This is a genomic window from Pseudomonas sp. MF6776 (assembly GCF_016613125.1).
Taxonomy (GTDB): Bacteria; Pseudomonadota; Gammaproteobacteria; order Pseudomonadales; family Pseudomonadaceae; genus Aquipseudomonas; species Aquipseudomonas iridis.
In genome coordinates this window covers 1-56,463 of the sequence record NZ_JAENSQ010000020.1, presented here as the reverse complement: position 1 = coordinate 56,463, position 56,463 = coordinate 1, and the positions used below count along the sequence as shown (strand labels likewise).

Annotated in this window: 54 protein-coding genes (1 of these 54 only partly in view); 23 read left to right on the top strand and 31 right to left on the bottom strand. The window is 59.0% G+C overall.

The window, feature by feature from the left end; genetic code table 11:
- Positions 1-484, bottom strand: the 5' portion of a protein-coding gene (locus tag JJD74_RS21060; protein WP_150593151.1) for a LysR family transcriptional regulator. Its footprint begins 473 nt before the window's first position; only the first 484 of its 957 coding nucleotides appear in the window; its start codon is at positions 482-484; its stop codon lies off the left edge, out of view.
- A gap of 109 nt (positions 485-593) precedes the next feature.
- Between JJD74_RS21060 and JJD74_RS21055 the strand changes: the two genes are divergently transcribed.
- The gene (locus JJD74_RS21055) at positions 594-1,343 is read left to right on the top strand and encodes a sulfite exporter TauE/SafE family protein (RefSeq protein WP_181818510.1); all 750 of its coding nucleotides are present in this window, start codon (positions 594-596) and stop codon (positions 1,341-1,343) included.
- Here JJD74_RS21055 and JJD74_RS21050 read toward each other — a convergent pair.
- Positions 1,333-2,187, bottom strand: coding sequence for a LysR substrate-binding domain-containing protein (locus tag JJD74_RS21050; RefSeq protein ID WP_174823975.1), 855 nt, complete (start codon positions 2,185-2,187; stop codon positions 1,333-1,335). The two genes, JJD74_RS21055 and JJD74_RS21050, sit on opposite strands and share 11 nt — an antisense overlap.
- Before the next feature lie 97 nt (positions 2,188-2,284).
- Between JJD74_RS21050 and JJD74_RS21045 the strand changes: the two genes are divergently transcribed.
- Positions 2,285-2,506 carry a DUF1127 domain-containing protein gene (locus JJD74_RS21045; protein WP_047302364.1) on the top strand — a complete coding sequence of 74 codons (222 nt, stop codon included), beginning with the start codon at positions 2,285-2,287 and terminating at the stop codon, positions 2,504-2,506.
- A gap of 64 nt (positions 2,507-2,570) precedes the next feature.
- The gene (locus JJD74_RS21040; protein ID WP_200616723.1) at positions 2,571-3,797 is read left to right on the top strand and encodes a winged helix-turn-helix domain-containing protein; all 1,227 of its coding nucleotides are present in this window, start codon (positions 2,571-2,573) and stop codon (positions 3,795-3,797) included.
- Positions 3,798-3,928: 131 nt separating this feature from the next.
- Here the strand turns inward: JJD74_RS21040 and JJD74_RS21035 are convergent, their stop codons facing one another.
- Complete coding sequence (locus JJD74_RS21035; protein WP_007964815.1) at positions 3,929-5,275, bottom strand: class II 3-deoxy-7-phosphoheptulonate synthase; 1,347 nt, start codon at positions 5,273-5,275, stop codon at positions 3,929-3,931.
- Positions 5,276-5,425: 150 nt separating this feature from the next.
- On the opposite strand from JJD74_RS21035, the gene JJD74_RS21030 reads away from it, so the two are divergent.
- Positions 5,426-6,181: a spermidine synthase gene (locus tag JJD74_RS21030; protein ID WP_042560263.1), complete on the top strand. Its 756-nt coding sequence runs from the start codon at positions 5,426-5,428 to the stop codon at positions 6,179-6,181.
- 114 nt (positions 6,182-6,295) lie between these two features.
- Here the strand turns inward: JJD74_RS21030 and JJD74_RS21025 are convergent, their stop codons facing one another.
- Positions 6,296-7,087, bottom strand: a complete 792-nt coding sequence (locus JJD74_RS21025; protein ID WP_042560262.1) for a crotonase/enoyl-CoA hydratase family protein — start codon at positions 7,085-7,087, stop codon at positions 6,296-6,298.
- 422 nt (positions 7,088-7,509) lie between these two features.
- Between JJD74_RS21025 and JJD74_RS21020 the strand changes: the two genes are divergently transcribed.
- A complete protein-coding gene (locus tag JJD74_RS21020; RefSeq protein ID WP_042560261.1) occupies positions 7,510-9,183 on the top strand; it encodes a DEAD/DEAH box helicase in 1,674 nt (557 codons plus the stop codon).
- A gap of 153 nt (positions 9,184-9,336) precedes the next feature.
- On the opposite strand, the gene JJD74_RS21015 is transcribed toward JJD74_RS21020, so the two are convergent.
- A complete protein-coding gene (locus JJD74_RS21015) occupies positions 9,337-10,104 on the bottom strand; it encodes a DODA-type extradiol aromatic ring-opening family dioxygenase (protein WP_200616722.1) in 768 nt (255 codons plus the stop codon).
- Positions 10,105-10,205: 101 nt separating this feature from the next.
- Here JJD74_RS21015 and JJD74_RS21010 point away from each other — a divergent pair, with 101 nt between their 5' ends.
- A complete protein-coding gene (locus JJD74_RS21010) occupies positions 10,206-10,862 on the top strand; it encodes a thiopurine S-methyltransferase (RefSeq protein WP_200616721.1) in 657 nt (218 codons plus the stop codon).
- Positions 10,863-11,059: 197 nt separating this feature from the next.
- On the opposite strand, the gene htpX is transcribed toward JJD74_RS21010, so the two are convergent.
- Together htpX and JJD74_RS21000 are read right to left on the bottom strand one after the other, a co-directional pair.
- A complete protein-coding gene (gene htpX / locus JJD74_RS21005) occupies positions 11,060-11,947 on the bottom strand; it encodes a protease HtpX (protein ID WP_042560258.1) in 888 nt (295 codons plus the stop codon).
- A gap of 304 nt (positions 11,948-12,251) precedes the next feature.
- The gene (locus tag JJD74_RS21000; RefSeq protein WP_042560257.1) at positions 12,252-13,463 is read right to left on the bottom strand and encodes a pyridoxal phosphate-dependent aminotransferase; all 1,212 of its coding nucleotides are present in this window, start codon (positions 13,461-13,463) and stop codon (positions 12,252-12,254) included.
- 225 nt (positions 13,464-13,688) lie between these two features.
- On the opposite strand from JJD74_RS21000, the gene msrB reads away from it, so the two are divergent.
- The 3 genes from msrB to JJD74_RS20985 all read left to right on the top strand — a co-directional run bounded on the left by msrB (position 13,689) and on the right by JJD74_RS20985 (position 15,240).
- Entirely contained in the window at positions 13,689-14,084 is a 396-nt protein-coding gene (gene msrB / locus JJD74_RS20995; RefSeq protein WP_042560256.1) for a peptide-methionine (R)-S-oxide reductase MsrB, read from the top strand.
- Between the two features lie 212 nt (positions 14,085-14,296).
- Positions 14,297-14,782 carry a glutathione peroxidase gene (locus JJD74_RS20990; protein WP_200616720.1) on the top strand — a complete coding sequence of 162 codons (486 nt, stop codon included), beginning with the start codon at positions 14,297-14,299 and terminating at the stop codon, positions 14,780-14,782.
- Entirely contained in the window at positions 14,779-15,240 is a 462-nt protein-coding gene (locus tag JJD74_RS20985) for a MarR family winged helix-turn-helix transcriptional regulator (RefSeq protein WP_200616719.1), read from the top strand. The genes JJD74_RS20990 and JJD74_RS20985 overlap by 4 nt, the downstream gene beginning before the upstream one ends.
- Here the strand turns inward: JJD74_RS20985 and JJD74_RS20980 are convergent.
- A complete protein-coding gene (locus JJD74_RS20980; protein WP_047302348.1) occupies positions 15,224-17,545 on the bottom strand; it encodes a hybrid sensor histidine kinase/response regulator in 2,322 nt (773 codons plus the stop codon). The genes JJD74_RS20985 and JJD74_RS20980 overlap by 17 nt on opposite strands.
- A 165-nt stretch (positions 17,546-17,710) precedes the next feature.
- On the opposite strand from JJD74_RS20980, the gene JJD74_RS20975 reads away from it, so the two are divergent.
- Positions 17,711-18,601, top strand: a complete 891-nt coding sequence (locus tag JJD74_RS20975) for an ATP-binding protein (RefSeq protein ID WP_047302346.1) — start codon at positions 17,711-17,713, stop codon at positions 18,599-18,601.
- Positions 18,598-19,080 (top strand): GAF domain-containing protein, encoded by a 483-nt coding sequence (locus JJD74_RS20970; RefSeq protein ID WP_200616718.1) that lies wholly within the window; start codon positions 18,598-18,600, stop codon positions 19,078-19,080. The genes JJD74_RS20975 and JJD74_RS20970 overlap by 4 nt, the downstream gene beginning before the upstream one ends.
- Here the strand turns inward: JJD74_RS20970 and JJD74_RS20965 are convergent, their stop codons facing one another.
- The 8 genes from JJD74_RS20965 to JJD74_RS20930 all read right to left on the bottom strand — a co-directional run bounded on the left by JJD74_RS20965 (position 19,081) and on the right by JJD74_RS20930 (position 30,468).
- The gene (locus tag JJD74_RS20965) at positions 19,081-22,026 is read right to left on the bottom strand and encodes an HD domain-containing phosphohydrolase (RefSeq protein WP_200616717.1); all 2,946 of its coding nucleotides are present in this window, start codon (positions 22,024-22,026) and stop codon (positions 19,081-19,083) included.
- Between the two features lie 48 nt (positions 22,027-22,074).
- Complete coding sequence (locus tag JJD74_RS20960; RefSeq protein WP_200616716.1) at positions 22,075-25,719, bottom strand: transporter substrate-binding domain-containing protein; 3,645 nt, start codon at positions 25,717-25,719, stop codon at positions 22,075-22,077.
- Positions 25,720-25,727: 8 nt separating this feature from the next.
- On the bottom strand, positions 25,728-26,354 hold the full coding sequence (locus JJD74_RS20955; protein ID WP_047302336.1) for a response regulator transcription factor: 627 nt from the start codon (positions 26,352-26,354) through the stop codon (positions 25,728-25,730).
- Positions 26,355-26,743: 389 nt separating this feature from the next.
- Positions 26,744-28,072 (bottom strand): deoxyguanosinetriphosphate triphosphohydrolase, encoded by a 1,329-nt coding sequence (locus JJD74_RS20950; protein WP_042560247.1) that lies wholly within the window; start codon positions 28,070-28,072, stop codon positions 26,744-26,746.
- A gap of 70 nt (positions 28,073-28,142) precedes the next feature.
- Positions 28,143-29,306: an EAL domain-containing protein gene (locus JJD74_RS20945; RefSeq protein WP_042560246.1), complete on the bottom strand. Its 1,164-nt coding sequence runs from the start codon at positions 29,304-29,306 to the stop codon at positions 28,143-28,145.
- A gap of 123 nt (positions 29,307-29,429) precedes the next feature.
- The gene (locus tag JJD74_RS20940; RefSeq protein ID WP_042560245.1) at positions 29,430-29,768 is read right to left on the bottom strand and encodes a hypothetical protein; all 339 of its coding nucleotides are present in this window, start codon (positions 29,766-29,768) and stop codon (positions 29,430-29,432) included.
- Positions 29,765-30,151 carry a phage holin family protein gene (locus tag JJD74_RS20935; protein WP_042560244.1) on the bottom strand — a complete coding sequence of 129 codons (387 nt, stop codon included), beginning with the start codon at positions 30,149-30,151 and terminating at the stop codon, positions 29,765-29,767. The genes JJD74_RS20940 and JJD74_RS20935 overlap by 4 nt, the downstream gene beginning before the upstream one ends.
- A gap of 2 nt (positions 30,152-30,153) precedes the next feature.
- A complete protein-coding gene (locus tag JJD74_RS20930; RefSeq protein ID WP_200616715.1) occupies positions 30,154-30,468 on the bottom strand; it encodes a DUF883 family protein in 315 nt (104 codons plus the stop codon).
- A gap of 307 nt (positions 30,469-30,775) precedes the next feature.
- On the opposite strand from JJD74_RS20930, the gene JJD74_RS20925 reads away from it, so the two are divergent.
- The gene (locus JJD74_RS20925; RefSeq protein ID WP_047302331.1) at positions 30,776-31,984 is read left to right on the top strand and encodes an ammonium transporter; all 1,209 of its coding nucleotides are present in this window, start codon (positions 30,776-30,778) and stop codon (positions 31,982-31,984) included.
- Here the strand turns inward: JJD74_RS20925 and JJD74_RS20920 are convergent.
- The gene (locus JJD74_RS20920) at positions 31,981-33,693 is read right to left on the bottom strand and encodes a cation:proton antiporter (RefSeq protein WP_200616714.1); all 1,713 of its coding nucleotides are present in this window, start codon (positions 33,691-33,693) and stop codon (positions 31,981-31,983) included. The genes JJD74_RS20925 and JJD74_RS20920 overlap by 4 nt on opposite strands.
- Positions 33,694-33,900: 207 nt before the next feature.
- Here JJD74_RS20920 and JJD74_RS20915 point away from each other — a divergent pair, with 207 nt between their 5' ends.
- From JJD74_RS20915 to JJD74_RS20905, 3 genes are all read left to right on the top strand, one after another.
- On the top strand, positions 33,901-34,137 hold the full coding sequence (locus JJD74_RS20915; RefSeq protein ID WP_042560240.1) for a glutaredoxin family protein: 237 nt from the start codon (positions 33,901-33,903) through the stop codon (positions 34,135-34,137).
- Between the two features lie 111 nt (positions 34,138-34,248).
- Positions 34,249-34,566, top strand: coding sequence for a transcriptional regulator (locus JJD74_RS20910; RefSeq protein ID WP_042560239.1), 318 nt, complete (start codon positions 34,249-34,251; stop codon positions 34,564-34,566).
- 71 nt (positions 34,567-34,637) lie between these two features.
- Positions 34,638-35,528: a pseudouridine synthase gene (locus JJD74_RS20905; RefSeq protein ID WP_200616713.1), complete on the top strand. Its 891-nt coding sequence runs from the start codon at positions 34,638-34,640 to the stop codon at positions 35,526-35,528.
- An 80-nt stretch (positions 35,529-35,608) separates the two neighbouring features.
- On the opposite strand, the gene JJD74_RS20900 is transcribed toward JJD74_RS20905, so the two are convergent.
- Both JJD74_RS20900 and mobA read right to left on the bottom strand, forming a co-directional pair.
- Positions 35,609-35,830 carry a YgdI/YgdR family lipoprotein gene (locus tag JJD74_RS20900; protein ID WP_016770600.1) on the bottom strand — a complete coding sequence of 74 codons (222 nt, stop codon included), beginning with the start codon at positions 35,828-35,830 and terminating at the stop codon, positions 35,609-35,611.
- 78 nt (positions 35,831-35,908) lie between these two features.
- Positions 35,909-36,511: a molybdenum cofactor guanylyltransferase MobA gene (mobA, locus tag JJD74_RS20895; RefSeq protein WP_115147538.1), complete on the bottom strand. Its 603-nt coding sequence runs from the start codon at positions 36,509-36,511 to the stop codon at positions 35,909-35,911.
- 81 nt (positions 36,512-36,592) lie between these two features.
- Here mobA and moaB point away from each other — a divergent pair, with 81 nt between their 5' ends.
- Positions 36,593-37,132, top strand: a complete 540-nt coding sequence (gene moaB, locus JJD74_RS20890; protein WP_042560237.1) for a molybdenum cofactor biosynthesis protein B — start codon at positions 36,593-36,595, stop codon at positions 37,130-37,132.
- Positions 37,116-38,342 (top strand): molybdopterin molybdotransferase MoeA, encoded by a 1,227-nt coding sequence (locus tag JJD74_RS20885; protein ID WP_200616712.1) that lies wholly within the window; start codon positions 37,116-37,118, stop codon positions 38,340-38,342. The genes moaB and JJD74_RS20885 overlap by 17 nt, the downstream gene beginning before the upstream one ends.
- Before the next feature lie 61 nt (positions 38,343-38,403).
- Here the strand turns inward: JJD74_RS20885 and JJD74_RS20880 are convergent, their stop codons facing one another.
- Entirely contained in the window at positions 38,404-38,703 is a 300-nt protein-coding gene (locus tag JJD74_RS20880) for a hypothetical protein (RefSeq protein WP_200616711.1), read from the bottom strand.
- A gap of 311 nt (positions 38,704-39,014) precedes the next feature.
- Between JJD74_RS20880 and yegS the strand changes: the two genes are divergently transcribed.
- Complete coding sequence (gene yegS / locus JJD74_RS20875; RefSeq protein WP_042560234.1) at positions 39,015-39,932, top strand: lipid kinase YegS; 918 nt, start codon at positions 39,015-39,017, stop codon at positions 39,930-39,932.
- Here the strand turns inward: yegS and JJD74_RS20870 are convergent.
- The 3 genes from JJD74_RS20870 to JJD74_RS20860 all read right to left on the bottom strand — a co-directional run bounded on the left by JJD74_RS20870 (position 39,916) and on the right by JJD74_RS20860 (position 42,419).
- A complete protein-coding gene (locus tag JJD74_RS20870) occupies positions 39,916-40,572 on the bottom strand; it encodes a response regulator (RefSeq protein ID WP_042560233.1) in 657 nt (218 codons plus the stop codon). The genes yegS and JJD74_RS20870 overlap by 17 nt on opposite strands.
- On the bottom strand, positions 40,569-41,462 hold the full coding sequence (locus JJD74_RS20865) for a sensor histidine kinase (protein WP_042560232.1): 894 nt from the start codon (positions 41,460-41,462) through the stop codon (positions 40,569-40,571). Before JJD74_RS20865 ends, JJD74_RS20870 begins: the two co-directional genes overlap by 4 nt.
- 486 nt (positions 41,463-41,948) lie before the next feature.
- Entirely contained in the window at positions 41,949-42,419 is a 471-nt protein-coding gene (locus JJD74_RS20860; RefSeq protein ID WP_042560230.1) for a hypothetical protein, read from the bottom strand.
- A gap of 453 nt (positions 42,420-42,872) precedes the next feature.
- On the opposite strand from JJD74_RS20860, the gene JJD74_RS20855 reads away from it, so the two are divergent.
- A complete protein-coding gene (locus JJD74_RS20855; protein WP_042560229.1) occupies positions 42,873-43,808 on the top strand; it encodes a chemotaxis protein CheV in 936 nt (311 codons plus the stop codon).
- A gap of 174 nt (positions 43,809-43,982) precedes the next feature.
- Positions 43,983-44,789, top strand: a complete 807-nt coding sequence (locus tag JJD74_RS20850) for an MOSC domain-containing protein (RefSeq protein WP_200616710.1) — start codon at positions 43,983-43,985, stop codon at positions 44,787-44,789.
- A gap of 72 nt (positions 44,790-44,861) precedes the next feature.
- Here the strand turns inward: JJD74_RS20850 and ppnP are convergent, their stop codons facing one another.
- The 8 genes from ppnP to JJD74_RS20810 form a co-directional block, all read right to left on the bottom strand.
- Positions 44,862-45,146, bottom strand: a complete 285-nt coding sequence (gene ppnP, locus JJD74_RS20845) for a pyrimidine/purine nucleoside phosphorylase (protein ID WP_003183665.1) — start codon at positions 45,144-45,146, stop codon at positions 44,862-44,864.
- A 103-nt stretch (positions 45,147-45,249) separates the two neighbouring features.
- Entirely contained in the window at positions 45,250-45,792 is a 543-nt protein-coding gene (locus tag JJD74_RS20840) for an exonuclease domain-containing protein (protein ID WP_042560227.1), read from the bottom strand.
- Positions 45,793-45,862: 70 nt separating this feature from the next.
- Positions 45,863-47,824 (bottom strand): acetyl/propionyl/methylcrotonyl-CoA carboxylase subunit alpha, encoded by a 1,962-nt coding sequence (locus JJD74_RS20835; protein ID WP_200616709.1) that lies wholly within the window; start codon positions 47,822-47,824, stop codon positions 45,863-45,865.
- A 109-nt stretch (positions 47,825-47,933) separates the two neighbouring features.
- Positions 47,934-48,731, bottom strand: coding sequence for an enoyl-CoA hydratase/isomerase family protein (locus JJD74_RS20830; protein WP_200616708.1), 798 nt, complete (start codon positions 48,729-48,731; stop codon positions 47,934-47,936).
- Positions 48,728-49,885, bottom strand: coding sequence for a citronellyl-CoA dehydrogenase (gene atuD, locus JJD74_RS20825; protein WP_200616707.1), 1,158 nt, complete (start codon positions 49,883-49,885; stop codon positions 48,728-48,730). Before atuD ends, JJD74_RS20830 begins: the two co-directional genes overlap by 4 nt.
- Before the next feature lie 30 nt (positions 49,886-49,915).
- The gene (atuC, locus tag JJD74_RS20820; protein ID WP_200616706.1) at positions 49,916-51,532 is read right to left on the bottom strand and encodes a geranyl-CoA carboxylase subunit beta; all 1,617 of its coding nucleotides are present in this window, start codon (positions 51,530-51,532) and stop codon (positions 49,916-49,918) included.
- A gap of 3 nt (positions 51,533-51,535) precedes the next feature.
- A complete protein-coding gene (locus tag JJD74_RS20815; protein WP_115147543.1) occupies positions 51,536-52,405 on the bottom strand; it encodes an SDR family oxidoreductase in 870 nt (289 codons plus the stop codon).
- 12 nt (positions 52,406-52,417) lie between these two features.
- Complete coding sequence (locus JJD74_RS20810; protein WP_200616705.1) at positions 52,418-54,208, bottom strand: acyclic terpene utilization AtuA family protein; 1,791 nt, start codon at positions 54,206-54,208, stop codon at positions 52,418-52,420.
- Between the two features lie 184 nt (positions 54,209-54,392).
- On the opposite strand from JJD74_RS20810, the gene JJD74_RS20805 reads away from it, so the two are divergent.
- From JJD74_RS20805 to JJD74_RS20795, 3 genes are all read left to right on the top strand, one after another.
- The gene (locus JJD74_RS20805; RefSeq protein WP_115147544.1) at positions 54,393-55,016 is read left to right on the top strand and encodes a TetR/AcrR family transcriptional regulator; all 624 of its coding nucleotides are present in this window, start codon (positions 54,393-54,395) and stop codon (positions 55,014-55,016) included.
- Between the two features lie 92 nt (positions 55,017-55,108).
- Entirely contained in the window at positions 55,109-55,906 is a 798-nt protein-coding gene (locus JJD74_RS20800) for a substrate-binding periplasmic protein (protein ID WP_200616704.1), read from the top strand.
- A gap of 155 nt (positions 55,907-56,061) precedes the next feature.
- The gene (locus JJD74_RS20795; protein ID WP_200616703.1) at positions 56,062-56,355 is read left to right on the top strand and encodes a hypothetical protein; all 294 of its coding nucleotides are present in this window, start codon (positions 56,062-56,064) and stop codon (positions 56,353-56,355) included.
- The last annotated feature ends 108 nt before the right edge of the window (positions 56,356-56,463 follow it).

The following is a 56,463-nucleotide window of genomic DNA, read 5'->3' as shown; positions in this document are numbered from 1 at the left end:
TGGCAACCAGTCGGGTGTCGGCCAGTTGCCCGGCGCGCAACACCAGATCGACCTTGCCCAGATTCGAGCCGTGCATGTCGACGAAACTGTCGATCAGGTGCAACTGCACATCCAGGCCCGGATACAGCACCAGAAAATCGGCAATCACTGGCGCCAGATGCCGACGTCCGAAGGCTGCTGGTGCATCGATGCGGATCAAACCTTCCGGTGCGCTGCTCAAGGAAACGGCTTCGGCGCGGGCCAATTGCAGTTCGGCGACGATCCGCCGCGCCCGTTCGGCAAAGGCCAGACCTGCTGGCGTGGCGCGTACAGCATGGGTGCTGCGAATGAACAACTGGCTGCCCACCGCGCTTTCCAGACTGTCGATGCGTCGCGCGACAGCCGAAGGTGTCAGTGGATGGCGACGAGAAGCTGCAGAGAAACTGCCGCTTTCCAGCACGTCGAGAAACAGCCCGAGTTGATCGGTCAATTGATTGGGATTCATGTTGTTTAACGCTTGTGCGAATTCGGCATAGCCATTGTGCGTTGCTGTGCGTTTCCCCGCCAGCCGTGACTGCGTAGGATGAGTCGCCTGACGTAAGAGGAATTCAGCTGTGATGGAGTTTTTGTTGTTCCTGCTATTCGGCGCCGCGCTTGGCACATTGGGCGGCATCTTCGGCATCGGGGGTGGCTTGATCGCGATCCCGCTGCTCGGCGTGTGGTTCGGGCTCGATCAACAGATCGCCCAAGGCACGGCGCTGGTAATGGTGGTGCCGAACGTGATGTTGGCGCTGTGGCGCTATCACCAGCGCAATCGCATCGAACTGCGCCACGCGTTGCCGCTGGCGGTGATGGGGTTTTGCTTTGCGTGGATCGGTTCGATTTTGGCCGTGGGCATTGACGCGCAGACCATGCGCATCGGCTTTGTCGCGTTTCTCGTGGTGCTTTCGGTTTACAACCTGCTGAAAATGTTCGGCAAGCGCCCGGCGCCGACGGCCGAGATGCGTTATTCCTGGCCATGGCTGGGCGTGCTCGGCGCAGCGTCGGGGACCATGGGCGGGTTGTTCGGTGTCGGTGGGGCGGTGGTCGCGACGCCGGTGCTGACCAGCCTGTTTGGCACCACGCAAGTGGTCGCTCAAGGCTTGTCGCTGGCGCTGGCATTGCCGAGCACCGGTGTCACCCTGGTGACGTACGCGGTACACCACGAAGTCGACTGGATGATCGGTTTGCCGCTGGCCATTGGCGGTCTGGCCAGCATCAGTTGGGGGGTGAAAGTCGCCCACGCCATGCCGGAAAAACTTCTGCGTGGGCTGTTCTGCGGTTTCCTGGTGCTGTGCGCGGTGATGCTCGCCTTTAAAGTTTGAAGCCTTCGACGATGTGTTCGGCCAGGCATTCGGTGATCGGCGATGGATTGTTCAGATTGCGGATCAGCATGATGCTGGCCTCGGGCAGCAGCGGCAGATCTTCATCGGCACCGAGAATGCGCATGTCCGGGGTGATCAGGCTTTCCAGTTGCGCGGTGATCGCCAGACCCGCGCTCACCACGGCCATCAGCGCCGAGAGGCTGGTGCTGTTGTAGGCGATGCGGTAATCGCGGCCCATCGCGTCCAGCGCATTGCACGCCCACAAGCGGCAGAAACAATCACTGTTGAACATCGCCAGCGGCAACGGCGTCTGCTCGTGGGCGCTGAAGTTTTGTGCCTCGGCCCAGACGAAACGCTCCTTGCGCAGCAGTTGGCCAATCTCGTTACCCGGTTCGCGGGTGACGATCGACAAGTCAAGGTCGGTACGCTGCAACAACTGTTTGGTCGATTCGCAATGCACTTCGATCTGGATCAACGGATAGAACTGCGCAAACCGCGACAGAATCCCCGGCAGAAAACGCATCACGTAATCGTCCGGCGTGCCGATCCGCACCGTGCCGACCATGTGTGGCTCGCGCAGGGTATTGAACACTTCACTGTGCAGTTTGAGGATGCGCCTTGCGTAGCCGAGCAACACCTGGCCCTCGGCAGTCAGGCGCACCTGCCGCCCGTCACGCTCGAACAACTGGCGCTGCAACACGTCTTCTTCCAGACGCTTCATCTGCATGCTCACCGCTGATTGCGTGCGGTTGACCATTTCGCCGGCGCGGGTAAAACCGCCCTGATCGGCTATCGCGACAAAGGTGCGCAGGACATCGGTATCGATACTGGGGTAGGCCGACAATTGATGAATCTCCGTGATGCATACCATCAGAAACATTCGTTGGATTGATCTTAGCGCTGGCGCGAGACTTGAGCCATCCACAACGGAGAGCGAAACGATGAAAGGTCAAAGAGAGTATTTAGACGAAGAAAAATTTTCCGGCCATGGCCACATGGTTTCTGACTTGCTGCACAAGTTCAGCCGCTGGTACGAACTTCACCGTGAGCGTGAGTTGCTCGCCAGCCTGAGCGACGAAGCGTTGAAAGACATCGGGGTCAGTCGTGCCGACGTCGAGCACGAATCAGTGCGGCCGTTCTGGGATGATCCGATGCATAAATGATGAGGCCATCGCTACACAAAACCTTCTGGACTGAGGTAGGTTGCGAGCAGACAAGGAGATGCTCATGCCCGCGACACTGTCCTTTTCCCTCAAACAGGCTCGACGTCTGGCGCTGGCTGCCCAAGGGTTCAACGGGCGCCAGCCGCCGACCGTCAAGGCGCCCCACATCAACCGGCTGATCGAACGGCTGGGCCTGCTGCAAATCGACTCCGTCAACGCTGTAGTGCGCTCGCACTATCTGCCGCTGTTTTCCCGTCTTGGTTCCTATTCTTCCGATCTGCTCGACCAGGCTGCCTGGAGTTCGGGGCGACGTCGTTCGCTGTTTGAGTATTGGGGGCATGAGGCGTCGTTGTTGCCGATGTCGATGTATCCATTGCTGGGTTGGCGCATGCAGCGGGCCAAGCGTGGCGAAGATATCTATCAACAGTTGGCGAAGTTCGGTCGTGAGCAGCAGGAAACGGTACGTCGAGTGCTGGCTTTGGTCGAAGAGCGGGGCGCACTCGGTGCTGGCAGTGTGTCGACTCGTCAGGACAAAGCCGGACCGTGGTGGGACTGGAGTGCGGAAAAGCATGCGCTGGAATGGTTGTTTGCCGCCGGGGAAGTGACCGTCGCCGGGCGGCGTGGCTTCGAGCGTTTGTATGATTTACCGGAGCGGGTAATTCCCGCGGAGATCCTGCAACAACCATTGCCTGATGAAGCGCAGGCGCAGCGTGGATTGTTGTTGCACGCGGCCGAAGCGCTGGGCGTGGCCACCGAAAAAGACCTGCGTGATTACTTTCGCTTGAACCCCGCTGATGCACGTCCGCGACTGTCCGAGCTTGTCGAGGCGGGGCAATTGCAGATGTGCGAAGTCGCCGGTTGGCGGCAAATCGCGTATTGCCTGCCGGAGCCGAAAGTCCCGCGCAAGGTCGCAGCCAGTGCACTGCTGTCGCCCTTCGATTCGTTGATCTGGGAGCGTAGCCGCACTGAGCGTCTGTTCGATTTCCGCTATCGTCTGGAAATTTACACACCGCAGGACAAGCGCGTGTACGGCTATTACGTGTTGCCGTTTTTGCACAACGAGCGGATTGCCGCGCGGGTGGATTTACGTGCCGAGCGAGCATCGGGACGACTGGCGGTGCATGCGGTACACGAGGAGGAGCTGGGGCTGGATGAAGAGGGGATGTTGGCGCTGGCGGTGAATTTGCGGCGAATGGCGGATTGGTTGGGACTGGCGCAGGTGCAGCTTAATTGTCAGCGCGAGAGTGCGGGGCGGTTGCGGGTGGCGTTGGCGCAGATTGATGCTGTTTGAGCTGACGCTATCGCTGGCAAGCCAGCTCCCACAGTGACCGAGTCGTACTCCAATTTTGTATACGACACAGATCCCTGTGGGAGCGGGCTTGCCCGCGATGAGGCCAGTTCAAACGATACAAATCTCGGATCTCAGCGCCGAACCTGCTTCAGGGTTTCAGCAATCAAAAACGCCAACTCCAGCGACTGATCAGCATTCATCCGCGGGTCACAGTGCGTGTGATAGCGATCCGACAAGCCATCTTCAGTGATCGGTCGTGCGCCACCAATGCACTCGGTGACATTCTGCCCGGTCATTTCGATGTGAATACCGCCGGCGTAAGTGCCTTCCGCTTCGTGCACCTGGAAGAACTGCTTAACCTCGCCAAGGATCTGCGCAAAATCGCGAGTCTTGTAGCCACTGCTGGCCTTGATGGTGTTGCCGTGCATCGGATCGGAGCTCCACAGCACCTGCTTGCCTTCACGCTGCACCGCGCGGATCAGCGCCGGCAGGTGATCGCCGACCTTGTTCGCACCCATCCGCGCGATCAGGTTCAGGCGCCCGGGATCGTTGTCCGGGTTGAGCACGTCGATCAGGCGGATCAGGTCGTCGGGGTTCATGCTCGGGCCGACTTTGACCCCGATCGGGTTGTTCACCCCGCGCAGGAATTCGACGTGCGCGCCGTCGAGCTGACGGGTGCGGTCGCCGATCCACAACATGTGTGCGGAGCAATCGTAGTAATCGTTGGTCAGGCTGTCGCGGCGCACGAACGCTTCTTCGTAGTTCAGCAGCAGCGCTTCGTGAGCGGTGAAGAAACTGGTTTCACGCAGTTGTGGCGAGCTGTCCATGCCGCAGGCGCGCATGAATGCGAGAGTTTCATCGATGCGATCGGCGAGGTGGCTGTACTTCTCGGCCAGCGCGGAGTTGGCGATGAAATCGAGGTTCCACTTGTGTACCTGGTGCAGATCGGCAAAGCCGCCCTGGGCGAAGGCGCGCAGCAGGTTCAAAGTCGCAGTGGACTGGTGATACGACTGCAGCAGGCGTTCCGGGTCCGGCACGCGGCTCTTTTCGTCGAAGCCGATGCCGTTGACGATGTCGCCACGGTAGGCGGGCAGGGTCACGCCATCGATGGTTTCGTCGTTCGCCGAGCGCGGTTTGGCGAACTGGCCGGCCATGCGCCCGACCTTGACCACCGGGCAACCGGCCGCGAAGGTCATGACGATCGCCATTTGCAGCAACACTTTAAAGGTGTCGCGAATCTTTGCCGCGGAGAATTCGGCAAAGCTTTCGGCGCAATCGCCGCCCTGCAACAGGAACGCGCGGCCTTGAGTCACTTCGGCAAATTGACGACGCAGTTCCCGCGCCTCGCCGGCAAACACCAGTGGCGGATAACTGGCCAGGGTTTGCTCGACCTGGCGCAGGTGCGCGGCGTCCGGGTATTGGGGTTGTTGCTGGATCGGCAGGGCGCGCCAGCTATCAGGGCTCCACGGTTGGCTCATCACGGTCTCTATGGTTCTACGCACGGAAGGCCATGTTAGCAGCAATTAGTGCGTGACCTGTTCCCGCCCCTTCGTCGACAATCGCCGCTTTGCCACGGCACAACTGCGGTGCCATCGCGTCACCGCGCCCGGTGACCATCAGGAGACAAGATGACTGAGGAGCGCGTCGAGCATCTGCTCGCCGAAGTACAGGATGAGTTCGGCGTGATTCGCGTGCTGGAAGTGGCCGATTACCGCTTTCTCGAATTCGGCGATGCCATCGAGCAGAGCTGCGTGTTCACTGCCGATCCGAGCTGGCTGGAATATGACTACACCCGGGCGATGCTGATTGGCGCGTTGTGCCACGAGCACCCGGAGAGTGCGCTGTTCCTCGGGCTCGGCGCGGGTACGCTGACGCAGGCGTGCCTCAAGTTTCTGCCGCTGGAAGATGTCGAGGCAATCGAGCTGCGCCCGGACGTCCCGCGTCTGGCCATTGAATACCTTGGCCTGGATGACGATCCACGCTTGTACATCCGCGTCGGCGATGCCCTTGATTTGCTGCCGACTGCCGAGCCTGCGGACCTGATCTTCGTCGACCTCTATACCGACGTCGGCCCCGGTGTCGGGCATCTGGCCTGGAGTTTCCTCGGTGACTGTCAGAAACGCCTGAATCCGGGCGGCTGGCTGGTGATCAACCAGTGGGCCACCGATGATGGCAAACCCTTGGGCGCGGCCCTGTTGCGCGGGCTTTATCACCGGCATTACTGGGAGCTGCCGGTGAAGGAGGGCAATGTGATTCTGCTGGTGCCGGCGGATCTGGATCAGACGTTGGATATGGAAGCGGTCGCCGCCCGGGCAGAGGCATTGGCGCCGAGGTTGGGTTACTCGTTGCAGTCGCTGATCAAGGCGATTCGCCCGGCGACATAAATGGCGAATTGAGCCTCTGTAGGAGCTGCCGAAGGCTGCGATCTTTTGGCTTTGATTTTTCAAGATCAAAAGATCGCAGCCTGCGGCAGCTCCTACAAGGGTTTGTGCAACGGATCAGATCCCTTTGAAGATTCCGGGTCGGCGCTCAACCAGCGACCGCACCCCCTCCTTGGCATCTTCACTGGCCAGCAACTTCTTCACCAGCGGCGGCAAGCCCTGTGCCGCCGCTGTCTCGCCCTCATACCGCGCCTGTCGCGCCGACAGCAACGTCGCCTGCACCCCCAACGGCGCCTGTCGCGCAATTCGCTCAGCCAGTTCAATCGCGCGGGGCAGCAGATCCTCGCTGGCCATCACTTCCTGAACCAATCCCAGGCGCAACGCATCGTGCGCATCGAACTCGTCCCCGGTCAGCAACCAGCGCATCGCGTTGCCCCAGCCGGCCACCTGATGAAAACGTAAAGTCGCGCCACCAAAGGGAAAAATCCCACGCTGTACTTCCATTTGTGCGAAGCGGGTATTGCTCGCGCAGAGGTTGATGTCGGCGGCCAGCATCAATTCGATGCCGATGGTCAGGCAGTAACCCTGTGCCGCGACAATCACCGGTTTGCTGACCCTCGGCCCGACGAAAACACCCCACGGATCGCAACCGCCGGTCGGAACCTGCCAGCCTTGGGCGAGTGCGGAGCTTGCATTCACCAGATCCAGACCGGCGGTAAAATGCTCGCCATGGCCGAACACCACCGCCACCCGCGCCTCGCTGTCAGCCTCGAATTCGCCATAAGCCAGGCTCAGCTCATTCAGCAGGTCGAGGTCGAAGGCATTGCGCTTGGCCGCTCGATCCAGGCCGATCATATGCAGGTGACCACGGCGCTCCCGGCTGACGCGACCAGGACAGGACTGATTCATGGGAATTTCCTCGAGCGGGGAGGGAGGGGGCCGCGACCACATGCCGCACATCGGTGAAGCGTTTAAGCAGTATCTTCAGCAGGGCCGGGCCCTTGGAAAATAGACCTTCGCACGATTATCCGCAAAACCCCGTTACACAACGGTGACGGACGGATTCAGGCGATAAAAAAAGCTCCCTTTTTCGGTAATTTCCGGTATAGTGCGCGCCGGCCTTTAGCCAGGCCGCGTCAAGGTAGCGCAATTCCCCGAAGTCAGCTTCGGCTGCATGTCCGCACTGCGGGCTCTTCCTGGACGTTTCTTTTTTTCTTTCATTCGTTTTCGCAAATCCCCGCCGACAAAGCTGCCAGGGCGACTCTTGAGTCTTACACGGCATGCGCAGCTTTGGAGCATGGGTCTTTGCGGATGCACTTAGAGGCAGACCCATGACCCAGGAAACCGGCGGATTCGCCGCTTTTAATCTTAATCCGAACATTCTTGCAGCCGTCATCGCGACTGGCTACGAAGAGCCTTCGGCTATTCAGCAGCAATCGATCCCGATCATCATGGCCGGCCAGGACATGATCGGTCAGGCGCAAACCGGTACGGGTAAAACCGCCGCGTTCGCTCTGCCAATTCTTCATTGCATCGATCCTGCCAAGCGCGAACCGCAAGCCCTGATCCTGGCGCCAACCCGTGAGTTGGCGCTGCAAGTTGCAACCGCTTTCGAAACCTACGCCAAGCAAATGCCGGGCGTTACCGTTGTGGCCGTTTACGGCGGCGCGCCTATGGGCCCACAACTGAAAGCAATCCGTAATGGCGCACAGATCGTTGTCGCCACTCCGGGCCGTCTGTGCGACCACCTGCGTCGTGACGAAAAAGTGCTGTCCACCGTGAACCACCTGGTTCTCGACGAAGCAGACGAAATGCTCAAACTGGGTTTCATGGACGACCTCGAAGTCATCTTCAAGGCTCTGCCAGCTACCCGTCAGACCGTTTTGTTCTCGGCGACCCTGCCGCAGTCGATCCGCGCCATTGCCGAACGCCATCTGCGCGATCCGCAACACGTGAAGATCCAGACCAAGACCCAGACTGTTACCGCGATCGAACAGGCTCACCTGTTGGTTCACGCTGACCAGAAGACTTCGGCCGTTCTCAGCTTGCTGGAAGTGGAAGATTTCGACGCTCTGATCATGTTCGTACGCACCAAGCAAGCGACCCTTGATCTGGCCAGCGCCCTCGACGCAAAAGGCTACAAAGCCGCTGCGCTGAACGGTGACATCGCCCAGAACCAGCGTGAGCGCGTAATTGATTCGCTCAAGGATGGCCGTCTGGACATCGTTGTAGCGACCGACGTTGCTGCTCGTGGTCTCGACGTTCCACGTATCACTCACGTGTTCAACGTTGACATGCCGTACGACCCAGAGTCCTACGTGCACCGTATCGGCCGTACTGGCCGTGCCGGTCGCGAAGGTCGTGCACTGCTGCTGGTGACTCCACGTGAGCGCCGCATGCTGCAAGTGATCGAGCGTGTAACCGGTCAGAAAGTTGCCGAGGTTCGCCTGCCGGACGCTCAGGCAGTTCTCGATGCGCGCATCAAGAAACTGACCAACAGCCTGGCGCCGCTGGTTGCCGATGCTGAATCGACTCACGGTGAGCTGCTGGATCGTCTGACTGCAGACATCGGTTGCACGCCGCGTGCTCTGGCTGCTGCTCTGCTGCGCAAGGCCACCAATGGTCAGGCGCTGACGCTGGCTGCGATCGAGAAGGAACGTCCACTGGTGCCTAACAACGCACCGCGTGGCGACCGTCCTGAGCGTACCGGTGACCGTCCGGACCGTGGTGATCGCGAGCGTCGCGCGCCAATTCCTTTGGGCGAAGGCCGTGCTCGTTGCCGTACCGCGCTGGGTGCGCGTGACGGTATCGCCGCTAAAAACCTGCTGGGCGCCATCCTCAACGAAGGTGGTCTGGCCCGTGAAGCGATCGGTCGCATCCAGGTGCGTGACAGCTTCAGCCTCGTTGAGCTGCCGGAAGATGGTCTGGACAAACTCCTGACCAAGCTGAAGGACACTCGCGTTGCCGGTAAGCAGCTGAAACTGCGTCGCTATCGCGAAGATTGATCCGCCCCTGGGCTGATTGATCGAACGTAAAAAATCCCCGACTGGTTCGGGGATTTTTTTTGTCTGCTTTTCAAGGGCAAAGATCAAAGATCAATAGATCGCAGGCTTCGGCAGCTCCTGCAGTGGGGTAGTGCGATCTTTTGATCTGGCTGTTTAACCGAAACGATAAATATCCATGCCCAATGCGCCCATGGTGAATCCCTTGTGCGCCACGCTGAACGCTCCCCCGGCACCCCGCGCAAAATACAGCGGCAATAAGTGCTCATCACTCGGATGGCTGCGCAGCGCGTTCGGAGCCTGCTGGCGGTAGTCATGCAGCGCTGCCTCATCACCGGCCGCCAGTTTGTCGATCACCCAGTCACGGAAGTCCTGGGCCCACGGCTCAACGCTTTCCGGGCCGGCATGCCAGTCCAGTTCGCGCAGGTTGTGGGTGATGCTGCCTGAGCCGATCAGCAGAATCCCTTGCTCGCGCAAACCCGCCAATGCTCGGCCGACGCGGGTTTGCAGCGCCGGACCGTCGCGGCTCGGTAGCGACACCTGCACCACTGGAATATCCGCCTGCGGGTACATCAGCGACAGCGGCACCCACACACCGTGGTCGAACGGTCGTTGCGGATCGAGGCGCGTCGGCAGGTCGCTGGCGGTCAGCCGATCGGCGACTTCAGCGGCCAGTTGCGGATCGCCCGGCGCCGGGTACTGCACTTCAAACAGCGCGCGGGGGAAGCCGCCGAAGTCGTGCCAGGTTTCCGGCGTTGGATGGCTGCTGACCAGTAGCTCGTGGCTCTCCCAGTGTGCGGAGACAATCACGATGGCTTTTGGCCTGGGCAGTTCGGCGGCCAATCGTGTCAGCGCCGGGCCGCTGGCGCCGGGCTCCAGGGCAAGCATGGGAGAACCATGGGAAATAAACAGGCTGGGAAACATGATGGGTTCCTGAGCGTTAAGATGGCCCATCTTCAGTCAGATCATTAATCTAAATCTAATATAAGTTTTAACGCTTTTTGATCGAATTTTTGGGGGGATATATGCAGCATGAGTTCTGGCACAAGAAGTGGGCGTCGAACCAGATCGGCTTTCATCTGCCGCAGGTGAACCCGCATTTACAACGACACTGGCCGGATCTGAACATTCCCGCATCGGCGCGGGTGCTGGTTCCGCTGTGCGGGAAAAGTCTGGATTTGCGGTGGCTGGCCGGGCGTGGTCATCAGGTGCTCGGGGTTGAGCTGTCTTCGACGGCTGTTGAAGACTTTTTCACTGAGCATCAACTACAGCCACAGATTAGCGAGAACGGTGCGTTCAAGGTCTATCGCGCTGACGGCATCGAGCTGTGGTGCGGCGATTTCTTTGCCCTGACGGCAGACGATGTGGCGGATTGCACGGCGCTGTACGACCGTGCAGCCTTGATTGCCTTGCCACCGCCGATGCGCGAGCGCTATGCGGCGCAGCTCCAGCAGATTCTGCCGCAAGGCTTGAAAGGGCTGCTGATCACCCTCGATTACGATCAGGCGCAGATTCCCGGACCACCGTTTGCGGTGGGGGATGATGAGGTGCAGCGGTTACTGGGTACTGGCTGGCAGGTACAGGCGCTGCAAGTGCAGGATGTATTGCAGGAAAGCGGGAAGTTCTTGCAGGCGGGGGTGACGGCGCTGGAGGAGCGGGTTTATCGGGTTTCGCCTCGTTAGTTTGTGTTGGCTGTTCCGGCCTCATCGCTGGCAAGCCAGCCCCACAGTGAATTGCGGTGTATCGAAGATTGGGAACACCACGGAACCCTGTGGGGGCTGGCTTGCCAGCGATGAGGCCTGCATGAACAGCCAAGTACATGGCCCCCACAAAAAAGGCCCGCATCTCTGCGGGCCTTTTTGTTTTTACCCTGGTTGAATCAACCGAGACGACGCAGGGCGTCGATACGATCTTCCAATGGCGGGTGGCTCATGAACATGCGGGCGAACCCTTGTTTGATGCCACCGTTGATGCCAAAGGCATTCAGGGTGTCGGGCATGTGCACCGGCAGGCCCTGTTCGGCGCGCAGACGTTGCAGCGCGCCGATCATTGCGCTGGTGCCGGCCAGTCGTGCACCGGCTTCGTCGGCACGGAATTCGCGTTTGCGCGAGAACCACATGACGATCGAGCTGGCGAGAATGCCCAGGACCAGTTCGGCGAAGATGGTCGCCACGTAGTAAGCAATACCCTGACCTTCTTCGTTCTTGAAGATCACCTTGTCGACGAAGTTGCCGATGATTCGCGCGAAGAACATCACGAAGGTGTTCACAACGCCCTGGATCAATGCGAGCGTAACCATGTCACCGTTGGCGACGTGGCCGATTTCGTGGGCCAGCACGGCTTTCACTTCATCGGGCGAGAACCGCTCGAGCAGGCCCTGGCTGACCGCGACCAGTGCGTCGTTCTTGTTCCAGCCAGTGGCGAACGCGTTCGCTTCGTAGGCCGGAAAAATACCGACTTCGGGCATCTTGATCCCGGCTTCGCGGGACAGTTGCTCGACCGTTTGCAGCAGCCATTGCTCATGCCGGGTACGTGGCTGGCTGATGATCTGGGTGCCGGTGCTCATTTTCGCCATCCACTTGGAGATGAACAGCGAGAACAGTGAGCCGGCGAAACCAAAGACCGCACAGAAAACCAGCAGCTGACTGAGGTCGAGATCAACCCCGTTGGCCGCCATGAACCCGTTGAAGCCGAAAAGGCTCAGGGTGATGCTGGCTATCAGCACGACCGCCAGGTTAGTGGCCAAAAACAGCAGGATGCGCATCATGGTTGTAGAAATCTCCTCAAGCTAAAGATGTAGCGTACTGCGGGGTATATAAGGTGCTGCACCGGGCTATTCAACTGGGTGACTATTTCAAACTGTGTCCTACAGCTGATTCTTCGTCACATAACCCCATTTCCCACAGCAGACACCGACACGGATGACGAACACTCGCGACCCGTCGCCATTGCGTCAGACGCACGTGATCGGCATGAATCGCAAGTGTAGAAGGCGAGCGGAAGCAGGGATTGCAGAAGTGTTGCTGAATCAGACAGTGCGCAACGTTCGGTCGTTGCGCACTGCTGGCCAGTTACTGGCGGTAAGACTTGAGGAAGTTGCCGATGCGGCCGATGGCCATTTCCAGTTCATCGACCCGGGGCAGGGTGACGACGCGGAAGTGATCCGGCCATGGCCAGTTGAACGCCGTGCCTTGCACCACCAGCAGCTTCTCGGAAAGCAGCAGGTCGAGGACGAATTTTTCGTCATTGTGGATCGGGCAGACTTTCGGGTCGATCCGCGGGAACGCGTACAGCGCGCCCATCGGCTTGACGCAGCTCACGCCCGGAATGTCGTTGAGCAACTCCCAGGTGCGGTTGCGCTGTTCCAGCAGACGACCCTGCGGCAGCACCAGATCGTTGATGCTCTGATAGCCACCCAACGCCGTCTGGATCGCATGCTGGCTCGGCACGTTGGCACACAGACGCATGTTGGCCAGCATGTCGATGCCTTCGATGTAGCTCTGGGCATTGTGTTTCGGCCCGGAAATAGCGATCCAGCCAGAACGGAAACCGGCCACGCGGTAGGATTTCGACAGACCGTTGAAGGTCAGGCACAGCAGGTCCGGGGCCAGCGATGCGGTGCAGATGTGCACGGCGTCGTCGTACAGGATCTTGTCGTAGATCTCGTCGGAGAACACCACCAGATTGTGCTGGCGAGCCAGCTCCAGCATGCCCAGCAACACTTCTTTCGAATACACCGCGCCGGTCGGGTTGTTCGGGTTGATGATCACCATCGCCTTGGTGTTCGGCGTGATCTTGGCCTTGATGTCGGCCAGGTCAGGGAACCAGTCGGCACCTTCGTCGCACAGGTAATGCACGGCGTTACCGCCGGCCAGGCTGACGGCGGCGGTCCACAGCGGGTAATCCGGCGCCGGTACCAGCACTTCGTCACCGTTGTTGAGCAGCGCCTGCAGCGACATCACGATCAGCTCGGAGACGCCGTTGCCCAGGTAGATGTCTTCGATACCGACACCTTCGACCTGCTTCTGCTGGTAGTACTGCATCACGGCCTTGCGCGCGCTGAACAGGCCTTTGGAGTCACTGTAGCCTTGCGCGGTCGGCAGGTTGCGGATCACATCCTGAAGGATTTCGTCCGGCGCTTCGAAACCAAATGGCGCCGGGTTGCCGATGTTCAGCTTGAGGATGCGCTGGCCTTCCTCTTCCAGACGTTTGGCGTGCTTGAGCACCGGGCCGCGAATGTCGTAGCAGACGTTGGCGAGCTTGTTCGATTTGCTGAACTGCATGGCGATGTGATCCCGAAAATGAACGATCCAGGCGGCGGATGGACAACCGTACTGGGATTCCTGCGTTTACACACAGACGGACGTCTTGAGCGCGTGGCTCCAAGAATCCGTTTGAATGCGCCCGGTCTGGCTGCCAGACTGGCGCATAACGAGGCGCAATCATACGTGCCGCCCGATCCGTGGAAAAGGTACAGATCGGGCTTTTTCAGCCGCTGAGGTGTGATGATGGAAAAGTTGGAAAAAACCCTGGAAGAATGGCAAGCCATGCTCGACCCCGAGCAATACAACGTGTGCCGCCTCAGTGCGACCGAGCGACCGTTCTCCGGCAAATACAACGCCACCAAAACCGACGGTGTTTATCACTGTGTCTGCTGCAACGAGCCGCTGTTCGATTCCCAGACAAAATTCGATTCGGGCTGCGGCTGGCCGAGCTTCTATGCGCCGATCGGCGAAAGCGCCATGACCGAGATTCGCGATATCAGCCACGGCATGATTCGCACCGAAGTGAAATGCGCCCGCTGTGATGCGCACCTTGGACACGTTTTCCCGGATGGCCCGCCACCGACCGGTCTGCGTTATTGCATCAACTCGGTGTGCCTGGATCTGGTGCCTCGCGAATAAGTTGCACAGTCGAGCGGTTTGATTGACGTTTCTGTAGGAGCTGCCGAAGGCTGCGATCTTTTGATCTTGTCTGTAAAAACAAAATCAAAAGATCGTCCGAACGCGGCCCGAGCCTTCGGCAGCTCCTACACGGGGGTAATCCTATTAATTAAATTGCACACAATTTAATTGCTCGCTATGTTTGCCCTTCGACTATCTGCGGAGACTTTTTCATGCGCGACAACCTGCTGAATATCCCGTGCACCACCATCAAAGGTGAGCAGAAAACCCTGGCCGATTACGCCGGCAAAGCCGTGCTGGTCGTCAACACTGCCAGCAAGTGCGGTTTCACTCCGCAATACAAAGGCCTCGAGGAGCTGTGGCAGACCTACAAGGATCAAGGTCTGGTGGTGTTGGGCTTTCCGTGCAATCAGTTCGGCAAGCAAGAGCCGGGCAATGAGGGCGCGATCAGCGAGTTCTGCGAACTGAATTTCGGTGTCAGTTTCCCCCTGTTCAAAAAGATCGATGTCAACGGCTCCGACGCCCACCCGCTGTTTGTGCAATTGAAGAAACGTGCCCCGGGCGTACTCGGGTCCCAAGGCATCAAGTGGAACTTCACCAAGTTTCTGATCGGCAAGGATGGCCAGTTGGTCAAGCGTTTCGCCCCGGCGACCAAGCCGCAGGATCTGAGCCGCGAGATCGAAGCCTTGCTCAAATGAACAGCCAGTCCGTTGATTCGCTGAAGCTCGACAGTCAGTTGTGCTTCAAGTTGTATGCCGCATCTCGGGCGGTAATTCGTGGTTACAAGCCGATGCTCGATCAGCTCGGCCTCACGTATCCGCAATACCTGGCGATGCTGGTGTTGTGGGAATGGCAGCAATCCGCGCCGGAGCAGCCGACGGTCAAGGCCTTGGGTGAGCGTCTGGCGCTGGATTCCGGCACGCTGACGCCTCTGCTCAAGCGTCTGGAGCAGTTACAACTCGTGCAGCGCCAGCGCTCGGCACGCGATGAGCGGGAAGTGCATCTTAGCCTGACGCCGCAAGGACAAGCGCTGCGTGATCAGGTCGGGCCGCTCAAGGCCCGATTGCTCTGCGACAGCGGGGTGGACCTGGACCGGCTCAACGAACTGCGTAACGGTCTTGATCAACTGCTCGTGCAGATCAAGGCGCTGTCCTAGTCGGGATCCACTGATCCAGCAGCGCCGCCAATTCTTCACGACGAAACGGTTTGGCCAGATAGTCGCTCATGCCGGCAGCCCGGCAGCGCTCGCGTTCCTCGGACATGGCGTTGGCGGTCAGCGCAACGATCGGCAGGTTTGGCCAGCGTCCGCTCTGGCGAATCTGGCGGCTGGCTTCGTAGCCGTCCATCACCGGCATGTTGCAGTCCATCAACACCAGGTCGAACTCGTGGTACTCCAATTGATCCAGTGCTTCGGCGCCATGTGCGGCGACGATCACATCGCAGCCGAGTTTGCCGAGCATGCCTTTGGCCACCAGCTGATTGACCGGGTTGTCCTCGACAAGCAACACGTTCGCGCGTTTGACCAGTGTCGACGGTTCGAGCTGCGCGGCGTTGAGGGTAGCGACTTCAGGTTGCAGGGTGCGCCGCAGGTTCTGGTAGAGCGCATTTCGCGCCAGAGGCCGCGCTTGTTGTTGCAACGGGGCGAGGGCCGCCGCCTCTTCACTGGGCAGGAAACTGCCGTAGGCGGTCACCAGCAGGATTGGCGCGACCAGTGTCGGCCGCAGCCCGAACAGGCACTCCGGGCAATCGGTGATCACCACATCGGGCGTAACACCCAGCAGCGAGTCGTCGATGGTGCGTTGTTCGTAGGCCAATCCCCACACCGGCAACAGACTTTTCAGCAACTCCGCCAGACCGCTGCTGGCAGCGGTGATGGCGAGAATTTTGCCGTGCAGGGGCGGCTGGGCCAGCGCTCGGGTATGGCAGGGCAAAGGCAACTCAGCGCAAAACTGGCTGCCGAAGCCAATCTCTGAGCTGATGGTCAAGCGTCCCTGCATCGCTTCGCAGAGGTTGTGAGTGAGCGCCAGTCCCAGCCCGGTGCCGCCGTATTGGCGGGTGATACCGGCGCCTGCCTGGGTGAACGGCTGGAAGATTCGCAGCTGGGCTTCCTGCGCGATGCCGATGCCGGTGTCGCAAACTTCTATTCGCACACCCTCCTTGTAAGCCGACAAACGCACATCCACCCGACCGAAGCGGGTGAATTTCAGCGCGTTGGACAGCAGATTGCTGACGATCTGCCGAACCCTTGTCGGATCGCCCAATACCAGCGCCGGAAAATGCGGATCAATCAGGCACGTCAGCTCGACGCTCGGCGCCGCGTTTTGCGACAGCAGGTTGGCGGTGTCCTCGATCAGTGAGCCGAGATCGAACGGAATGTGTTCAAGTTCGAGTTGCCCGGCATCGAACTTCGACAAATCGAGAATATCGTTGAGCAATTCCACCAGCACCTTGCCGGAGTCGTGGGCGATCGACAGCTGTTGTTGCTGTTCGGCATTCAGCGGTCCGTCGAGCGATAGGGCGATCATCCCCAGCAGGCCATTGAGCGGCGTGCGGATCTCATGGCTCATGTTGGCGAGGAACGCGGAGCGGGCTTCGGCCATTTCCAGTGCGGTGCTGCGGGCGACTTCGAGTTCTTCGTTGGACTGACTGAGCCGGGCGTTGATCGTCTTGAGCTCGACGGTGCGCGCCGAGACTATGTTTTCCAGTTGGCCGAGATAATCGGTCAGACGGTTTTCGGCATTGCGTCGCTGCTGGATTTCGGTGGCAATGTTTTCGAATTGCTGATTGGCGACTTTGACCAGCACGCCGATTTCATCGTTGGCGTGCCCGGTCGGGCATTCCAGTGTAGTGGGCTCGACACTGCGCGGATCACGCCCGCTGAGCTCACGGATCACCCGCACCAGTGGTTTGGTCAGCATCACGTAGAACAGCGCCAGGAGGATGCCGGTCAGGAGCAGGCTGCGGGCGAAGCCGTTGAGCAGAGTGACTTCGGCGCGGCGCAGAAAGCGGCTTCCGAATGCATAAGTGTCGACCTCAAGTTTCAGGGTGCCCAGCGATTCGTTGGGCAGATGATCCAGATACAGGCGATCTTCGAACCGGCGCTTGGCGCCGAACAGATAGTCACTGATGACCCGATAGCCGCTTTGCAGCTCCGGGCGTTTGACGCTGGCGAGCACCGTATTGTTGTTGTCGGTCAGTTGCGCAGAAATGATTGCCGGTGAGCGCAAAAGCCCCAACGTGAGTTCCTGGGCCAGTTCGGCATCGATGTTGTAGGCGATGCGTGATGCCGGGTTGTGGCTGATTTCCAGCAAAGACAGGATTTCACGGTTGATAGAGGCGTCTTCGCTGGCATAATCGATACCGATTTGCAGCAGGCTGAGCAGCGTGCCCAGAATGAACCCGACCAGCACGGTAAGCCTGGCTTGCTTGTACGACAGCCGGTGGGTGAATTTGATATCCATGGGGTGTTGAACCACTTTCGTTTCCCTTCGCTGCTCAAGCATAGTCGATCATGCATCGATACCGAGGATCCCGAATCGCCTTGTAACAAGGCACGGAGCGGGAATTTCATCTGCGTGTCGTCGCTGGATCGCCATCATCACTGTGAACGTGCCCGAGGAAAAGACGTGGATTCCCGATTAAATGCTTTTCTTGAACGCGCCGAGTCGGTTTTGGCGCGGATCGAACCCTTGTTGCCGGCAACGCGCCCGACAATTGACTGGGGCACTTGCCTGGCGGCGCGCTGGCAGCGTGACGGACGCAGCGGGTACCTGCTGCCGCTGGAAGTCAGCCTAGACATGCGCCTGTCCGATCTGATCGGCGTCGACCGTCAACTGGAACAGCTGGGGCGCAACACCCGGCAGTTTCTCGATGGCATGCCGGCCAACCATGCCTTGCTCTGGGGGTCGCGTGGCACCGGCAAATCCTCCCTGGTGCGCGCATTGCTCGCGGAACACGCCGAGGCGGGCCTGCGCCTGATCGAGATCGAACGTGACCATCTGGCCGACTTGCCACGGGTGGTCGAGCAGATCGGCAAACTGCCACAACGTTTTGTGCTGTTCTGTGATGACCTCTCGTTCGAATCCGGCGAAGGCGATTACCGCGTCCTCAAAAGCGTGCTCGACGGTTCGTTGGAGCAGGCACCGGACAACGTCTTGCTTTACGCCACGTCCAACCGTCGCCACCTGGTGCCGGAGAAGGAAAGTGACAACGAAAACTGGAAACGCGTCGACGGCGAACTGCACCCCAGCGAAGCGGTGGAGGACAAGATCGCGCTGTCGGACCGGTTTGGTCTGTGGCTGTCGTTTTACCCGTTTACGCAAGAACACTTCCTGAACGTCGTCGAGCACTGGATCGGCCAGTTGGCCGCCAAGGCGGGCCTGAACTGGCAACGCGACGAGGAACTGGAGATTCTCGCCGTGCGTTGGGCCACCGGCCGCGGCAATCGCAACGGACGTTGCGCGTACCAATTCGCCCGATACTGGGTGGGACTGAAATTGTTGGAGCACAAGGCATGATTGATTTGCAACAGAGCGGCCAGGGCCTCGAAGGCTATGGCATGTTGGCCGCACAACTGGAATCACTGCTGGCGGACGAACGCGACTTTATCGCCAACGCCGCGCAGTTTTCGGCGTTCCTGTTCGACCAGCTCGATGATTTGAACTGGGCCGGCTTTTACCTTAATCGCAACGAAGAGCTGGTGCTGGGGCCGTTCCAGGGGCAGATCGCTTGCGTGCGCATTCCGTTTGGTCGCGGTGTGTGCGGCGCTGCTGCGGCCACTCTGCAGACGCAGCGCGTTGAAGACGTTCATGCGTTTCCCGGTCATATCGCCTGCGACAGTGCGTCGGAGAGTGAACTGGTGGTGCCTTTGGTCAAGGACGGTCGCCTGATCGGTGTGCTCGATCTCGACAGCCCAAAGCTCGCCCGTTTTGGTGTGCACGATCAGGCCGGCATCGAGCAACTGGCGGCGATTTTCCTGCGCCTGACCGACTGCTGATCACGTGACAAGGCCAGCCTTGCGCAACAGGCTGGCCGGGTCCACGGCATCAATCTGCTGCGGGTCGAGAAAACGCACGGCGTACTGCATGTAGACGCCTTCGTTGATGAACAAGCCAAACAGCTGCGCATCGATGTGTGCCTCGCGGCTCATGGTCGCCATGATTCCCAGGGCTTCGCTTAACGACTTGGCTTTCTTGTACGGGCGATCGGCTGCGGTCAGCGCCTCGAAAATATCGGCAATTGCCATCATCCGCGCCGGCAGGCTCATTTCTTCGCGCCTCAGGCGTTTCGGGTAACCGCTGCCGTCCATTTTCTCGTGATGACCGCCGGCGATTTCGGCAATGCTGTCCAGGTGGCTGGGGAAGGGCAGGTGGCTGAGCATCATGATCGTCTGCACCATGTGGTGGTTGATGATGTAGCGCTCTTCGCGGGTCAGCGTGCCACGCGTGATGCTCAGGTTGTACAGCTCGCCACGATTGAATTTGTAGCGCGGTACGTCCAGCTTGAAGCCCCACGGATTGTCTTCGGGAATCAGCTCGTTTTCGTTGCGTTCAAGCAAATGCGCGGGTTTGTCCGCCAGCAGTTTTTCGCTGACCGGTAACGTCGGCGCAGGCGTGCGTGCCTGACGCTTGTTCTCTTCCCATGAAACGCCCAGACGGTCATCCAGTGTGCGCATCCAGGTGATTCGGGAAAGCTTGTCGAGGCGTTGCAGATTGGCCTCTGCCATCGCCTCACTGCCCAGATTGCAGCGAGCGATAAAGGCGAAGTCTTCGTCCAGTGCCCGCAGGTTCGTATCGCGCAGATCAGCCAGTGAGGGTTCATCACCACCCAGGGCCAGCGCCTGCCAGTAACTGATCCAGGCATCACGCTTGAGCACTTCGAAGCGGGTGCGAATCTCGTGGATCCGGTCATTGATGGTTTCCAGTTTGGTGGCCTTGTCGACCACGTACTCCGGCGTCGTGACCTTGCCGCAATCGTGCAACCACGCGGCAATGTGCAGGGCTTCCCATTCATCCTCGGTGGGCTGATAGGCACTGAAGGCGGGGGCTTTACTCGCCGCTGCGGCCTGGGCGAGCATCAGGGTCAGCTCTGGTACCCGCTGACAATGCCCACCGGTATAGGGACTCTTGGCGTCGATGGCGCCGGCGAGCAGTTGAATGAACGCATCAAGCAATTGCTTCTGTCTGTCTTGCAGGCGCTGACTTTCGATACTCACTGCAGCGGCGCCGGACACCGCTTGCAAGAAGGCGATGCGGTCGGGCCGCAGTTTTTCCATGTCGGCCGGCGTGCCGCTGTCGTTGACCAGCAGGATCAGCAAGCCAATGGTTTCGTTGTGGCGGTTGTGCAGGCGGATGCCGATCAGATGAACGCGGGGTGAGGCCATTGCCAGCAGGATTCGCTGCAGGTCACCCGCCTGATCGACACCGAGATTGCTCACCACATTGTTGGCGCTGACCAATTGTTGGAACCACGCCGGGCCGCTGCTTGTTTGCAGGTCGTGGCCGTGAATATCGAACGTCTCCAACAACTGCGGTGCGCCATCGATGATCAATCCGTATGGCTCCATGCGACTGCTGTCGTTATCACGCAAATAGATCAGCCCGGCCTGAGCCTGGGCGATTTGTACCGTTTCAAACAGCACCCGTTGCAGCAGCGGGGCAAAGCGCGTTTCGGCGCCCAGGGTATCGGTGATGCGGAAGAAGCTCGCCAGGGTGTCTTTCATTCGTGCCATCGACACGCTCAGTTGGTCGACTTCCAGCACCGGTGAGCGTCGGGTCAGGGGGAAATTGAAATCAAAACTGCGGATCGCATCGGCTTCCTTGACCAGCGCATGCAGCGGTTTGACCAGAATCCTCGAGACCAGCCAACCCAGTGGCAGGCACATCAGCAGCGTAGCCAGGGTGATCAACGCGCCTTGCCAGCGCATGCGATAGGCATCGACCAGCAGTTCGTCTTCCGGCACCAGCAGGGCCAGTTGCAAACCTTGCGGCCCACCTTCCTGAATGCTGCTGCGGGCGACAATCCATTGCCGGCCATCGGCTTCAAGGCGATTGGCGGTGGGGGCATCGGACAACAGCGCGTGCAGGCTCGGGCTCAGGTCGGCGGCTTTTACCAGGTGCGCGGTACTGTCATCGACGATCAGACGGCTGCTGTCGGGGTAGGCCACGGCGTTGCCTTGCGCATCGAACAAGGCTATTTCGGTGGACGGCGTCACCACATGTTTGCTGAGGGTGGCAGACAGCGCGGCCAGCGTCATGTCGGCGCCGATTACCGCGTGTTCACCACTGCGTCGAGCCAGCGTGGTGCCGACATTGCGGGTGGAAAAAAATACGTAGGGTTCGGTGGTGATCTGTTCGGTTTGCTGGCGGGCATTGGCGAACCACGCTCGGCTGCGCGGGTCGTAGGAGTCTTCGGGATTGTCCTTGCGGCTGAGCTGAGTCAGTGTTTGATCAAAGAACAGCGATTGCGAGTGCGATGCGCCCTGCAAGTCATGCTCAATACTCCACACCTGGTACGCCGCGGCGTCTGGGGCGTTGAACAGCGATTTCAGGGCCGCAGTGCGTAGCGGACGGACCATGAAAAAATCGCCATTGGCGTAACCCAGATAGAGCGAAGCCAGACTCGGGTTGTCCGTGAGTGACTGGCTGAACGGCTTGAGCAGCGGCAAGCGTTGTTCAAGGTTCAACGCCTGAGTGGCAGGGTAGTCCCCCAGCAGGCTCAGCAGGTGCCGGATCGGCTGATAGGTGGCGGATATGTCCAGGCGCACGTCCTGTTCGATCCGGTTGAACAGCTTCTCGCTGCTCGACAGAATGATGTGCGTGGTCTGGCGATAATTGAACAACCCCAGTACCACGCCGGTGAGCAGCAGGAGAAACGTGAACATGACGCTGATGTGCACGTGCAGCGGGAACCGGCGTTGTTCCGGGCGCAGTGGGCTGGGCATTTCCGGTTCTCCATGACGTTTAACTCACTGCTCAGCGCCTAAGCATAGTTAAGGCAAGCTCATTGCGCCTTGATCGAACAAAACCAGTTGTTGCTGCAGGGCCTGCTCCAGTTCGAGGATTGCCCGGTTGCTCGCCTCGCAACGACGTTCAATCTCCTCTCTTGCCAATGCCTGCGCGCAGGCGTGTTCGAGGGCATCGCAGCATTCGATCACACGTGATGCCTGGGCAATGCGCGCGGCGCCTTTGATTTTGTGGGCAACCACCGCCAGTGCGTCCCGATCATGTTCCAGCGCCAGCTTGAGTAACTCCTGACGATCGAGGCGGCTGCTCTTGAGCAGTTCCACCAGCAGACGCCGAGCCTGCGCGGGGCTGCCGCCGGTCAACATGTTCAGGCTTTGCAAACTGAATGCCGGTGTCGGTGATAACGGGGTGATGCCGTCGACCCACTGCCCGAGCAGACTCAGGCTCAAGGGTTTGAACAGGCAGTCATCCATGCCGGCCTGTTTGCAGCGTTGTACTTCCTCGGGTTGCGCGTTGGCGGTGAAGCCCAGCACCGTGCAGGGTGGGCAGCGATTCTGGTGCTCGTGCTGGCGAATGGCGCGGGTCATCTCATAGCCGTTCATCAAGGGCATGTTGCAGTCGACGATCACCAGGTCGAAGCCGCCATCCTTCCACAGCTCCAGACCGCTGCGGCCATTCTCGGCGACGCTGAAGTGATGACCGAGAAACTCCAGCTGCTGACACATCAACAAGCGATTCGCCGGGTGGTCGTCCACCACCAGTACGCGCAAGGGGGTCTGTGAGATCTTGATTGAGGGTTCGGCCCTGGCGGTGCTCACCTGGGCCGGAAAAGTTTCCAGTGGCAGGGAAACGCAAACCTGTGTACCGATGCCGGGCTGGCTGCTCAGTTGCAACTGGCCGCCCATCATTTCGCAGAGGTTGCGGCTGATGACCAGCCCCAGACCTGCGCCGCTGCGGGCTAGTTGATGGCTGTTCTCCGCCTGGGCAAAGGGTTCGAACAATCGCTGCTGATCCTCCGCACTGATACCGACGCCGCTGTCCTGTACCGTCAGTTGCATCAACGCAGGGGCAGGCGCGTCCGTGCTCATGAGGTCCAGGGTAATCCTGATGTGTCCATGCTCGGTGAACTTGATGGCATTGCTGACCAGATTCGACAGCACCTGTTTGAAGCGCAGGGGGTCCAGATGCACATCGACTGCCAGATCCGGCGGGTTGAAGATCACTTGCAGGGCGAGGTTCTTTTGCCGGGCCAGGCCGTCGAAAATTCTTGCGACAGACGTCACCGTATCGACCAGATTGACCCGTTCCGGGCACAGGCTCAGACGCCCGGATTCAATCCGGGCGATGTCGAGAATGTCGCCGATCAGCCCCAGCAGATCCTTGGCCGAATGGTAGGCGGTGTCTATCGAGGCGCGATCCGGATGCTGCTGGTCCATGCGCCTGAGGGTCAGTTCGAGCATGCCGATCACGGCATTCATTGGCGTACGGATCTCATGGCTCATGGTGGCGAGGAATGTACTTTTGGCGCGGTTGGCCTCATCCGCCTGCTCTTTGGCTGCTCGCAGGTCTTCGAACAGCTGACGGCGTTCGCTGATGTCGATCCAGCCGCCAATGATGCCTTTCACGTCACCACTGGAATCGCGATAGGGAATGATCCAGTGATAGATGGTCAGACGTCGGCCGCCGATGTGCAGCGGCCGGTCGAGCAACAGCGGAATGCCTTCAGCGACGACTCGCTGGTAATCGGCGTGGAAGGCTTGAGCCTCGAAAGCGTTGCTCACGGTACCCTGCATGACGCTTTTGCCAATGACATCCTCGCGCTTGGCATTGAACGTTTCGAGGTAACTGTCATTGCAGCTTTGCAGCAACCCCTGGCGATCGCGAACGTAGATAGGGTGCGGTGTACCGTTGACCAGTGAGCGCATGAATTCGAACTGGTCGCTCAGGGCTCGCTCCGCCGCCTGGCGTTGTTTGATCTGGTGGCGCATGTAGGCGTTCCACGCCAGCAACAGCAGCAGGAGCAGGCAGGCGCCGATGACTACTTGATAGAACAGGCGCTGGTAGTTGCGCCAGATATTTTGCGAAGCCGTGGAGTAACCACGCCAGCGGCCATTGATCACGCCCAGCTCTTCGGGGGAAATACTCAGTAATGCTTTGTTGATGATCGAGTTCAGTTCCGGGTTGTCACGCGCGGTTACCAGCGAAAACGCAGCCTGCCCGGTGCCGATGGTGGTGGTGATTTGCAACGCTCGTTCGAAGATTTGCGAGGAGATGAAATAGTTGGCGATCACCAGTGAATTGACTGCGCCGTCGACGTGACCTTCAGCCAGCATGGACACCGCGCTGAAGGTATCTGCCGTCTCAACCAGTTGGATGCGGGGATACTCGCTTCGCAAGTACTCGACCATCGGATTGCCTTTGGCGATCGCCAGTTGCTTGCCTTTGAGCTGGCCCAGATTGGTGGGACTGTCGGCGCTCTTGCGCGTCAGCAGGACATAAGAGTTTTCCAGATAGGGTCGACTGAAGTTCAGGGTTTTTTCCCGCTCGGCAGTCGGAAGGAGGGCGGCGATAAGGTCGGCCTGATGGCTGTCTATCTGCTGGATCATCTCCGCGTCGTTACGACTGCGCCGGATCTCGAAACGCAGGCCGGTGCGCAGGCGGATCAGTTCGAGAAGGTCGGCGCTGATCCCGCGAAAATTGCCGTCGCCGTCGAAGAAGGTCAGCGGTGCGTATGCCTCATTCACGACCACACTGACGACAGGATGCCGGTTGCGCCATGCTTCTTCGCGCTGGGTCAGTTGCAGCTTCTTGTCGGTGAGCAGCAGATCGCTGCCGGCGCTCCAGCGTTTGGCGATGTTTTCACGCTCGCTGCGCGGCACCGCTTTGAGTACGGTGTCGATAACGCCCAACAACTGCGGATTGTCGCGGCGTACGGCGAAACTGAAACCGTGGGCTTCCTGCTTGCCGAAATTGGCCATGCGCACGTTGTTGAGGTAGCCCTTGTTGATCATGTAGTGCGTAGAAATGGTGTCGCCGAGAAATACATCGGCCTGATCGAACGCGACTGCGTTGATCGCATTCTGGTAGGAGGGGTAGCAGGTAATCAGTGCTTTGGGGTACAGCGCCTTGACCTCATGCAGCGGCAGATAGTGATAAACCATGCTCAGGCGCAATCCTGCCAGACCTTCGGTCAATGTCCGGCTTTCGTCCTCGCGGGTCACGAGCACCGGCTGATCATTGGCGTAGGGTTCGGACAGCGCAAGGTTGGCGTTGCCGGCTTCATAGCCGTTGGCCGTACCGAGCAGGTCGATTTGACCATCGACCAGCGCGCGAATCGCGGCCTCCCGGGAGGGAAAACGTTTGATCCGGATCGACATCCCGGTAGCCTCGCCGATAATCCCGGCATAGTCGGCGGTCAGACCTTCGTAGTCCTGGCCACTGACGGTCATGTCAAAAGGCGGATAGTCCGGTGCGGAAGTGCCCAATAGCAGCTCGCGGCGGGTTTGCAGCCACTGTCGTTGAGACTGTTCAAACGCGACCGGCATCGACTCGTTTGCCGACCGGCTGAGCAAGGTGTAGTCAGGTGAGCCGCCCTGCATGGCGAACACGTTGGCGCTCAGGAAAAACCCTGCACTCAACGCAATTAGATAGTCCTTTAAACGGCTGGGCATGCGGGGTCTCACACGAGTGCGTTGCGTTTGGCCATCTCGATAAGTTCTACAAGGGATTTGGCTTTGAGTTTTTGCATCAAACGTTTTTTGTAAGTGCTGACGGTTTTGTTACTGAGAAACATCCCCTTGGCTATTTCCTTGTTGGTGCGACCTTGGGCAAACAATTGCAGGACCATCAATTCGCGATCATTGACGGACTTGAAGAGTTCCAGTTCCGTATAACGAACATCGTCACTGCGAACCGGATTCAACGCCTGACTGGGGAAATAGTTGTAGCCGGAGAGTACGGCTTTTATCGCGCTGACCAGTTCGCTCAAATCCTCCTGTTTGCATACATAACCGGAGGCGCCCGATTGCATGCAGCGAACACCGAACAAGGTCGGACACTGGGCGGTCAGCACCAGGGTTTTCAAAGGTGAACTCATGGCGTTGAACCGGGCCAGCACCTCCAGTCCGTCGAGTTTTGGAATACTGATGTCGAGAATGATCAGATCAGGCATGCACTCGCGCACCATCTGCATGGCATCAACCCCGTTATCGGTCTCACCGACGACCTTATAACCTTCATGTTCCAGCAGCATGCGTACGGCGAGACGAATGACCGGGTGATCGTCGACAATAAAAACGGAGTTCATAATCAAATCCCATACAAGCACGAATAAAGCGCGCACCTTAGCTCAGATGAATGAGCGCTCGCATGAGCTGACATGGCTCCAGTCGTGTTATCGGATAATTCCTACATTTAACAAGGAAAAAGACTACAGCTGAACTAGGTCGAGCGTAAGTAAGTGCAGGAATTGTATTGGCTTATAGTTCGCCTTTTTCTTTTTGCAAATGCTGGTTGTAATTGGCTTTTTCAATAGTGTTTAAGTTTGGTGGGATCTGGCGAGTTGGCGGGTTGTCTTTAGCGGTTACATTGCGTCATAAATCGACAAGAGTTTGCCGTTGTTAATGGCATCGTGCAGATAGGTGAGCCCCTTGCATTCAGCTGGCCGGGGTTTGCGGCCAGCTGAACGAGGCGAAGTCAGTGACTGGAGCGACCGGTCATTTCCAGCGCCATGTCGCTGGCGTAGCCGTCGGTCATGCCGGCGATGAAATCGATCATGCGCAAAAATGACGTGTGCAGCGAACCTTGCGGGTCAGGCGCGTTGTTGCCCAGCAGATCGAGGATGCGCCGGCTCTTGAACGACGGGGTGCGTCCATTGTGTTGTTCCAGTGCGGCGCCGCAAAACGAATTGAGCAGGATCTCCAGCGTCGTGTAGGCGCCAATTTCGTGCAGGGTCTTGCGTTTGTCCTGGAAGATCTTCTTACGGGCAATGTCCTTGGCGTTCAATACACAGCGCTTGGCCGGGCCATGCATGTGCTCGACCAGATCGCCGTGCAGCGTGCCGGCCAGCAACGCGTCCTGTTGCTCGACAAAGGCTCGCGCCGCTGCATTGGTCAGATGTTCGATGGCCTTGCCGCGCAGGATCGCGAGTTTGCGCCGCCGCGAATCCTGCGGGCCAAGCTGGCGGTAGGTTTCCGGCAGGTCATCGCCCACGAGTCCGAGCAGCAGCGATTCGACTTCGGCGTACTCCAGCAACTCCATCTCAAGGCCGTCTTCGAGATCGATCAGCGCATAGCAGATGTCATCGGCGGCTTCCATCAGGTACACCAACGGATGACGCGCCCAGCGCTGATCTTCGAGTTGTGGCAGGCCAAGCTTGTGAGCAATCTGCTCCAGCAGCGGCAGTTCGCTCTGATAGCAGCCGAACTTGTGTTTCTTGTAGCCGAGGGAGTCCGCGTGACGGGCCGTCCACGGGTATTTCAGATAAGTGCCGAGGGTGGCATAAGTCAGGCGCGTACCGCCGTCGAACTGATGGTACTCAAGCTGAGTGAGCACGCGGAAACCCTGGGCATTGCCTTCGAAATTGAGGAAGTCACCGCGCTCGGCTTCGCTCATGCCATCCAGCCAGCCGCGCCCGGCCGCCTGCTGAAACCAATGGCGAATCGCGTCTTCACCGGAATGGCCGAATGGCGGGTTGCCGATGTCATGAGCGAGGCAGGCCGATTGCACGACCATGCCCAGGTCACTCGGATCGCACCATTGCGGCAGCGCACTGCGCAGTGTTTCGCCGACGCGCATACCCAGCGAGCGGCCCACACAACTCACTTCCAGCGAATGGGTCAGGCGGGTGTGAATGTGATCGTTGCTGGTGACCGGATGCACCTGGGTTTTACGACCCAGGCGGCGGAAGGCGCCTGAAAAAATGATGCGGTCATGATCTTTGTGAAAAGGGCTGCGGCCAAGTTCCTGCGGGCTGTGCAGCGGCTTTCCTAGACGTTCGCGGTTGAGCAGGGTTTGCCAATCCAAGGCTGATTCTCTCCGTCTGATGGATGAATTGTCCTAGCTTCCCGGTTCAGGTCTGCGCCTGCAAGTGGAACTACAGTCCCGCCGCATCAATGTCGATCAACAGCAACCGCTCACCGTTGTCGAAAAATTGCCCGGCCGTCAGGCAATACTGGTTGCTGGTGGCATCACGGTAGGTGTTGGACAGGGTCAGGCGCCGCTCCTCCCAGCCCTCGGCGAGCAAATGGTAGAAGTACGGACGCCAAGACCAGTTGTGCCCCAGATAGCGGTCATCGGATACCCAGCCGTCGTGGCGCCATTCCAGATTGGGGGTCAGTTGCGTGCCATGGCGATCGCATTGGTAAAACCGCAGCAGCCATGGGAAAGCGTCCAGTTGCGGTAATGCGCTGAGTGGCGCACGAGCGTGTGCCCAGTTCTGCAGGATCGCCATCAATTCACTGAGTTGATGGCGCATCTGCATCAATCTTCCTCGCTCGGTGAGCTTCTGCTGAACGTAGCGCTGGCGCAGTTCGGCAAAACGTTGCACAAACGCGTCGGTGGCAAAGAACGCCTCTTGCGCCCGCGCGAACAGAAAACCCTGCACATAACGCGATCCGCATTCCAGGGCAAAATTCAGTTGTGCTTCGGTCTCGACGCCCTCGGCGATGATCCAGCACCCCGTCTTCTCGGCCATCTGCGCCAGGGCCTTGACCACGTCGCTGCTTGGCCCGCCCCTAGCTGCGGCCTGAAACAGGCGCATGTCGAGTTTGAGAATGTCCGGTTGCAGGGCCAGCACCCGATCAAGCTGCGAGTGACCGGCGCCAAAATCGTCGATAGCGATTCGCGCCCCCGCCTTGCGATAGCGGCCAACGACTTCGGCCAGACGTTGGCTGTTACCGCCAAGTTCGGTGATCTCGAAGACGATGCGTTGCGGATCGACATTGTGTCGCGCCATTTGTTTGAGGCTGGGCAGCGCCTGGTCAGGGCGCAGACGGCTGATCCAGTGGGGCGACATATTCAGGCTGAGAAACCAGTCTGCCGGGGCTTCGTGCAGACGGCTCAAGGCGTTGTCGCGGATCTGTCGGTCGAGGCGGCGCAGGGCAATGGCCGGCGTACGCGGATCGGCGAACAACGGCCCGACCGATGTCAGTTGTCCATCAGCCTGGCGCAGACGGCCAAGTGCTTCGACGCCTGCAATACGTCCTGTGGCGGTATCGATGAAGGGTTGAAAGCAGGCGAGCGGTTGCCCGTCGATCACGAGGCCTCCTTAGTCGTTGTTGTTCTGAGTGAACCCGCCGACCGGGTAGGCACGCGGGATTGAACCTCCAGGTAAAGAGGTCAATCCCGCCGACATTGCAAGAATGTAGCCAGATACGTCAGTTCAGCGCTTGCCAGGACTCTGCATGACCAGTCTGATCAGTGGCCCAAGGCTGGTTCCCAGGCGAATCAGTCGAGTCAGGCCACCGACACCGCCGCTTTTCGCGCCTTTGCCGGTGATAAACCCCAACAGCGTGACCGCGGCAACACCCCACAACGGCGCGTGTTTGATCCCGAATCCGCCTTGCAGGTTTTGCGACATGCCACGCATGCGCTGCAGAGGTTGCAGCACTTGCCCGGCTTCGTGGCGGATTTCCTGCCGATGCATTTCCATGCGCAGGCGAATCAGTGCCTTGCGCATTTCCCGACGTGAGCTGTTGTGTGGAAGTTCAGGCAGGCTCATGGCAGCAGGCGCTCCCGGTCGTTGGCCAGCTCTTCGAGCGTGCCATGGAAGGGTGAGGATTCATCGAACACCGCAGCCTTGAGGCGCAATCCGCAGAACGCAGCTGCAAGGGTATAGAACACGCACAGGCCGATGATCGCAGGCAAGCGGTAGGTGTCCCAGAATACGATCAACACCAGCGTCGACAAGCCGACAAGCAACAGCAGGGCAAACACCAAAGCCAGACCTGCGAACAACAACAGGCTGACCGTGCGTGCTTTCTGTTCCTGCAGTTCGATGCCGAACAACTCGACATGACTGTGCAACAAGCCGAGGACAGCGGCGCCCAGACGCCGCGTGGAGGATGAGGTGCCCGCAGCCGGGCCGGATTCACCGATCGACATAATCAGCGCCGAGTAGCTAGCAGGCCGATCAAAAAGCCCACACCGGCAGCGATGCCCACGGACTGCCAAGGATTGGCCGACACGTAGTCTTCGGTGGCGGTGACTGCGGCCTGACCGCGTTCGCGCAAGGTGTCTTCGGTCAGCTTCAGGGTTTCGCGTGCACGCATCAGGCTGTCGTGGATCTGTGCACGCAGCTCATCTGCCTGATCACCGGCCAGAGTGGCGGTGTGCTCGAGCAACCGCTCGGTGTCGGCGACCAGGGTCTGGAAGTCGTTCATCAGGATGTCTTGAGCAGTCTTTGCCTTGATGCTGGCCATGGGTGGATCTCCGTATATGTGGCTTCTGAATCGTTCGAGTATGAGCCTTGCGTGAAGGTTCAGTACAAATGACTGGTACAACTTTTGCTGTGTCGTGGTGCGTCGGCGGTCAGTCGTGCGCTGTTGCCGGGCGTACAGGCCGCAAAAGCCTGACGCAAATTATGCCGGTTCGTGCCAGCACATCGAGCTCGTGCGCCAAAGCGGTTCATCGGCCCTTCAGGTTCATGACTTTGCGGGCGCAACTTGGTGCATGAAATGTGTGCATGAACTGCTTTGGTGCCTTTTTATCTTTCAGGTCTGCCTCTTTATGGAAAATCTGCAAAGCGCTGTGGAAACATTGGTTCACAGCTCCAATACGTTGTTCATCCTGATCGGTGCGGTGATGGTGCTGGCGATGCATGCCGGTTTCGCCTTTCTGGAAGTCGGTACGGTACGCCAGAAAAACCAGGTTAACGCGCTGTCGAAGATTCTCAGCGATTTCGCTGTCTCGACCCTGGCCTATTTCTTTATAGGTTACTGGATCTCTTATGGTGTGACCTTCATGCAGCCGGCGGCAGTGCTGAGCGCCGATCATGGTTATGGGCTGGTGAAGTTTTTCTTCCTGCTGACCTTCGCAGCGGCGATCCCGGCAATTATCTCCGGAGGCATTGCCGAACGCGCGCGCTTCGTTCCGCAGTTGTGCGCCACGGCGCTGATCGTTGCGTTCATCTATCCGTTTTTCGAAGGGATGATCTGGAACGGCAACTATGGTCTGCAGGCCTGGCTGACGGCTCGGTTCGGCGCCGCGTTTCATGATTTTGCAGGTTCCGTGGTGGTGCATGCCATGGGCGGCTGGCTGGCGCTGGCGGCGGTACTGTTGCTGGGGCCGCGCAACGGGCGTTATCGCGACGGACGACTGGTGGCCTTCGCGCCATCGAGCATTCCATTTCTGGCATTGGGCTCGTGGATTCTGATTGTCGGCTGGTTCGGCTTCAACGTGATGAGCGCACAGACCTTGCAAGGCGTCAGTGGCCTGGTGGCGGTCAACTCGCTGATGGCGATGGTCGGCGGCACCATGGCGGCATTGGTCGTCGGGCGCAATGACCCAGGCTTTCTGCATAACGGCCCGCTGGCCGGATTGGTGGCGATCTGCGCAGGTTCCGATCTGATGCATCCGGTCGGTGCTCTGGTGACCGGGGCCATCGCTGGCGCGCTGTTTGTCTGGTGCTTTACGGCGGCGCAGGTCAAGTGGCGCATCGACGATGTGCTGGGCGTGTGGCCGTTGCACGGTTTGTGCGGCGTGTGGGGCGGGATTGCCTGCGGGATTTTCGGCCAGACCGCGCTCGGCGGTCTTGGTGGCGTGAGCCTGATCAGCCAGATGATCGGCACGGCGCTCGGCGTGGCGGTGGCGTTGATCGGTGGTTTTGTGGTGTACGGCGCGATCAAGGCGCTGCATGGGCTGCGCCTGAGTCAGGAACAAGAGTATTACGGCGCCGACCTGTCGGTGCACAAGATCGGCGCGGTGAGCCAGGATTAGGTTTCTTCATCATTGGCTCCGGAATAAAAACCGTGCAGCAGGCGATATCGGTCTCTTCGCACTTGATCGGCTTTCTCTTGTACTTGTCGCGCCGACAAGCCGAGCATGATCAAGGCGTGAGAGCCGAGCATCAGGCTCGATTCCAACAGCTCCGGCACCACTTCACTGGCGCCGGCAGCTTTGAGTTCGGCCAATTCACTGTCGTCGCGGGTGCGTACCAGGATCGGTATTTGATCATTGAGGCGACGTGCCTCCTTGAGAATGCGCATCGCAACGTCGGTTTGATCCACCGCAATCACTAGCAGTTTTGCGCGTAGCAGGCCGACGGCGGTGAGCAAGTCACCGCGTGATGAGTCGCCGTAATGCACGTCACTTTCTTCGGTGGCGGCCTCCTGTACCCGCACCGGGTCATTGTCCAAAGCGATGTAAGGCTGCTTTGCGTTACGCATGAAGCGGCCGATGGATTGACCAACCCGTCCGTATCCGCAAATCACCACATGCTGGTCGAGGTCGGCGTTGAGCGCGCTGATGTGCTCGATCTGTGCTTCCTCATTGGGTTTGCGGTGCAGGGCCGTGGCGATGCGTGGGGCGGCGCGTAACAGGATGGGTGTCAGCAGCATCGAGCAGAACGTCGCTGCAAGCAGCAAGGCGCCAAGCTTTTCGGGCAGCATGCTGTTCTGTTGCATCTGCGCCATCAGCGCGAAGCAGAATTCGCCTCCCTGAGCCAGCGCCAGACCACTGCGCCATGCGGTTTCACTGTCACTGCCGCGCCACTTCACCAGCAACGCCACCACGACGCCTTTGATGATCATCAAGCCGACAGTCAGTCCGAGGATCAACAGGCCGTCGCTGACGAATAATTGCAGGTCGATCAGCATGCCGATGCTGACAAAAAACACCCCGAGCAGAATGTCGCGGAAGGGCCGGATATCGGCTTCGATCTGATGCCGGTAATGGCTTTCACCCAGCAACATGCCGGCCAGAAAAGCACCCAGGGCGGGAGAGAGACCGAGCAAGTGAGTCAGCCACGCGGTAAGCAGCACAATCACCAGCGCCAACAGCACAAATAATTCTGCCGAGCGTGAGGCCGCGACTTCGTGGAACAACCGGGGCAGCAACCAACGACTGGCCAGCAACAGACCGACAAACAACACCACGGTTTTCGCCAGCGTCAGCGGCAATGCCCAGTACCAGGCCTGATCGCTGCTGCCGGCGAAAACGGGCACCAGGGTCAGCAGCAGCACCGCGACCACATCCTGAAACAGCAAGACGCCGACCGCATTCTGGCCGTGGCTGCTGAACACCTCACCGAGGCTGCCCAATTCCTTGGTCACGATCGCCGTGGAGGACAACGCGAGCCCGGCGCCGAGCAGAAACGCTGGCGTTATCGGCATGCCCAGGAGCATCAATAACAGGCCCAGCACTGCGGCGCTGACCAATACTTGCTGACTGCCAAGACGAAACACCAATTGGCGCAAGGCGATCATCTTTGAAAGGGAAAACTCCAGGCCGAGGGAAAAAAGCAGGAACACCACGCCCAGCTCCGCCACGTCGGGCAGATGTTCACTCTCATTGACCCAATCGAATGCATTGGGGCCGACCAGCAATCCCACGCACAGATAGCCCAATACTGGTGGCAGCCGCAGGCGGCGAAACAGTGCAATCACCACTAGTGATGAGGCGAGGATGATCAACAGGTTGGCAAACACTAGACACTCCGAGGTCAGGCTCTGGCTTCTCAAGCGTAGAAGCAAAAAAACCGTAAGCATCGCGTAATCGTCTTTTGCGTGCGCTGATTTGCATCAGGGTTTTGCGCGCCAGCTGCTGCACATGCGCTCAAGCCTTTGGGCGGCGGTGGCTCGACGGGTTTTCAGTGGCGGCCTAGAATAGGCGGATTAATTTGTGGTTGAGCAATCATGCCTCCTGAATGTCAGCTGTTCGGCACCCTGGGGTGTCATCTGTGTGAAGTCGCTGAAGCTGAGCTGATGCCTCTCGTCGAGCACGGCCTGCTGGTTGAACTGGTGGATATCGCCGAAGACGAATCCTGGTATGAGGCTTACAGCCTGCGGATTCCGGTGCTGCGGCGAGTCGACACCGGAGCGGAACTGGACTGGCCATTCAGCGCCGACGAGGTTGTGAATTTCCTGAGTTAGCCTGTTCCCTTGCAGCGCCCGCTGGTCGCCAGCACAAATCCATCCCTTGGCACTTCCGGGCTTATTCGGTTACTGTATGTTCATACAGTAATTGGGTCAGAGGGACGAACCGTGGTCAATGTCGAACAGTTGAAGAACAGCGTGAACCGGATGTCGGTTGACGTGGTGCGCGAGGCCGTTCTGGAATTGCGCCTGGACGGGTTGGTCACGGAAGGCAAGACCCCATTCAACAAGCTGCATTTCAATACATGTTTTGCAGAGATCGAAGCCTTGTTTCAGCGCGCCGGTTATCACAAGCAACTGGACGTGGTCGGGTATCAGGGTCTGATGTACGCCTTGTATGACCCGGGTCGTTGGGAGGCTGTCGACGTGTTGCGCTGGCTCAAGGAATTCACCGACGCGGCGGCGCTCAAATCGATTCCGGCCTGAGGATTCTGCGCTAGGTTCGTTTCCCTCAGTGCTGGATAATGCCGGCCTGCATTGAGGGTTCGAATTTTCATATGTCCACATCAACGTTTTCCGCTGCACAGAATCAGGCCAGCACGCTTTATCTGCCGCCCGGCGCCTGGCTGACCGTACTCGATTGCTTGTGCGAGCATTTCAGCGCCATTGGACGCGAGCAGTGGCTGGACCGGATCGCTCGGGGGCGGGTGCTGGATGCTCACGGTCAGCCGATTGCGCTGGATTTGCCCTACAAGGAAGGCCTGCGCATTCACTACTTTCGCGAAGTGCCGGACGAAAAACCGATCCCTGTGGTCGAGTCGATTCTCTATGCCGATGAGCACCTGGTGGTGGCTGACAAGCCGCATTTTCTGCCAGTGACGCCGGCCGGCGAGTACGTAGAGCAGACCCTGCTGCGCAGGCTGATCCGGCGTCTGGACAATCCCCATCTGGTGCCCCTGCACAGGATCGACCGGCATACCGCGGGGCTGGTGATTTTCTCGGCCAACCCGCTAACCCGTTCGGCCTATCAGTCGCTGTTTCCAACGCGACAGATCGACAAGCGCTACGAAGCCATTGCCCCGGCATTGCCTGGACTCGATTTTCCCTTGGTGCACAAAAGCCGTCTGGTCGATGGCGAACCGTTTTTCCGAATGCAAGAGGGGCCCGGGGTCAGCAACACCGAAACGGCGGTAGAGGTTCGGGAAAAGAACGGCGACCTTTGGCGTTATGGCCTGTACCCGGTGACCGGCAAAAAACATCAGCTTCGGGTACACATGACCGCGCTAGGCGCGAGTATCTGCAATGACCCGTTTTACCCCGACGCACTGAAAGACGTTGAGGATGACTACGCTAATCCATTGAAGCTTCTGGCGCAGGGCTTGCGTTTTATCGACCCGGTCACTGGTGAGGAGCGCGAGTTCGAAAGTCGTATCACTTTGCAGTGGTGACGTCGTTGCAACTTTTCGAGCGCCCATGAAAAAGCCCGCAATCAATGCGGGCTTTTCTGTGTCCGGCGTCGCCGTTGAGCTTACAGCTCTTTAACGGTACGAACCTGATCCTTGTTGATGCGTGTTTCTTTGCCGTCCAGTTGCTGGAACTCGTAGAAGCCCGAATCGTCATCGTATTTCGGGGTGTCGACGGCCTGGATTTCGCGACCATCATTCAAGGTGATCACTGTAGGCGAGGAGCAACCTGCGAGGGTAGCAAGGCCCAGTGCGAGCATGAAAGTGGCGAGGGTCCGTTGAGTCATGAGTGTGTCTCCGAATGGGAATTCTTTTGGTTACTGAGCTTGAGACGTATACAAGGCGTGAGAGTTCCTTGAATAGTGTCAGTCTGACACAGTGTTGTGAGCATTTAACAGTTCGGGAGTGTTGAGGTTGGCCAGTCGCGGGTCGTTGTCGGGGCATTTCAGCGCCATGGCACCCAGCTCGCGCATGACCCGACCGGGGCTGCGTTCGCCAGCGTTCCAGGCGTTTTCGAATGCCGGTGAAAGAGCTGCCGGAATCACACACAACAGCGGTTCCCAATGTTCGTCATGCCACAACATTAAAGGTTTTTCAGGATTCTGATTGGCGGACTCGCGCATGCTTTGCAGCAATGCATGGTCGATCAGCGGGACATCGCAAGGCAGTACCAGCAAGTGCGAATGTCGCGCGGCTTTGAGGCCTGCGCGAATACCGGCCAACGGCCCTGGAAAGTCGCCTTCGTCATCCTCCACCAATTGATCGGCAAGCGGCGCGTAACGCTCGCGATTGCGGTTGCAGGAAATGATCAGGTCATCGGTCAGCGGACGGGTCTTGCGCTGCAAATGCGCAATCAACGGTTCGCCCTGCCATTGCACCAGACCTTTGTCCTGGCCGCCCATGCGTTGGCCGCGCCCGCCCGCCAGGAGCAGAATGGAGCAGGGCGGCAGTTGCGTATCAAAGGTCATGGCAGCTCTCCACAGGGGCGGCGAAAAAACAGGGCGCTGTGATATAACACCGCACCGTTTCTCCTACAACTGGACGAGCCTATGAAAGCCAAGGCTGATGTACCTTTCGTGCCGCTCAATATCGCGGTGCTGACTGTCAGTGATACCCGTACTCTGGAAACCGACACCTCAGGCCAGGTCTTTGTCGACCGCCTGGCAGCGGCCGGCCACAATCTGGCGGCGCGGGTCCTGCTTAAAGATGACCTCTACAAAATTCGCGCGCAAGTCGCCAACTGGATCGCCGACGATGTGGTGCAGGTTGTGCTGATTACCGGTGGCACCGGGTTCACCGGTCGCGACAGTACGCCGGAAGCTGTAGCGTGCCTGCTCGACAAGCAAGTGGATGGGTTTGGCGAGTTGTTCCGACAGATATCGGTGGCCGATATCGGCACCTCTACCGTGCAGTCCCGTGCGCTGGCCGGTCTGGCCAACGGTACGCTGGTTTGCTGTCTGCCAGGCTCGACCAACGCCGTGCGCACGGGTTGGGATGGCATTCTCGGTGAGCAACTGGACGCTCGTCACCGTCCATGCAATTTCGTCACTCATCTGAAGCAGGCCGCGCCTTGTGAATCCCGTGGGTAAGCCGGGCAAGACGGGCTCGCTGATGCCCGTCGAAGTTGCGCTGGCGCGTCTGCTGGAAATGGCTGAAGCGTCACCGATTGCCGAGCAGGAATATTTGCCGCTGGCGCAGGTCGAGGGCCGAGTGCTGGCCGAAGACCTCGTTTCGACCCTGGATTTGCCACCCTGGCCGAACAGCGCAATGGACGGTTATGCCCTGAACCTGGTCGACTGGACGGGCGAAGCCATGACGGTCAGTCAAAAGGTGTTCGCCGGACAATCTCCGCAAGCCCTGAAACCCGGCACGTGCGCGCGGATTTTCACCGGGGCACCGGTACCGCCGGGTGCCGATTGCGTAGAAATGCAGGAAAACGCTGAGGTTCAGGCTGATGGAAGCGTGCGCTTCATCCAGCCGATGAAGATTGGCCAGAACATTCGCCCGCAAGGCCAGGAAACCACGATCGGCGAGTTGATCTTGCCGGCCGGAACCCGGCTTGGCCCGATAGAGCAGGGTTTGGTTGCCTCGCTGGGCTGTGCCGGCGTCAAGGTTGTGCGCAAGGTTCGCGTGGCGGTGATTTCCACCGGTGACGAATTGGTCGAGCCGGGGCAGCCGCTGGGGCCGGGTCAGATCTACAACAGCAATCGGGTGTTGCTGTGCAGCTGGTTGGAGCGCCTGGGCTGCGAAGTGATCGACGCCGGTATTTTGCCGGATGATCTCGCCACCACCCGTGTCCGTTTGGGTGAGTTGCAGGATGTTGATTTGATTCTTTCCACCGGTGGTGTCTCGGTGGGGGAAGCTGATTTTCTCGGTATCGCCTTGCGAGAAGAAGGGGAGTTGGCCCTCTGGAAGCTAGCGATCAAGCCCGGTAAACCGCTGACATTCGGCCATTTCCGCAATGTGCCGGTTATCGGGTTGCCTGGCAATCCGGCTTCGACGTTGGTGACGTTTGCATTACTGGCTCGGCCTTATCTGTTGCGACGCCAGGGGGTGCAGGACGTCGAGCCTTTGAAGTTCACGGTACCAGCAGGCTTTGTCTGGCCAGTTGCCGGTAATCGGCGTGAATATCTGCGGGGCCGTCTTGAGCAGGGGCGGGCGACTATTTACCGCAACCAGAGCTCGGGTGTGCTGCGCAGCGCCGCATGGGCAGACGGATTGGTGGAAGTGCTGGAGGGACGCACACTGCTCGAAGGAGACGAGGTCGTCTTCATCCCGCTAAGTGAACTCCTGGGCTGAATCCTGTTTCGCAAATGCAGGCATGGGCTGATCCAGCCGGTGCCTGCAAAGTTTCATTCGCTCAATGGCTTAGCAGGGTAACCAACTGGTCGAATCGGCTGTTGGCCACCCAACCCAGCAGACCCATCACTACGGCGGTTGCACCCGCCGAGTAGGCCAGACGATGTTTGATCGTTCTGACGTCACTGCGGACTTCGTCCATGTCCCGTCGAATATATTTGAGGTGGGTTTCCAGTTCGGTCACACGAGGTTCCATATCAACTTCTCCAGTGGTCTTCTTGAAATCGGACGAGTGATTCGCGCGACATTCGGTGAGGGGTGCAATCGGATTCACTGGCATTCTGGCTTCACGACCTGGCATGGAGATATCCATCTGCTGCTTCAAACCCCTGCCTGCAATATTTGCCCTCTTTACAATTGCTAAAACCCTTGGAGTAACCTCTCATTACATGCACGTCCTTGTGTAGTCGGATTGATGATCGATACCGCTCGCACACGGTGAACCAACTGTCCTACCGGGTCAATTAAGCCGATTCCTCATGTTTTGTAAGAAAAAATACCGCTGTGTAGGACGCCTCAGCCAGACGAAAGATTTATTTGCCATTCTCAGGGCTTTTTTGCGCGCCACGGTGGTCAAGATGTTTCAACCGATTCAATTCAGGGAGTGACGCTATGAGTGAACGCCGGGCACTGTTGATTCTGCATGGCAAGCAGGCACTCAACGAGGCGGTTCGCACCGCGGTCGAGGACAAACGCGAGCAAGGCTGGGAATTGGCAGTGCGCCTGACCTGGGAGGCGGGGGATGCCCAGCGCTGGGTCGAGCAAGCATTGGCGGACGGGTACACGAAAATTATCGCCGGCGGCGGAGACGGTACGTTGCGCGACATCGCCGAGGCCCTTGCGGCCCACCCGGGGAAAGCCAGTCTTGTCCTTTTGCCTTTGGGTACCGCTAACGATTTTTCCCGCGCAGCGGGGATTCCGCTGGAGCCGGCCGAGGCGCTTGAACTCCTCGATGTACCGCCGCGTGACATTGATCTGGGTGAAGTGGGCGGGCAAATTTTCCTCAACATGGCTACGGGCGGTTTTGGCAGTCAGGTCACGGCCAATACTTCAGAGGATCTGAAAAAGGTACTCGGCGGGGCAGCCTATCTGTTCACTGGTTTGACCCGGTTCAGCGAACTGCACGCCGCTTATGGCGAGCTGCAGGGGCCGGATTTCCACTGGAGTGGCGAGCTGCTGGCGTTGGGCATCGGCAATGGTCGCCAGGCTGGCGGCGGGCATGTTTTATGCCCGCAGGCGCTGGCTGACGACGGGTTGCTGGATATCAGTATCCTGCCAGCGCCACAGGAATTGGTGGGGACATTGAAAAACCTGCTCAGCGATGGATTCGGCATCGACAGTATGTTTGTCCGAACCCGCTTGCCTTGGGTTGAAATCAAGGTAGCCGAGGGGCTTTACATCAATCTTGACGGTGAACCTCTGGAGGGCGACAGCATGCGCTTCGAGGCGCGCCCGGCGGCGTTGCAGATACACCTGCCGAAGGACTCGCCGCTATTGAGCGAAAATCTGGCGCTCAATCGTCCAGACTGATGATCTGTTCGCGTACCGCGAACAGCACCAGGCCCGCCACATCGTAGATTTGCAAGCGCTTCATGATCTGCGAGCGGTGGGTCTCGACAGTTTTGATGCTCAAGCCCAGGCCATTGGCAATTTCCCGGGTGGATTTCCCACGCACGATCAGCCGCAGGATTTCCAGTTGTCGAGCCGTGAGGTTGTGCGATTCGGCGATTTCCGGCTGCTTCTGATTGCGAGTCAGTGCCTGATTGATCACGGTGTGGGCGATGGCCGGACTCAGGTAACGCTCGTTATTGCGCAAGGCTTCCAGGGCGTGTTCGAGCTCGGTAGCCGTGGTGTCTTTAAGAAGATAGCCGTGAGCGCCGGACTCCAATGCCTGCATGATCAATGCAGGATCGGTGTGCATCGACAAAATCAGCACTTTGCTCTGGGGCCGCACACGTTTGAGTCGTTGCAGGGCTTCCAGGCCGCCGGTTTGCTTCATGGAAATATCCAACAGCACGATGTCGGGGCTGAGCTGCTCGACCATTTCGAGCAGTTGCGAGCCATCATTGGCTTCGCCAATAACCGCGTAACCGGGAATATCCAGCACCAGAGCGCGAACGCCGGCCCTGATCAGCGAGTGGTCATCCACCAGAAGTAAGTTGCAAGTCAACGCATAACCTTATTCGTACTGGCCCGCTCGAGTGCCCGCGGCGCCCAGGGGAGAAGTGCTTCGATTTGAGTGCCCTTGCCAGGCTCGCTGGTAACGCTCAGGGTGCCACCCAATTGCTCGATCCGTTCGGCCATCCCGGCCATGCCCCGCTGTCCTTCACGACCTGGATTGGCGGCTGGGGCGAACCCCAGACCGTCATCACTGATCAGCAGCGTCAAGCCTTTCGGCAGGCGCTGCACGCGTATCAGCAGGTTTTTCGCCTGTGCATGACGCAAAATATTGGTGACGGCTTCCTGGGTGATGCGGAAAGCGGCGACCGCCATTTCTTCCGGAATACCATTGAGGCGCTGCTGGCAATCGAGACTCCAGTGCACGCTGGTATTGGTCATTGTCTTGAGCAGATGCGCTCGCAGGCTGGCCTCAAGACCGAGGCTGGTCAACTGGCGGGGATTGAGAATGGCCGATACATCGCGCACTTTGTTCAGCGTCTCTTCGAGGGTTTCGCAAAGTGTGGTGCAGTGTTCCTGCAAATCTTCCGGCATGCGTCGTTTGAGCCATTCGCCTTGCAGCTTGGCGGCGGTCAGCAATTGGCCGATATCATCGTGCAATTCGCGGCTGAGCCGGTGACGCTCGTTTTCCTGGACTTCCAGCAGACGGTCAGCAAGTTCCTGTGGCTGGAATTTTATCGATTTGCGTGACAGCCGATATTGCACCCAGACACAGGCAGTGGCGGCAATATTCAGTAACAGAACGCCCAGGTAAAGTTGCGCGGAAAACCCGTATGTCAGCAGGCTGCCAAGGGCTGCAGCGACGCACAGAATGAGCGTGAACCGACGCGCATTTTCCCGGGAGGGAGGCCATGTAGTGATTGACTTGAGGCTGGCGTACATAACGGATGGAGCCAATGGATGTTCGCTGCGGGTAGACCGGCCGGTGGCTGGCGGGTCTCTGTCTGTAAAGGGTGCCAATAATGCTAAGGATTTCAACGTGGTTCAGTGAATGTACAGGATCACCAACTTCGGGTGGATGCCTTTCTATGGAGTCACTGTGCCATTAACTTGGAAGCAATTAGTGGGCGGCATAATACCACTTAAGATACCGTTGGTCGCGTTTGCTATATATGTCCAATGGGTCAGGAAATACGGCATGTTGGACGCGAGTTCCATAATGGAAATATCGATATATTGAGTTGGATTAGTATCTGCATTGCCAGAAGTTGGAACTCTTCAGACACAGGCAAACCCCTAGCCCGGCAGGAGATACACGCTGTTGTCCGGTGTGAATATTTATTTGATTTGTCGCTGGCAGATACGATTTATGCAATTACGACAATGAGGGTGTGGTCCGGCAACCTCGACGATCACCGTCATGCCGAATCAGGCCTGTCGTTCCGAATAGTTCAGCAATGGCAAACGGTTGGTTTTCAGCACTGGTTGAAACTGAGTTTGTCCGACGTGAGCGGCAAACGCTTCGAGCAGTGAGGTCTGTTCGGTTTTATCGAGGCTCAGTTGCCCGGTTTTATGATCGACCAGTTCAAGCTGCCAGGCCATCAGTGTGAAGCATTCCTTAAGCGCATCCAGGGCCTGTTCGTGCAGATCCACGTGATCCTGTGCCAGATCGAGCAGGCCGTAGATGTGCAGGGAAAACTCGGAAATCGCCTCAAGCGCCAGAGCTTCAGCCCTGCTTGCGAGTTTGAGAAGGGTGCTGAGCATGCAGTCGATAGCGTCCTTGTCGTTGCTGATCATCTGCAGATGGCTGAGGCATTCTTCGGACTTGGCCAGGAGCGTTTCAGCCTCGACAAGAAATTCCGGGAAGCGTTGCGCCCACTCTTTACGGTCGATCGGCATGCTTATCTCCACAACATCATGGCTACTGAGGGGATGCCGTGTGTGACGACGATCGTGGATCGTCGGGAGATCGCGCCCAGACGTGCAGGAGCACAGACTGAGACGTTCCAGAGGGTTTGTTTCCGCTGAACTGCGATCGCACACAATAGCCTGACTCCGTTCATGCAATGAGAATGGCGTCACATTAATGGCTATTGGATATTGCGAATATCAGGTTGGGCCTGATTGTTACTAGGGGAATCCCTTAGACGCGGGAACCTACAGTGCAAACCGTGGTCGCGCCGCAAAGACATTAGCAGATGAAAAACTCAGCGCCAGTAAAGCATGATGTTAATGTGACATCAATGCCCCGATATGGCATTTTGAAAGCGATTTCCATGGGGATCAAGATTCGGCATTCGTAGCCGATAACCCCTCTTAGTGAATTCATCAGAACAAGCCCAGGAGTCATTGATGGCCGGCATTCTCGACACGGTAGACCAACGCACGCAACTGGTGGGTGAGAATCGCCTGGAAATTCTCATGTTTCGACTGGCCGGGCGCCAGTTGTTTGCGATCAACGTGTTCAAGGTTCAGGAAGTGCTGCAACTGCCGAAGCTGACCCTGATGCCTCAGCGTCACCCGTTTGTCTGCGGTGTGGTCAACCTGCGCGGGCAGACGTTGCCGGTGATTGATCTTTCGCAGGCGATCGGTATGCGTCCATTGGTGCCGAGCCCGACGAGCACCATCATCGTTACCGAATACAACCGCTCGGTGCAGGCCTTCCTCGTTGGTGGTGTAGATCGCATCGTCAACATGAACTGGGAAGCCATTCTGCCGCCACCGGCCAGCGCCGGCCGTCAGCACTACCTGACGGCGATCAGCAAGGTCGACGATCAACTGGTGGAAATCATCGACGTCGAGAAAGTGCTCGCCGAGATCGTTCCGTACAACGCCAAGGTCTCGCGCGAAAAACTCGATGATCCGGTCCTGGAGCGCGCCCGGGGCCGCGAAGTGCTGCTGGTGGACGACTCCAATGTGGCGCTCTCGCAGTTGCGTGACACACTTGGACAGCTCGGCGTGAAAATGCACATTGCCAGCGACGGCTTGAAGGCGCTGAACATGCTCAAAGCCTGGGCCGACACCGGCGTGAACATGACCGACAAACTGCTGATGGTGTTCACCGACGCGGAAATGCCGGAAATGGACGGCTATCGCCTGACTACCGAAATACGCAATGACCCACGCCTGCGCGGCCTGTACGTGGTGCTGCACACCTCCCTGTCCGGCAGTTTCAACGAATCCATGGTGAAGAAGGTCGGCTGCGATAACTTCCTTTCCAAGTTCCAGCCGGACAAACTGGTCGATGTGGTGCGCCAACGCCTGATGCTTGATGAAGTACCGGCCTGATCACAACACCGTTTGAAACTGTAGGAGTTAGCCTGCTCGCGATGCCGATAGTCCGGCCAATAGTTTGCCGGTTGTGAGTCCGTCATCGCGAGCAGGCTCGCTCCAACAGTTTGCTCTTTGATTCCATGAGCAGCTCGTATAGGGTGGCTTTTTTTGCCTACCAGGGAGCTGGCCATGCTGCGTCTGAGCGCGCTTTATCGTTATCCGTTGAAATCCGGCAAGGGCGAGGTTCTGCAAGGAATCGACCTGGACAAGCTGGGGCTTGATGGCGATCGACGCTGGATGCTGGTGGACGAAGCCAGCGGCCGTTTCCTGACTCAGCGCGCCGAAGCGAAAATGAGCCAGCTGTCAGCGCTGTGGAATGCCCACGGCGGCCTGACCCTGAGTGCGCCAGAACGTGCTTCGATCGAAATCGACTTGCCCGGTAACGACGCCGAACTTCGCGGCGTGACCATTTGGCGAGACACCTTGCGGGTGCCGGATGCAGGTGATGAGGCGGCGCGATGGGTCAGTGATTTCATTGGTAAGCCGACCCGTCTGGTGCAAATGCCTCTGGATCGTGCACGTATGACTCAAGCGGGTTTTGGCAAGGATGACGATCAGGTCGCGTTAGCCGACGGTTTTCCGTTGTTGCTGATCGGTGAGGCATCGCTGCAGCATTTGTCGCAGGAGGTCGGACGACCGCTGGAAATGCTGCGTTTTCGGCCGAATCTGGTGATAGAAGGCAGTCAGGCGTATGCCGAGGATGGCTGGAAGCGGATTCGCATTGGCGACGTCGAGTTCCGCGTGGTCAAGCCGTGCTCACGCTGCATCCTCACCACCATCGACCCGCAAACCGGTGAGCGCAGTGCTGACCGCGAACCGCTGGCGACGTTGCAAAAGACCCGCGCGCAGGCTGACGGTGCGATGTTCGGGCAGAACCTGGTGAATGACAGCAACGGCCGTCTTGAGGTCGGAATGGCGGTCGAGATTCTTGAGTAACCCGTCACTGAAACAAAAAATGCCCGTGTCCTTGGACACGGGCATTTTCATTGGCGCTTCGAAACCAGCGGTTTAGCCGCGGTATTCGCACAGGTAAGCCGTGTCGACGGCGACTTTCAGCTGGAACTTGCTGTTGGCCGGTACGTTGAACTGGCTGCCGGCGGCGAAGGTTTCCCAGTCGGTGCTGTCTGGCAGTTTGACCGTCAGTGCGCCGGACACCACGTGCATGATTTCACGCTGGGCAGTGCCGAATTCGTATTCGCCCGGGGCCATGACGCCGATGGTCGCCGGACCTTCAGCGGTGCCAAAGGCGATCGACTTGACGGTGCCGTCGAAGTACTCGTTGACTTTAAACATGGGCGATTCCTCGAAAAGGGCTAAAAAGTGGGGCGGCCAGTATGCACAAGGCTTTCAACGCCGTCACCTGCCCGGCGCCAGTCCGGCAAGTCGAGAGTTGACCCTAGAGTGGCAATACCAAAGGCAACAGCCGCGCCGTATTGCGCGCGTCTTCCAGCGCTCGATGTTGCTGGCCGCTGAACTGCATGCCAGCGAGTGCAAGCGCACCGTTGAGCCCCAGCGGCCGCTCCAGACGCCGGGCTTTGGCAAAGCGTTGCTTGAGGTTCATGTGCGGCACTTTGCTCAATCCGCTGTCGATTTGCAGGCGCTGCCATTCCTGCAACAACTGCTTGCGGTCGTAATCGCCCCAACTGGCCCAGCCTTCAAGGCGTGACTGATGCTGAGCAAGCCAGCGTTCGAACGCCGGCCAAACTTCGTTCAAGGTCTGTGCCGCGTCGATATTGGCCTGGGTGATGTGCGTGAGCTGGCGACAGAAGGGCGTCAACAAGGGGCGCCGTGTCGGTTTGACGAAGCGCTGAAAGTGATCTTGCTCGCGCCCGGCACGATCGACCAGCGTGGCGCCGATCTCGATGATTTCCATTTCCGTGACCGGCCAGCCGCCCTCGTCGGTGGTAGCTTCCAAATCAATGACCAGCCAGTGTGGCATCGCAGGGTTCCTGATTTCCGCGTTCTGATAATTCAGAGCGTAGTCAAACCCCGCGGATGCGCTCGGGCGACTACTCGACCTGCAACAGAACCTGACGATTTTTTACCTGATCGCCGACCTTGACCTGCACCCGCTTGAGCACGCCGTCGATGCCGGCCGTGAGCGGATGCTCCATTTTCATTGCCTCCAGCACCACCAGCAATTGACCCTTGCTGACCGCACTGCCTTCGCTGACGAGTACGTCGACAATGGCACCGTCCATCGGCGCCTTCAAGGTGCCGGAACTGACGCTGGTCTGACTGCCGATCACCGCGTGAGTTCGATCCTCCAGGTGCAGACTGCCGGGATGGGTGAACAGCCAGAGTTGCCCGGCATCGAGGCGATAGGCGTGGCGTTGGCGTAAGCCATCGATTTCAAGTGTCACCGAGCATGTGCTGTGATCGATGAGTTTCAGTTCGAGGGCGCGTTCAGCGACGTGCACCTCAATCACATCCCCCGCGCACCTGAGCAGTTGCGCGGTCCAGTTCTGTTCATCAAGACCCAGCCGATAATGCAGCGGCACGCTGGCGTTGTTGCGCCAGCCGCTCAATGGCGCGCGGTGTTGTTGCGCCGATGCCAGATAAAACAGCACGGCTGCGATGGCCAGTTCTTCGGCACTCGGCGTGTGTGTATGCAGGCTTTGGTGATCGCTGAAATGCTGGGGAATGAATCCGGTGCTGAATTCACCGCTGATGAATTGTGGATGTTGCAACAGACTTTCGAGCAAGCGCTGATTGCTTTGCACGCCCAGCAACACCGTGTCCTGCACCGCGCGCAGCAGTTTGCGCCGGGCCTCTTCACGGGTGGCACCGTGAGCGATCAGTTTGCCGAGCATCGGGTCATAGAACGGGCTGACCGTTTGTCCTTCATGCAAACCATGGTCAATCCGCGCGCCGTGCTGCAACGCGGGTTCCCATCCTTGGATGCGCCCGGTTTGCGGCAGAAAATCTTGCGCGGGGTCTTCAGCATAAAGCCGCACTTCCATGGCATGGCCATTGAGCTGGACTTGCGCTTGCGTCAACGGCAGAGGCCGCCCCTCGGCCACTGACAATTGCCAGGCGACCAGATCGAGTCCGGTGATCAACTCGGTCACCGGGTGCTCGACCTGCAGGCGGGTGTTCATCTCAAGGAAGTAGAACTGCCCGCGCGCGTCGAGCAAAAACTCCACGGTGCCGGCGCCGACATAATTCACTGCGCGGCCGGCCTTCAGTGCAGCTTCGCCCATGGCTTGGCGCAACTCGGCGGTCATCACCGGGCAGGGCGCTTCTTCGATGACTTTTTGGTGGCGACGCTGGATCGAACAGTCGCGTTCGCCGAGATAAATCAGGTTGCCGTGGTGATCGCCAAACAGTTGCACTTCGACGTGCCGCGGGTCGATCAGCGCTTGTTCGAGAATCAATTCGGCGCTGCCAAATGCATTCAGGGCTTCAGAGCGTGCCGTGCGCAGTTGCGCCGGCAAATGCGCAGCGTCGTGCACCAACCGCATACCGCGGCCGCCACCTCCGGCACTGGCCTTGATCATCAGCGGGTAGCCGATGCGTTCGGCTTCGCTCAGCAAGGTGGCGTCGTCTTGCGCTGCACCTTGATAGCCGGCGATGCACGGCACGCCGGCGTCCAGCATGGCGAGTTTCGACAGGCGTTTGCTGCCCATCAATTCGATGGCGTCGGCACTTGGGCCGATGAAAATCAGGCCGGCCTGTTCGCAGGCGCGGGCGAACCCGGCGTTTTCCGAGAGAAAACCATAGCCAGGGTGGATTGCATCGGCGCCGCTGCGGCGAGCGGCGTCGAGAATGGCCGGTACGTTCAGATAGGACTGCAGCACAGGTGCCGGTCCGATCGGCACGGCTTGATCAGCCATTTGTACGTGCAGCGCATCGGTGTCGGCGTCGCTGAAGACGGCGACGGTGCGGTAGCCCAGGGCCTGTGCGGTGCGCTGGATACGGCAGGCGATTTCACCGCGGTTGGCGATCAGGATTTTGTGGATGGCGGGCATGGGCTGTTCCCTCGAAAGTTGCGGTGTATGTGCTGGCCTCTTCGTGAGCAGGCTCGCTCCCACCTTTGGAATGCTTTCACTTGTGGTAGCGAGCCTGCTCGCGAAGCTTTTAGGTGGCCCAGCCCGGTTTGCGTTTTTGCATGAACGCCATGGTGCCCTCGATGCCTTCAGCACCCGTCACCGCTTCGCTGAACCACTGCGCCGCCTCATCCAGCAACTCAGTCGATGGTTGCCCGGCACTGGCCAGCAGTAATTGTTTGGTGACGGCATTCGCCTCCGGCGCGCAACACAAGACATGCTGCAACACCTCATCCAGCCGCTCGGCCAGTGCTTGCGCATCCTGCTCGACAAAATGCACGACCCCCAAACGCCGCGCCTGATGACCATCGAAACGCGCGGCGGTCAACGCCAGTCTGCGTGTTTCAGTCAATCCAATGCGTTGCACCACAAATGGGGCGATCTGCGCCGGCAGCAGGCCGAGGCTGGTTTCCGGCAGACCGAATTGGGCCTTGTGATCAGCCATCGCCACGTCGCTGACACAGGCCAGTCCAAACCCGCCGCCCATCACCGCGCCTTGCAGCACGCAGATCAACACTTGCGGCGCGTGCTGGGCTTCCTCCAGCAGCGCGCCGAACGCCCGGTTCAAATCTCGGTAAGCCTCGGCACCCTCGGCGCGGGCATTGGCCATGTCCTTGATGTCGCCGCCGGCACAGAAATGTCCGCCGCTACCGCTGAGCACCAACGCGCGAACAGCACGGTCATCGCGAACGGCCGTCAACACCGCGCGCAATTCGCTGACCATTTGCAGGCTCATCGCATTGCGGCTGTCCGGGCGATTGAGGGTGATGTGCAGCACACCGCCATGCAGTTCCAAAAGCAGCGTCTGGCATTCGGGCAGGCCACTCATTTCTTTTTCCCCGGCAGGATGCCCATCAGTTTGCAGATGATCCCCAGCATGATTTCGTCGGCGCCGCCGCCAATCGATACCAGCCGCACATCGCGATAGGCGCGGGCCACCGGGTTGTCCCACATGAAGCCCATGCCGCCCCAGTATTGCAGGCAACTGTCGCTGACTTCACGGCCGAGCCGGCCGGCCTTGAGCTTGGCCATCGATGCCAGTCGGGTAACGTCCTGGCCGCGAACGTATTGCTCGGTAGCCTGATAGACCAGCGCGCGCAGGCATTCGATTTCGGTCTGCAATTCGGCGAGGCGGAAATGGATGACCTGATTGTCGATCAGCGCATTGCCGAAGGTTTTGCGTTCCTTGCAATACTCGATGGTGCTGTCGACGCAGTATTCCAGGCCCTTGATCATGTTCGCCGCGCCGAACAGGCGTTCTTCCTGAAACTGCAACATCTGCATCATGAAGCCGGCGCCTTCATGGCCGATGCGGTTGCGTTGCGGCACGCGGACATCGTCGAAAAATACCTGCGCGGTTTCCGAGCTGCGCATGCCGAGCTTGTCCAGGTGCGAGCTGAGGCTGATGCCCGGCGTGGTCATCGGCACCATGATCAGCGACTTGTTGATGTGCGGCTTGTCGTCCGAAGTGTTGGCCAGCAGGCAGATGAAGTCAGCGCTCGGCGAGTTGGTGATCCACATCTTGCTGCCGTTGATCACGTAGTCGTCACCGTCCTTGCGCGCGGTGGTTTTCAACCCGGCAACGTCCGAACCGGCACCTACTTCCGACACGCCGATGCAGCCAACCTGCTCGCCGGTGATTGCCGGGCGAAGGAACTCTTCGCGCAGTTCATCGGAGCCGAACCGCGCCAGCGCCGGGGTGCACATGTCGGTCTGTACACCAATCGACATCGGGATGCCGCCGCAATGAATGGTGCCGAATTCTTCGGCCGCGACAATCGAGTAGCTGTAATCAAGGCCCATGCCGCCGAATTTTTCCGGTTTGGAAATGCCCAGCAGGCCGAGGTCGCCGGCTTTGCGGAAAATCTCGTGGACCGGAAAACGTCCGGCCTTTTCCCATTCATCGACGTGCGGGTTGATCTCGTGTTCGACAAACTGGCGGACGGTGCGGCGCAGTGCTTCATGTTCCGGGGTGAAGATCATTTTTATTGTTCTCCGTAAGATCCGTGGCCGTCAGAAGCGGCTGACGCCGAAGCTGTTGGTTTGCAGTGCGCGAATGTCGGCTTCGTGGCAAATATCCAGCAAGTACCCGAGCAGGGTGCGAGTGTCGCGCGGGTCGATCAAGCCGTCGTCCCACAGGTTGGCACTGCCATAGAGCGCGGTGGACTGGCTGTCGAGTTTCTGCGCAGTGACCTGTTCAAGCATGTCGAGCATTTTCGGGTCCGGCACCAGACCATCCTTGTGCTGTTTGGCTTCGGTGACGATACGCAACACTTTGCCAGCCTGCGCACCGCCCATTACCGCCGTGCGGCTGTTGGGCCAGGCGAAAATGAACCGTGGATCGAGGCCGCGCCCACACATCGCATAGTTGCCGGCACCGTAGGAGCCGCCGACGACCATCGTCAGTTTAGGCACCCGTGCGTTGGCCACCGCCTGAATCAGTTTCGAACCGTGTTTGATCACCCCTTGCTGCTCGGACTCGGTGCCGACCATGAACCCCGTGGTGTTATGGAAGAACAGCAGCGGCGTCTGGCTCTGATCGCACAGTTGAATGAACTGCGCAGCTTTGCTCGCACCCTTTGGCGTGATCGGGCCGTTGTTGCCGATGAAGCCGCAGGCGCGACCCTGGATTTTCAATTGGCCGCAAATGGTTTGCTGGTCGAACTCGCCCTTGAACTCGAGGAAGTTCGATTCGTCAGCGATGCGCGCAATGATTTCGCGCACGTCGTAAGGTTTTTTCGGATCGTCCGGGATCAAGCCGAGCAGTTCTTCGATGGGGTAAAGCGGCTCTTTGTATTGTGGCTCCGGTAGCCACGGCAGTTGCTCGTTCCATGGCAGCATCCGCAGAATCTCGCGCACTTGTCGCACGCCATCGGCATCGTTCTCGGCCAGATACTCGGCCGTGCCGGCGACCTGCGCGTGCATCTCGGCACCGCCCAGTTCTTCATCGGTCGCCACTTCGCCGGTCGCGGCTTTGAGCAGCGGGGGGCCGGCGAGAAACAGCTTGGCCTTGCCGCGCACCACCACCACGTAATCCGACAAACCCGGTTGATAGGCGCCGCCCGCCGTAGCCGAGCCATGCACCACAGTGATCTGCGGCAAACCCATCGCTGACATGCGTGCCTGATTGGCAAAGCTGCGCGCACCTTCGACGAAAATCTCCGCTGCGTAGTTGAGGTTTGCACCGCCGCTTTCGGCGAGGGTGATGACCGGCAGTTTGTTTTCCTGGGCGATCTGTTGCAGGCGCAGGGATTTTTTCAGGCCGCTGGGCGAAATCGTGCCGCCCTTGATTGCGCTGTTATTAGCGACGACCATCGCGCGGATGCCTGACACGTAGCCAATGCCGGCGATCAAGCCGCCACCGGCAGCGCTGCCGTCCTTGTCGTCATGCAGTTTGTAACCGGCGAGGCTGGCCAGTTCGAGAAAAGGTGCGCCGGGGTCGAGCAGCAGATTGAGGCGTTCGCGGGGCAGCAGTTGCCCGCGCTTGTCGAATTTCGCCTTGGCTTCAGCGGCCTTGTTCAGCAGGTTCTGTTCGAGTTGTTGCACTTGCTCGATGGCGGTAAGCATCGCCGCGCGGTTGCGGGCGAACGCCTCGCTGTGCGGGTCGAGTCGGGACTGGATCTGCGCCATGGCTTACTCCTTGTCCTTGAGCACATCGGGAAGGTAGGCCCGGTGAAAACCATTGAACGACTCACTATGAGACGCCTTGTGCAACGGCCAGGCGCGGCTCCCGAGGCTGGCCGCACCATCGATTTTCAAGGTACTGCCACTGATGAACGCCGCCGCCGGACTGAGCAGAAACACGATCGCCGCGCTGACTTCCGATTCGGTGCCGATGCGCTTGAGCGGCACATGTTCGCGCAGGGTCGGGATCACCGCTTTGAACGCGCCTTCATAGGTGTCCATGCCGCTGGAGGCAATCCAGCCCGGCGCCACCGCGTTGACCCGAACCCCGGCGTAACCCCACTCGAACGCGGCGGTTTTGGTGAAATTGTCCATGCCCGCACGCGCCGCGCCCGAATGGCCCATGCCGGGCATGCCCCCCCACATGTCGGCGAGCATGTTGACGATGTTGCCGCCGTGCTTGCTCATCGACTGGTTGAACACTTCCCGCGCCATCAGAAAACCGCCGACCAGGTTGGTGCGCAGTACGGTTTCGAAACCTTTCTGATTGATCGAAGCCAGCGGCGCCGGGTATTGGCCGCCGGCATTGTTGACCAATCCATGGATCGGCCCGTGGTCAGCGATCAATTCGCTGACCAGTTGTCTGACCGCTTCCTCATCGCGAATATCGCAAGCCTGCCAATGCGCGCAACCACCGTCCTCGGCAATTTCGGCGGCGACTTTTTGCAGCTTTTCAGGTTTGCGCCCGACCAGCAGCACATGGGCGCCGAGTGCTGCCAGTTCATGGGCGGTGCAGCGCCCGATGCCGCTGCCACCGCCGGTGACGATGATGGTCTGGCCGCGGAACAAATCGGTATTGAAAATCGACGCGTAAGCCATGCAAACCACCCTCTAGTCGAACTGTTCGGCGATGCTTTGTGGCACCGGGATCTGGATTTCCAATAGTTGCTGGGCGAAGGCTTTACCTTGCGGGTCGATGCGCAGACTGGCCACACCACCGCCGCCGAGGGCGTTTTCCAATAGAAAGTTCAGGCTGTGGGTGCCGGGCAGATACCAGCGTTCGACCCGGCCGTGAATCGGGTCCAGAACGTGGCTCATCCAGTCGACGATCACCGCCGGCGTTAACGCTTCGGCGATCCACGGCAGGTATTCGGGCTTGCGCGGCATGACGCCGATATTGCTGTGATTGCCCTTGTCACCGGAGCGCGCCACGGCCAGTTTCACCAACGCTACGCTGGCGTCGGCGCGACCTTCAGGTTTGGGTGGTTGCTCGGCGATGGGCAAGTCCTGGCTGTCGAGTGCGGTCAGCGCGGGCAGGGCACACGGGTGATTTTCACCGGTCATGTTGATGTGCAGGTTGCAGGCGCTTTTGTCGATCAGGAACGAGAACAGACGGATGACCGGATAGACCGTCGGCCGTCCGCCAACGATGCCGGTCAGCCCCGGTGCCATGCCGGTTGCAGCCTGGGCTATCTCCCGGGAGAACAGAATCAGCGCCTGCTTGTTCGGATGGCGCACGGCAAGTTTGATCACCACTTCGCGGGTGTCGCGGCGCTGCCCGTGAGGGCCGTAGGTGGCTTCGCTGCCGAGCAATTCTATGTGGGTTTCGCTGTAAGGTGCCCAACCGCGCTGGCTGAACATTTCCGACGTCTTGTCGATGATCGCCTGGCTGACGCGACGGGCCTTGTCCACCGCATCGATGCCGGCGATCAGGCAACTGGCGGTACAGCGAAAGCCGTCCGGATACGTGGCACTGACCTTGTATTTGTCGCTGGGCGGCAGGCCTTTGGCATCATGCACCTGCACCGCGTTCTTGCCTCGCTGCTGAAGTTTGACCTGAGTGAAATCGCAGATTACATCGGGCAGCAAATAGGCCTGCGGATCGCCGATTTCGTAAAGCATCTGTTCGCCGACGGTCAGTGGCGTGATCAGCCCGCCGGAGCCCTCGGGCTTGCTGACGATAAACTGGCTGTCGGCACTGACTTCAACGATTGGAAAGCCGATGTGTTCGTAGTCCGGCACCTCGTGCCAGTCGGTGAAGTTGCCGCCGGTACACTGCGCGCCGCATTCGATGATGTGCCCGGCCAATGCGGCCTGGGCGAGTTTGTCGTAGTCGTGCCACGACCAGCCGAACTCATGCACCAACGCTGCACTGACTACAGCGCTGTCGACCACGCGCCCGGTGATAACGATATCGGCGCCCAGGCGCAACGCTTCGACAATGCCCGGCGCGCCGAGGTAGGCGTTGGTCGAGACGCACATCGCAGGCAATGGCGCACCGGTGAACATCTCGCTAATGCCCTGGGAGGCGAGTTGCTTGAATTGCGGTTGCAGGTCATCGCCCAGCAGCACCGCGATTTTCAGCTTGATGCCGGCTGTATCGCAAACGGCTTGCAGTGCGGCGGCGCAGGCCTGGGGATTGACGCCGCCGGCGTTACTGATGACGCGGATATTCTGCTCGGCCAGTTGCGGCAGCAGCGGGGTGAGGACTTCGATGAAGTCGCTGGCGAACCCGCCTTGCGGATCCTTCATGCGCGCGCCGGCCATGATCGACATCGTGATCTCGGCCAGGTAATCGAACACCAGGTAATCCAGGCGTCCACCGTCCACCAGTTGGGCGGCGGCGGTAGAGGTGTCACCCCAGAAAGCACTGGCGCATCCGATGCGGACGGTGGTTGGCATTTTTTATCTCCGACTCAGGGACCTGCGACAGAAGTGTCTGGAGGCTACCAAGCAAGCGCTTGGTTTGTAAACAGTTGAAATATCTTCTGCCCGAGCGCTTGCTTGGTTATCGTTGGCGGCTTAAATTGCGCGCAATCCTGCGGTTTCAGGGGGCAACAGATTGGGCGACTGTAGGAGAGAGCGGGTGGACGAGCAAAAAGCCCTGAGGGTCATGCGCGAATTGGTCGATCAGGGCCTGTTGACCGACCCGGACAGCGCCCGCGGCAAACTGCTGCAAGTGGCGGCTCACCTGTTCCGCAACAAAGGCTATGAGCGCACCACGGTTCGCGATCTGGCCGGTGCGGTGGGCATTCAGTCGGGGAGCATTTTTCATCACTTCAAAAGCAAGGACGAAATCCTGCGTGCGGTGATGGAGGAAACCATCCGCTACAACACCGCTTTGATGCGCGCGGCGCTCGCCGATGCGACCAATGTGCGCGAGCGCGTGTTGGCGCTGATTCGCTGTGAATTGCAGTCGATCATGGGCGGCAGCGGCGAAGCCATGGCGGTGCTGGTCTACGAATGGCGCTCGTTGTCTGAGGATGGCCAGGCCAAAGTCCTCGCCTTGCGCGATGTTTATGAAGACCTTTGGCTACAGGTGCTCGGGGAGGCCAAGGAAGCCGGGTTTATTCGCGGCGACGTATTTGTCACTCGGCGTTTCCTCACCGGCGCCCTGTCCTGGACCACCACCTGGTTCCGTGCCGGCGGCAGTCTGAGCCTTGATCAGTTGGCTGATGAGGCCCTGATTCTGGTGCTTGAAGAGCGTTGAAGCGCTTTCTATGGGGCCGGGAAACTGGCTAACTGGGCGAAACCGCCTAGCTTGAATGCATTGATCGGTATTTTTTCGGGGAGTGGGGTGTTTTGAAGTCTTTGCCAAGTCGGACCGCCGCGAGGTTATTGCTCGCAGCGCTGGCTGCATTATGGGTATTGCCCGCTCAGGCAGCGCAATTGGTTCGGGTCGGTGCCGCGCACTTTCCGCCTTATACCGTTCGCCCCGAAAACGGTGCCGACACCGGTCTGTTGCCGCAGATGGTCGAGGCATTGAACCGGCTGCAAAGCGACTATAAGTTCGTTCTCGTACCGACGTCGATTCCGCGCCGTTTCGGTGATTTCAAGCAGGGCCGGATCGACATGGCGATCTTCGAGAACCCTGATTGGGGCTGGAAGGAAATCCCTCACAACGACGTCGATATGGGGCTTGAGGACGCCGAGATTTTTGTCGCCCAACGTGAAGACGGTCGACAACAGAACTATTTTGCCGACCTCAGCGGCAAGCGTCTGGCGCTGTTCAGTGGCTATCACTACGAGTTCGCCAGCTTCAATGCCGACCCGAAATTCCTCGCGCAAAACTTCAAGGCCACGCTGACCTATTCCCACGACAGCAATCTGTTGATGGTGCTGCGCGGGCGCGCGGATATCGCGCTGGTGACCCGTTCTTATCTGAGTGATTACCTGCTGCGCAACGAAAAGGTGCGCGATGAATTGCTGGTGTCCCAGCGCATCGATCAGGTCTACCACCACTACGCCATCCTGCGTCCGACCGCGCCGATTACCGGCGAAGAGTTCAGCAAGTTGCTACAACGCCTGCGCGACAACGGCGAGATGCTGAAGATCTTCGATCCTTACCGGATTGCCGTGGTGCCAGTGCGCGATCAATGACCGAGATGCTGTTGGAGTCTGAACACGTCAGACTACCACCCGGCAATAGTTAATTAACCTGTCAGAACTGACAGTGGTGGAGCCTGAGTATTCCTGTTTGAATCGTGATCGTACTGATATTCGATGTACGAACCTATCTTGCAGGAGTCTGAGTAATGACACATGCCAGGGAAATGGATTTACCAGTCCCCGTAATAAAAGAAGCGCTCACTAACAATACGCTGTATCCAATGCACGCTCTTGGCGGAGCAACAGCAGTCGTTGAATATGAAATGGACACTGCTGACAGCATTATTCTTTATTGCGCCGGGCCGGCAGGTATACCGAATCCAACTTTCGAAAAAAAGCAAGGTGATGAAAGTGGGGGCGTGGAATTTGATATTCCTGCCAGCACGATCGGTGCCTGCATCGGTAAAACTCTATTTATCTGGGGCGGTTACAGGAGCTGAGTGCAACACGGTTATTGAATTGAAGCTGGAGCATCATGCCGCATAGCCATAGCTTCCTGCATCACCTCGTCCATAACCTCGATCGGACACTTGAAGTCGAAGCGCTTA

What these genes read in the sequence shown, in the direction of transcription:
- JJD74_RS21045 (WP_047302364.1), top strand. Translation starts at nt 2,285, where the DNA reads ATGAAAGGTCAAAGAGAGTATTTAGACGAAGAAAAATTTTCCGGCCAT.
- JJD74_RS21040 (WP_200616723.1), top strand. Translation starts at nt 2,571, where the DNA reads ATGCCCGCGACACTGTCCTTTTCCCTCAAACAGGCTCGACGTCTGGCG.
- JJD74_RS21035 (WP_007964815.1), bottom strand. Translation starts at nt 5,275, where the DNA reads ATGAGCCAACCGTGGAGCCCTGATAGCTGGCGCGCCCTGCCGATCCAG.
- JJD74_RS21030 (WP_042560263.1), top strand. Translation starts at nt 5,426, where the DNA reads ATGACTGAGGAGCGCGTCGAGCATCTGCTCGCCGAAGTACAGGATGAG.
- JJD74_RS21025 (WP_042560262.1), bottom strand. Translation starts at nt 7,087, where the DNA reads ATGAATCAGTCCTGTCCTGGTCGCGTCAGCCGGGAGCGCCGTGGTCAC.
- JJD74_RS21020 (WP_042560261.1), top strand. Translation starts at nt 7,510, where the DNA reads ATGACCCAGGAAACCGGCGGATTCGCCGCTTTTAATCTTAATCCGAAC.
- JJD74_RS21015 (WP_200616722.1), bottom strand. Translation starts at nt 10,104, where the DNA reads ATGTTTCCCAGCCTGTTTATTTCCCATGGTTCTCCCATGCTTGCCCTG.
- JJD74_RS21010 (WP_200616721.1), top strand. Translation starts at nt 10,206, where the DNA reads ATGCAGCATGAGTTCTGGCACAAGAAGTGGGCGTCGAACCAGATCGGC.
- htpX (WP_042560258.1), bottom strand. Translation starts at nt 11,947, where the DNA reads ATGATGCGCATCCTGCTGTTTTTGGCCACTAACCTGGCGGTCGTGCTG.
- JJD74_RS21000 (WP_042560257.1), bottom strand. Translation starts at nt 13,463, where the DNA reads ATGCAGTTCAGCAAATCGAACAAGCTCGCCAACGTCTGCTACGACATT.
- msrB (WP_042560256.1), top strand. Translation starts at nt 13,689, where the DNA reads ATGGAAAAGTTGGAAAAAACCCTGGAAGAATGGCAAGCCATGCTCGAC.
- JJD74_RS20990 (WP_200616720.1), top strand. Translation starts at nt 14,297, where the DNA reads ATGCGCGACAACCTGCTGAATATCCCGTGCACCACCATCAAAGGTGAG.
- JJD74_RS20985 (WP_200616719.1), top strand. Translation starts at nt 14,779, where the DNA reads ATGAACAGCCAGTCCGTTGATTCGCTGAAGCTCGACAGTCAGTTGTGC.
- JJD74_RS20980 (WP_047302348.1), bottom strand. Translation starts at nt 17,545, where the DNA reads ATGGATATCAAATTCACCCACCGGCTGTCGTACAAGCAAGCCAGGCTT.
- JJD74_RS20970 (WP_200616718.1), top strand. Translation starts at nt 18,598, where the DNA reads ATGATTGATTTGCAACAGAGCGGCCAGGGCCTCGAAGGCTATGGCATG.
- JJD74_RS20965 (WP_200616717.1), bottom strand. Translation starts at nt 22,026, where the DNA reads ATGCCCAGCCCACTGCGCCCGGAACAACGCCGGTTCCCGCTGCACGTG.
- JJD74_RS20960 (WP_200616716.1), bottom strand. Translation starts at nt 25,719, where the DNA reads ATGCCCAGCCGTTTAAAGGACTATCTAATTGCGTTGAGTGCAGGGTTT.
- JJD74_RS20955 (WP_047302336.1), bottom strand. Translation starts at nt 26,354, where the DNA reads ATGAACTCCGTTTTTATTGTCGACGATCACCCGGTCATTCGTCTCGCC.
- JJD74_RS20940 (WP_042560245.1), bottom strand. Translation starts at nt 29,768, where the DNA reads ATGAGCCTGCCTGAACTTCCACACAACAGCTCACGTCGGGAAATGCGC.
- JJD74_RS20935 (WP_042560244.1), bottom strand. Translation starts at nt 30,151, where the DNA reads ATGTCGATCGGTGAATCCGGCCCGGCTGCGGGCACCTCATCCTCCACG.
- JJD74_RS20930 (WP_200616715.1), bottom strand. Translation starts at nt 30,468, where the DNA reads ATGGCCAGCATCAAGGCAAAGACTGCTCAAGACATCCTGATGAACGAC.
- JJD74_RS20925 (WP_047302331.1), top strand. Translation starts at nt 30,776, where the DNA reads ATGGAAAATCTGCAAAGCGCTGTGGAAACATTGGTTCACAGCTCCAAT.
- JJD74_RS20915 (WP_042560240.1), top strand. Translation starts at nt 33,901, where the DNA reads ATGCCTCCTGAATGTCAGCTGTTCGGCACCCTGGGGTGTCATCTGTGT.
- JJD74_RS20905 (WP_200616713.1), top strand. Translation starts at nt 34,638, where the DNA reads ATGTCCACATCAACGTTTTCCGCTGCACAGAATCAGGCCAGCACGCTT.
- JJD74_RS20900 (WP_016770600.1), bottom strand. Translation starts at nt 35,830, where the DNA reads ATGACTCAACGGACCCTCGCCACTTTCATGCTCGCACTGGGCCTTGCT.
- mobA (WP_115147538.1), bottom strand. Translation starts at nt 36,511, where the DNA reads ATGACCTTTGATACGCAACTGCCGCCCTGCTCCATTCTGCTCCTGGCG.
- moaB (WP_042560237.1), top strand. Translation starts at nt 36,593, where the DNA reads ATGAAAGCCAAGGCTGATGTACCTTTCGTGCCGCTCAATATCGCGGTG.
- JJD74_RS20880 (WP_200616711.1), bottom strand. Translation starts at nt 38,703, where the DNA reads ATGCCAGGTCGTGAAGCCAGAATGCCAGTGAATCCGATTGCACCCCTC.
- yegS (WP_042560234.1), top strand. Translation starts at nt 39,015, where the DNA reads ATGAGTGAACGCCGGGCACTGTTGATTCTGCATGGCAAGCAGGCACTC.
- JJD74_RS20865 (WP_042560232.1), bottom strand. Translation starts at nt 41,462, where the DNA reads ATGTACGCCAGCCTCAAGTCAATCACTACATGGCCTCCCTCCCGGGAA.
- JJD74_RS20860 (WP_042560230.1), bottom strand. Translation starts at nt 42,419, where the DNA reads ATGCCGATCGACCGTAAAGAGTGGGCGCAACGCTTCCCGGAATTTCTT.
- JJD74_RS20855 (WP_042560229.1), top strand. Translation starts at nt 42,873, where the DNA reads ATGGCCGGCATTCTCGACACGGTAGACCAACGCACGCAACTGGTGGGT.
- JJD74_RS20850 (WP_200616710.1), top strand. Translation starts at nt 43,983, where the DNA reads ATGCTGCGTCTGAGCGCGCTTTATCGTTATCCGTTGAAATCCGGCAAG.
- ppnP (WP_003183665.1), bottom strand. Translation starts at nt 45,146, where the DNA reads ATGTTTAAAGTCAACGAGTACTTCGACGGCACCGTCAAGTCGATCGCC.
- JJD74_RS20840 (WP_042560227.1), bottom strand. Translation starts at nt 45,792, where the DNA reads ATGCCACACTGGCTGGTCATTGATTTGGAAGCTACCACCGACGAGGGC.
- JJD74_RS20835 (WP_200616709.1), bottom strand. Translation starts at nt 47,824, where the DNA reads ATGCCCGCCATCCACAAAATCCTGATCGCCAACCGCGGTGAAATCGCC.
- JJD74_RS20830 (WP_200616708.1), bottom strand. Translation starts at nt 48,731, where the DNA reads ATGAGTGGCCTGCCCGAATGCCAGACGCTGCTTTTGGAACTGCATGGC.
- atuD (WP_200616707.1), bottom strand. Translation starts at nt 49,885, where the DNA reads ATGATCTTCACCCCGGAACATGAAGCACTGCGCCGCACCGTCCGCCAG.
- atuC (WP_200616706.1), bottom strand. Translation starts at nt 51,532, where the DNA reads ATGGCGCAGATCCAGTCCCGACTCGACCCGCACAGCGAGGCGTTCGCC.
- JJD74_RS20815 (WP_115147543.1), bottom strand. Translation starts at nt 52,405, where the DNA reads ATGGCTTACGCGTCGATTTTCAATACCGATTTGTTCCGCGGCCAGACC.
- JJD74_RS20810 (WP_200616705.1), bottom strand. Translation starts at nt 54,208, where the DNA reads ATGCCAACCACCGTCCGCATCGGATGCGCCAGTGCTTTCTGGGGTGAC.
- JJD74_RS20795 (WP_200616703.1), top strand. Translation starts at nt 56,062, where the DNA reads ATGACACATGCCAGGGAAATGGATTTACCAGTCCCCGTAATAAAAGAA.